43 protein-coding genes and 1 pseudogene (2 of these 44 cut by a window edge) are annotated in these 57671 nt (G+C 69.1%); 24 read left to right on the top strand and 20 right to left on the bottom strand.

Annotated features, from left to right (window positions below):
• The 5 genes from QHF85_RS09510 to QHF85_RS09490 form a co-directional block, all read left to right on the top strand.
• Positions 1–1012: the 3' portion of a M18 family aminopeptidase gene (locus QHF85_RS09510; protein ID WP_281326782.1), read on the top strand. It extends 317 nt beyond the left edge of the window; 1012 of the gene's 1329 nt are visible here — the last part of the coding sequence; the start codon falls outside the window, past its left edge; the stop codon is at positions 1010–1012.
• 81 nt (positions 1013–1093) lie between these two features.
• On the top strand, positions 1094–1324 hold the full coding sequence (locus QHF85_RS09505) for an addiction module protein (RefSeq protein WP_281326781.1): 231 nt from the start codon (positions 1094–1096) through the stop codon (positions 1322–1324).
• Entirely contained in the window at positions 1321–1611 is a 291-nt protein-coding gene (locus tag QHF85_RS09500) for a type II toxin-antitoxin system RelE/ParE family toxin (RefSeq protein ID WP_281326780.1), read from the top strand. Before QHF85_RS09505 ends, QHF85_RS09500 begins: the two co-directional genes overlap by 4 nt.
• Positions 1612–1768: 157 nt before the next feature.
• Positions 1769–2704 carry a fatty acid desaturase gene (locus QHF85_RS09495; RefSeq protein WP_281326779.1) on the top strand — a complete coding sequence of 312 codons (936 nt, stop codon included), beginning with the start codon at positions 1769–1771 and terminating at the stop codon, positions 2702–2704.
• 31 nt (positions 2705–2735) lie between these two features.
• Positions 2736–5201 carry a M1 family aminopeptidase gene (locus QHF85_RS09490; protein ID WP_281326778.1) on the top strand — a complete coding sequence of 822 codons (2466 nt, stop codon included), beginning with the start codon at positions 2736–2738 and terminating at the stop codon, positions 5199–5201.
• Here the strand turns inward: QHF85_RS09490 and QHF85_RS09485 are convergent, their stop codons facing one another.
• The 5 genes and pseudogenes from QHF85_RS09485 to serC all read right to left on the bottom strand — a co-directional run bounded on the left by QHF85_RS09485 (position 5202) and on the right by serC (position 11808).
• A complete protein-coding gene (locus QHF85_RS09485; protein WP_281326777.1) occupies positions 5202–5945 on the bottom strand; it encodes an MBL fold metallo-hydrolase in 744 nt (247 codons plus the stop codon).
• A 162-nt stretch (positions 5946–6107) separates the two neighbouring features.
• Positions 6108–6428, bottom strand: a pseudogene (locus QHF85_RS49760) (general stress protein); the annotation flags it as partial.
• Between the two features lie 1577 nt (positions 6429–8005).
• Positions 8006–9058, bottom strand: a complete 1053-nt coding sequence (locus tag QHF85_RS09475; protein WP_281326775.1) for a hypothetical protein — start codon at positions 9056–9058, stop codon at positions 8006–8008.
• 52 nt (positions 9059–9110) lie between these two features.
• Complete coding sequence (locus QHF85_RS09470; RefSeq protein ID WP_281326774.1) at positions 9111–10547, bottom strand: serine/threonine-protein kinase; 1437 nt, start codon at positions 10545–10547, stop codon at positions 9111–9113.
• Between the two features lie 172 nt (positions 10548–10719).
• Positions 10720–11808, bottom strand: a complete 1089-nt coding sequence (gene serC, locus QHF85_RS09465) for a 3-phosphoserine/phosphohydroxythreonine transaminase (protein ID WP_281326773.1) — start codon at positions 11806–11808, stop codon at positions 10720–10722.
• A gap of 117 nt (positions 11809–11925) precedes the next feature.
• On the opposite strand from serC, the gene QHF85_RS09460 reads away from it, so the two are divergent.
• Positions 11926–13041, top strand: a complete 1116-nt coding sequence (locus QHF85_RS09460; protein ID WP_281326772.1) for a pyridoxal-phosphate dependent enzyme — start codon at positions 11926–11928, stop codon at positions 13039–13041.
• On the opposite strand, the gene QHF85_RS09455 is transcribed toward QHF85_RS09460, so the two are convergent.
• The 4 genes from QHF85_RS09455 to QHF85_RS09440 form a co-directional block, all read right to left on the bottom strand.
• On the bottom strand, positions 13038–14597 hold the full coding sequence (locus QHF85_RS09455; RefSeq protein ID WP_281326771.1) for a hypothetical protein: 1560 nt from the start codon (positions 14595–14597) through the stop codon (positions 13038–13040). The two genes, QHF85_RS09460 and QHF85_RS09455, sit on opposite strands and share 4 nt — an antisense overlap.
• Positions 14598–14728: 131 nt before the next feature.
• Positions 14729–15358, bottom strand: a complete 630-nt coding sequence (locus tag QHF85_RS09450; protein WP_281326770.1) for a hypothetical protein — start codon at positions 15356–15358, stop codon at positions 14729–14731.
• A 5-nt stretch (positions 15359–15363) separates the two neighbouring features.
• The gene (locus QHF85_RS09445; RefSeq protein WP_281326769.1) at positions 15364–16515 is read right to left on the bottom strand and encodes an acyl-CoA dehydrogenase family protein; all 1152 of its coding nucleotides are present in this window, start codon (positions 16513–16515) and stop codon (positions 15364–15366) included.
• A 131-nt stretch (positions 16516–16646) separates the two neighbouring features.
• Positions 16647–16847, bottom strand: a complete 201-nt coding sequence (locus QHF85_RS09440; RefSeq protein WP_281326768.1) for a hypothetical protein — start codon at positions 16845–16847, stop codon at positions 16647–16649.
• Positions 16848–16938: 91 nt separating this feature from the next.
• Here QHF85_RS09440 and QHF85_RS09435 point away from each other — a divergent pair, with 91 nt between their 5' ends.
• Positions 16939–18150 carry a hypothetical protein gene (locus tag QHF85_RS09435; protein ID WP_281326767.1) on the top strand — a complete coding sequence of 404 codons (1212 nt, stop codon included), beginning with the start codon at positions 16939–16941 and terminating at the stop codon, positions 18148–18150.
• Positions 18151–18156: 6 nt separating this feature from the next.
• On the opposite strand, the gene QHF85_RS09430 is transcribed toward QHF85_RS09435, so the two are convergent.
• Positions 18157–19218: a rhomboid family intramembrane serine protease gene (locus QHF85_RS09430; protein WP_281326766.1), complete on the bottom strand. Its 1062-nt coding sequence runs from the start codon at positions 19216–19218 to the stop codon at positions 18157–18159.
• 108 nt (positions 19219–19326) lie between these two features.
• On the opposite strand from QHF85_RS09430, the gene apaG reads away from it, so the two are divergent.
• Positions 19327–19713, top strand: a complete 387-nt coding sequence (gene apaG, locus QHF85_RS09425; RefSeq protein WP_281326765.1) for a Co2+/Mg2+ efflux protein ApaG — start codon at positions 19327–19329, stop codon at positions 19711–19713.
• 64 nt (positions 19714–19777) lie between these two features.
• On the opposite strand, the gene clpA is transcribed toward apaG, so the two are convergent.
• From clpA to QHF85_RS09410, 3 genes are all read right to left on the bottom strand, one after another.
• Positions 19778–22102, bottom strand: coding sequence for an ATP-dependent Clp protease ATP-binding subunit ClpA (clpA, locus tag QHF85_RS09420; protein ID WP_281326764.1), 2325 nt, complete (start codon positions 22100–22102; stop codon positions 19778–19780).
• A 5-nt stretch (positions 22103–22107) separates the two neighbouring features.
• On the bottom strand, positions 22108–22431 hold the full coding sequence (gene clpS / locus QHF85_RS09415) for an ATP-dependent Clp protease adapter ClpS (protein ID WP_136934609.1): 324 nt from the start codon (positions 22429–22431) through the stop codon (positions 22108–22110).
• Positions 22432–22544: 113 nt separating this feature from the next.
• Positions 22545–25103 carry a glycogen/starch/alpha-glucan phosphorylase gene (locus tag QHF85_RS09410; RefSeq protein WP_281326763.1) on the bottom strand — a complete coding sequence of 853 codons (2559 nt, stop codon included), beginning with the start codon at positions 25101–25103 and terminating at the stop codon, positions 22545–22547.
• Between the two features lie 116 nt (positions 25104–25219).
• Here QHF85_RS09410 and QHF85_RS09405 point away from each other — a divergent pair, with 116 nt between their 5' ends.
• From QHF85_RS09405 to QHF85_RS09395, 3 genes are all read left to right on the top strand, one after another.
• Positions 25220–25954 (top strand): hypothetical protein, encoded by a 735-nt coding sequence (locus tag QHF85_RS09405; RefSeq protein ID WP_281326762.1) that lies wholly within the window; start codon positions 25220–25222, stop codon positions 25952–25954.
• A 120-nt stretch (positions 25955–26074) separates the two neighbouring features.
• On the top strand, positions 26075–27130 hold the full coding sequence (locus QHF85_RS09400; protein WP_281326761.1) for a hypothetical protein: 1056 nt from the start codon (positions 26075–26077) through the stop codon (positions 27128–27130).
• On the top strand, positions 27130–28353 hold the full coding sequence (locus tag QHF85_RS09395) for a hypothetical protein (RefSeq protein WP_281326760.1): 1224 nt from the start codon (positions 27130–27132) through the stop codon (positions 28351–28353). The genes QHF85_RS09400 and QHF85_RS09395 overlap by 1 nt, the downstream gene beginning before the upstream one ends.
• Positions 28354–28445: 92 nt before the next feature.
• On the opposite strand, the gene QHF85_RS09390 is transcribed toward QHF85_RS09395, so the two are convergent.
• Positions 28446–29117, bottom strand: a complete 672-nt coding sequence (locus QHF85_RS09390) for an OmpH family outer membrane protein (RefSeq protein WP_281326759.1) — start codon at positions 29115–29117, stop codon at positions 28446–28448.
• Between the two features lie 126 nt (positions 29118–29243).
• Positions 29244–33152 (bottom strand): protein kinase, encoded by a 3909-nt coding sequence (locus QHF85_RS09385; protein ID WP_281326758.1) that lies wholly within the window; start codon positions 33150–33152, stop codon positions 29244–29246.
• Positions 33153–33302: 150 nt separating this feature from the next.
• Between QHF85_RS09385 and QHF85_RS09380 the strand changes: the two genes are divergently transcribed.
• The 9 genes from QHF85_RS09380 to QHF85_RS09340 all read left to right on the top strand — a co-directional run bounded on the left by QHF85_RS09380 (position 33303) and on the right by QHF85_RS09340 (position 46416).
• Positions 33303–34499: a DNA alkylation repair protein gene (locus QHF85_RS09380; protein WP_281326757.1), complete on the top strand. Its 1197-nt coding sequence runs from the start codon at positions 33303–33305 to the stop codon at positions 34497–34499.
• Positions 34500–34596: 97 nt separating this feature from the next.
• Positions 34597–35409, top strand: coding sequence for a hypothetical protein (locus tag QHF85_RS09375; RefSeq protein WP_281326756.1), 813 nt, complete (start codon positions 34597–34599; stop codon positions 35407–35409).
• A 229-nt stretch (positions 35410–35638) separates the two neighbouring features.
• Positions 35639–36157 carry a hypothetical protein gene (locus QHF85_RS09370; protein WP_281326755.1) on the top strand — a complete coding sequence of 173 codons (519 nt, stop codon included), beginning with the start codon at positions 35639–35641 and terminating at the stop codon, positions 36155–36157.
• A gap of 100 nt (positions 36158–36257) precedes the next feature.
• The gene (locus QHF85_RS09365) at positions 36258–37424 is read left to right on the top strand and encodes a hypothetical protein (protein ID WP_281326754.1); all 1167 of its coding nucleotides are present in this window, start codon (positions 36258–36260) and stop codon (positions 37422–37424) included.
• A gap of 14 nt (positions 37425–37438) precedes the next feature.
• Positions 37439–40501, top strand: a complete 3063-nt coding sequence (locus QHF85_RS09360) for a tetratricopeptide repeat protein (RefSeq protein ID WP_281326753.1) — start codon at positions 37439–37441, stop codon at positions 40499–40501.
• Positions 40502–41134: a hypothetical protein gene (locus QHF85_RS09355; RefSeq protein WP_281326752.1), complete on the top strand. Its 633-nt coding sequence runs from the start codon at positions 40502–40504 to the stop codon at positions 41132–41134.
• Positions 41135–41213: 79 nt separating this feature from the next.
• Complete coding sequence (locus QHF85_RS09350) at positions 41214–42068, top strand: hypothetical protein (RefSeq protein WP_281326751.1); 855 nt, start codon at positions 41214–41216, stop codon at positions 42066–42068.
• An 86-nt stretch (positions 42069–42154) separates the two neighbouring features.
• Positions 42155–43318 carry an efflux RND transporter periplasmic adaptor subunit gene (locus QHF85_RS09345; RefSeq protein WP_281326750.1) on the top strand — a complete coding sequence of 388 codons (1164 nt, stop codon included), beginning with the start codon at positions 42155–42157 and terminating at the stop codon, positions 43316–43318.
• Positions 43315–46416 carry an efflux RND transporter permease subunit gene (locus tag QHF85_RS09340; protein ID WP_281326749.1) on the top strand — a complete coding sequence of 1034 codons (3102 nt, stop codon included), beginning with the start codon at positions 43315–43317 and terminating at the stop codon, positions 46414–46416. Before QHF85_RS09345 ends, QHF85_RS09340 begins: the two co-directional genes overlap by 4 nt.
• Before the next feature lie 336 nt (positions 46417–46752).
• Here the strand turns inward: QHF85_RS09340 and QHF85_RS09335 are convergent, their stop codons facing one another.
• The 3 genes from QHF85_RS09335 to QHF85_RS09325 all read right to left on the bottom strand — a co-directional run bounded on the left by QHF85_RS09335 (position 46753) and on the right by QHF85_RS09325 (position 49866).
• Positions 46753–48231, bottom strand: coding sequence for a C39 family peptidase (locus QHF85_RS09335; RefSeq protein WP_281326748.1), 1479 nt, complete (start codon positions 48229–48231; stop codon positions 46753–46755).
• A 64-nt stretch (positions 48232–48295) separates the two neighbouring features.
• A complete protein-coding gene (locus QHF85_RS09330; RefSeq protein WP_281326747.1) occupies positions 48296–48715 on the bottom strand; it encodes a hypothetical protein in 420 nt (139 codons plus the stop codon).
• Positions 48716–49167: 452 nt separating this feature from the next.
• A complete protein-coding gene (locus tag QHF85_RS09325) occupies positions 49168–49866 on the bottom strand; it encodes a hypothetical protein (protein ID WP_281326746.1) in 699 nt (232 codons plus the stop codon).
• A gap of 797 nt (positions 49867–50663) precedes the next feature.
• Between QHF85_RS09325 and QHF85_RS09320 the strand changes: the two genes are divergently transcribed.
• From QHF85_RS09320 to QHF85_RS09305, 4 genes are all read left to right on the top strand, one after another.
• Positions 50664–52364 carry a glycosyltransferase family 39 protein gene (locus QHF85_RS09320; protein ID WP_281326745.1) on the top strand — a complete coding sequence of 567 codons (1701 nt, stop codon included), beginning with the start codon at positions 50664–50666 and terminating at the stop codon, positions 52362–52364.
• A gap of 189 nt (positions 52365–52553) precedes the next feature.
• Positions 52554–53432: a cation diffusion facilitator family transporter gene (locus QHF85_RS09315; RefSeq protein WP_348652723.1), complete on the top strand. Its 879-nt coding sequence runs from the start codon at positions 52554–52556 to the stop codon at positions 53430–53432.
• Between the two features lie 240 nt (positions 53433–53672).
• A complete protein-coding gene (locus QHF85_RS09310; protein ID WP_281326743.1) occupies positions 53673–54164 on the top strand; it encodes a hypothetical protein in 492 nt (163 codons plus the stop codon).
• 273 nt (positions 54165–54437) lie between these two features.
• A complete protein-coding gene (locus QHF85_RS09305) occupies positions 54438–55931 on the top strand; it encodes a TIGR00366 family protein (RefSeq protein WP_281326742.1) in 1494 nt (497 codons plus the stop codon).
• Positions 55932–56410: 479 nt separating this feature from the next.
• Here QHF85_RS09305 and QHF85_RS09300 read toward each other — a convergent pair whose 3' ends face one another.
• Both QHF85_RS09300 and QHF85_RS09295 read right to left on the bottom strand, forming a co-directional pair.
• The gene (locus QHF85_RS09300) at positions 56411–57529 is read right to left on the bottom strand and encodes a metallophosphoesterase (RefSeq protein ID WP_281326741.1); all 1119 of its coding nucleotides are present in this window, start codon (positions 57527–57529) and stop codon (positions 56411–56413) included.
• Positions 57526–57671: the 3' portion of a hypothetical protein gene (locus tag QHF85_RS09295; RefSeq protein ID WP_281326740.1), read on the bottom strand. 1033 nt of this gene lie beyond the right edge of the window; 146 of the gene's 1179 nt are visible here — the last part of the coding sequence; its start codon lies beyond the right edge, outside the window — the gene reads right to left on this strand; the stop codon is at positions 57526–57528. The genes QHF85_RS09300 and QHF85_RS09295 overlap by 4 nt, the downstream gene beginning before the upstream one ends.

Here is a 57671-nt window from a genome sequence, read left to right as displayed (position 1 = left end):
GCCGAACGCCGACCTCGCGCGCTCCGGCTACCAGGAGCTCGGCGTCGAGGTCTACGGCGGCGTGCTGCTCTCGACCTGGCTCGACCGCGACCTCTCCATCGCCGGCCGCGTCTTCTGCCAGCGCAAGGGCGAGCGCCCCGCGGCGCGCTTCGTCGACCTCGGTCGCGCCGTCGCCCGCGTGCCGAACCTCGCGATTCACCTCAATCGCACGGTCAACAAGGAAGGGCTCGTCTTGAACGAGCAGAAGCATCTCGTCCCGGTCGTCGGGCTCGGCGCCGCGCCCGACGTGCGCGCCCTCGTGGCCCGCGAGCTCGACGAGCGGCCCGACGCCATTCTCGGCTACGACCTCAGCCTCTACGACACGGCCAAGGCAGCGATTGCCGGCCTCTCGCAGGAGTTCGTCCTCTCGGCGCGCCTCGACAACCTGGCGAGCTGCCACGCGGCCACGTCCGCGCTCGCCGCCGAGGCGGGCCGCTTCGCCTCGACCCGGATGATCGTGCTCTACGACCACGAAGAGTGCGGCAGCCGCAGCGCCGCGGGCGCCGCCGGCACGGTCCTCAAGGACACGATCGCGCGGATCCTCGAGGCCTATCCGCGCAGCGAGCCGCAGGGCTTGCAGCGGGCGCTCGCGCGCTCGTTCCTGGTCAGCGCGGACATGTCGCACGCGCTCCACCCCAATTACGCCGACCAGCACGAGCCGCAGCACCAGCCCATGTTGAACAAGGGCCTCGTCATCAAATCGAACGTCAATCAGTCCTACGCGACGGACGGCGGCACGGCGGCGGTGTTCGAGGAGATCTGCCGCGACGTCGGTTATCCGGCGCAGAGATTCGTGGTCCGCACGGATCTGCCCTGCGGCAGCACCATCGGCCCCATCACGGCGGCTGCGCTCGGGATCCCCACGGTCGATGTCGGCGCCCCGATGCTCAGCATGCATTCGTGCCGCGAGATGTGCGGAACGCTCGACGTGCACTGGGCCGTCGAGACGTACAGGCGCTTTTTGCGGGGGTAGGGGAGCGTTCCCCCTCCCCGGACGAACCCCTCTCGCCTCGCCCGAGCGTTCCTGCTAGAGTTCCTCCCAAGGAGCACCCGCATGCCGCCCGAACTGCAACGGCTCGCCGACGAGATCCTCTCCTTGCCGGTCCCTTCCCGGACCGAGCTTGTTCGTTGCATCCTGGAGAGCCTGAGCCAATCCGAGAGTGAAGCGATCAAGCAGACGTGGGCGAAGGTAGCGGAGGAGCGCTGCCGACAGATCGACGCAGGTGAAGTGGAGCTGCTCGACGGAGCCGACGTGCTCCGCGAGCTCCGCGCGCGCCCCCGTTGAAGCGTTTTTTCTTCCACCCCGCGGCCCGCAAGGAGTTGCGGGGGGCGATGGCGTTCTACGAGGGGCGCGTCGAGGGCCTGGGCGAGGAGTTCCTCGACGAGGTCGAGGCGGCCCTCGGGCGCATCTGCGACATGCCCGCGGTCTGGCCCAAGCTCTCCGAGCGCGTGCGGCGCTGTCAGACGCGACGTTTCCCCTACGGAATCCTTTACCGCGAGGCCCGGGACCGGATCGAGATCATCGCGGTGATGCACCTGCACCGTCACCCGGACACCTGGAAGAGCCGCTGAGAGCGGGCCCCGACCGCTGCACAGCCCAAACGTCCCGGCGCCTCGTAGCCCGCTGACGTCCAGCCCGCATTTTCGACGCCCTGGACGGTCGAAAATGCGCTAGAGAGTGTCGAACTTTCGACACACGTAGGCTGGGCTTCCCGGCGGGTGACTTTCCATGCTTCGTTACCGAGCCGACATCCGGACGTTGTGCTTCGTGGCGATCTACTTCGCGCTCGTCGCCGTGCAGTGGGTCTATGCGCCGAGCGCGCTTTGGGTCGCGATCCCGCTCCTCGCGGTGACGTGCGTGTTCTCGTTCCTCGGCGCCGTGGCCACGCACAACACCGTGCATTGCCCCGTGTTCAAGCAGCGCTGGGCGAACCGGGCCTTCCAGGTCGTGCTCACGTTGACCTACGGCCATCCCGTCAGCGCCTTCGTGCCCGGCCACAACCTGAGCCACCACAAGCACACGCAGACGCGACGTGACGTGATGCGCACGACGAAGGTGCGCTTTCGCTGGAACCTCTTGAACGGCTTGCTCTTCATGCCGACCGTGGGCAAGGACGTGTTCCTCGCCGACATGCGGTACTTCAAGGCGATGTACCGCCAGAACCCGCCCTGGTTCCGGCAGATGATCCTCGAGGCGACGGTCTTCCTCGGCACGATGGGCGTCCTCCTCGCGCTCGATTGGAAGAAATTCCTGTTCTACGTGATCCTGCCCCACCAGTATGCGGCCTGGGGCATCATCTCCATCAATTACCTCCAGCACGACGGCTGCGATCAAAACAGCGAATACAACCATTCGCGGAATTTCCTCGGCAAGTTCGTCAATTTCCTGGCCTACAACAACGGCTACCACACGATCCACCACATGGAGCCGGGCCTGCACTGGAGCCTCTTGCCTGCCGAGCACGTGAAGCGAGTCGCGCCGTTCATCCACCCGGAGCTCGATCAGCCCTCGATGCTCGCGTATCTCTTCCGCACGTTCGTATGGCCTTCCAAGCGCCGCACGTACGATGGAAAGCCCGTCGAGATACCGGCCGAGGGCCCCGACGAGGAGTGGATTCCGCCGCCCCGCGAGGTCCGGCACGACCTCGGCGCGATCGCCATGTAGCCTTCCGAGGCCGCCCGGGTAGCATGGTGACATGCGCCCCCTTCGCCTCGCTTTCTTTTCGGCCCTCGCCCTCCCATTCCTGACCACCGGCTGCGGTAGCTCCCCGCTCGAGGACGCGACGCGCGGCTACGACGTCGACCGATACGAGCTCACAGGCGCGTTCGATTGGAACACGCGCAAGCTCGACGCGACGGTCTCCGTGGCGCTCAGGCTCACCGAGGATACGCCCGCGATCGCCCTCGATAGCCACGTCGCCGTGAAAGCCGTTCATATCGGCGCCACGGATCCCGCATACGAGATCGACGCCCAGAACGGCGTGCTCGCCATCTCGCTGGAAGACGTGTCCAACGTCACGACGGGAGAAACCATCACGATTCGTATCGATTACGAGGTCGGGACGAGCGACAACCTGTATGCCATCCCCGCGCGCCTCGGCGATCCCGTCCTCGCCCGCGCGCTCTTCACGGACTCCGAGCCGCTCGGCGCGTCGTGGTGGATGCCTTGCAACGACGAGCCGAGCGATCGCGCGAAGTTCTCCGTCTCCCTCGCGATCCCGGCCCAGGAGCAGCTCATCGCCAACGGCAGGCTCGTGCTCGACGCGGAGGAGGGGCCGAACGCGCACCGCGTGAAATACGAGACGAGCTGGACGCTGCCGACCTATCAAATGGCGTTCGCCGTGAGCCAGTTCGAGGTGGCCAAATCGCAGACGAAGACCGGCCTGCCCGTCGAGGTCTGGCACCGCCGCGAGCTTCCGGGCAGCCACGCCGAGATGGCGAAGGCGCTCGCGGGCATGATCGATCACCTCACGCCGCTCGTCGGACCTTATCCATTCGAACGATACGCCCTCGTGCTCCTGCCGTCGTTCCCCGTGGGCGGCATGGAGAACGCGGGCATCTCGTTCCAGCGCGAGACGAGCAGCACCGAGCCTGCGCTCTCCGGCGATTTTTACCTCGCCGCGCACGAGCTCGCCCATCAATGGTTCGGCGACCTCGTCACCGTCGAGACCTGGGACGACGTCTGGATCAAGGAGGGAATGGCGAACCAGCTCGAATACGAGGCCGGGCGCGCGTTCACGGACGCGAGCGGGCAGGGGTCGCTGCACGGGGATCAATTCTTCGCCGAGGACGCGGTGCCCGTGCGCGACCGATCCCTCGCGCCGGACGACAAATACACGTCGGGCCCGTACGACCGCGCCGCCTGGCTGCTCACGCAGATCCGGAGCCTCACGGGGGACGCCGTGTATTTCGAGATTCTCCGAAAGGTCCTCTCCGCGCACGGGTTCGGCGCGATCGGGACCGACGCGTTCCTCGATGCATTCGAACATGCCCTCGGGCCGGAGGCGACGGCGCGGGCGCGGCGCGCGATCGACGCGAAGAAGCTGCCGCGGATCGCGCTTCAAGCGGAGCCGAACGCCGCGTTCGCGCTCGTGCTCGACGATCCCGACGGGGCGCTCGTCGCGCCGCTCGTCGTGCGCTGGTACGGCGCGGATGGATCGGCCGAGGAGGTGTCGCTCCTCGGCGGCGCGCGGGCCGTGATTCCGGCCGCGGCGACGGACGTCTTGCTCGTCATGGATCCGGACGACGTGCACCCCAATTTCGAGCTCACTGGAGACGGCGCACTCGCGGAGGCATGGACCTCGGCGCGCGTGCCGCTCTCGACGAACGGAAACACCGTGCTCGCGGGGCTCGGCGGGGCGGCGCAGATGAATGCGCTCCGGGTGGCGAGTTTGTCGGGCGCTGCGATGATGACGCCGGCCGAGCTCCCGGGGCTCCTCGGCGAGCTCGACGCGGACGGGGCGAAGGCGATGGCCCTGCAGCTCGCTTGCGTGCTCGCGTCGCTCACGCTGGACGCGGCGGAGAAGGAGGCCTGGGCGGCGGCCCTCGCGCCGCTGCTCGAAGGGGGCCCGCCGTCGTTCGGGCTCGGGTGGATCGGCACGGGAGGGCTCGCCGCGTGCAGCGACGTCGTCCCGCTGGACGAGCTCTTCAGCGTGGAATGGCCGAAGCTCGAAGCGGGCCTCTCGGCCGCGGATGTGCCCTTCGTGCGGCTTCAGTACCTCGCGTCGTTTCAGCTCCCCGAGGAGCGCGAGCTCGCCACGTTCGGCGTGGTGGCCTCGAAGGCGCCCTCGCTCCGGGCGCGTCGCATCGCGCTCGATCACCTGGCGCGGCGCGCGCGTGACGTCACCTCGGAGGCGTGGGTGACGTTTTTCCTGGACCTGCTCCACGCGACGCGGACCGCGGAGACGTTGCCGTCGGCGATGATTGGAGCCTCGTGGGCGGTCTTCAATACGGGTGCGGGGCTCGGTGCGTTCGTCGACGAGCTCGTCGACATCCTGCACGACGAAGCGACGCGGCCGGTGCACACGCGGGCGATCTGCATCGGTGTGCGTCTGCTCGCCGAAGATCCGGCCGCGAAGGCCGCGTTTCTCGGCGATCTCGCGGATGCGCCGCTCACGGAGGCGGCGCGGGCGCTGACGAAAAAGCCGAACGACTGCTTGTGATCAGAGCTCGAAGCGCTCGCCCTCGTGCGTGCAAGCGATGGGCGAGCGCTCCGGATCGTGAAAATCCGGATAATGAATGAGCCGCATGCGGCGCTTGACGTCCTCCGGCAGCCCCACGAGCGAGGCGAGCGGCGTGTGGACGCCGAGGTTCGTCTCGTGGAAAAAAAGATCGGCCTCGGCGAGCCAGTCGATCAGCGTGGGATCGAACGCCGTGTCGGCGCTGTACCCGAAGCGAGACCCGCCCGCGGAGAACCGCAGCGCGGACGTGGGAATGTGGTGAATCGTCGGCCGCCATTCGAGGTCGAGATCGCCGATGGCGTTTTTCCCCGCATCGAGCGGCGACACGTCCGCGTAATCGTCGAGCGTGAGCGACGTGCGGGTGCCATCGGGCGACATGAGGGTATCCATCCCGCCCCGGAGGCGTGTCTCCCACAGCCCCGCGAGCACCTCGGGGGCCGCGTGGAGCCGGACGCGCTTGCCCGTCACGAACCGCCGATAAAAAAGGAGCTGCTCGAGCCCCCCCACGTGATCGCCGTGCAGGTGCGTGATGACGACGTGATCGACGTCGGCGAGCCCCACGATCGGGCCGCCGCGCGCGCCGAGATCCCCGAGCGCCCGCCCGAGCGCGGGCGGCGCGTCGACGAGGATCCGCGTCCCGCCGGACTCGACGAGGAAGCAGGCATTGAAATACCGCGTGGTGAATGCGTCCCCCACGCCGACGACACGCACGACGAGCGAGCTCACGAAGGCCTCCCGCCGTGCGGCGTCGTTCGCTGATCTTCAGGCGGAGACATGGCCATGGCGCGCCCCGATGGTGCCCCATCGGGGCGAGCCGAGCCAGCGTCCTCTACCTGCCTCGCGCGAGGGGAGCGACGGGCGCCGCTCCCCCAGCGAGCGGGATGGTGGTCAATGCGTGCCGCGTGCCTCACCACCCTTGCGCCCAATCTGGGCCATGTGGGCCCGATCGCTCGACACGGCCTCGCCGCCCTTGCGGCCGATCTGCGCCATGTGCTCGCGGTCCTGGCTCACGCGCTCGCCGCCCTTGCGGCCGATCTCGGCCATGTGCTTGCGGTTCTGGCTGACGACCTCGCCGCCCTTCTTGCCCGCCTGGCGCGCCTCGTCGGGCGTGAATTCGTGCGCCGTGCCCTTCTCGTGCGCAGCTTTGCCGCCCTTGCTCGCGATGGCGCGCTGTTTGTCGCGTTCCATGGCCGCGAAGCCTCGCTGCGAGGCGGGCTTGCGGTCGGTCGCCGGACCGAGGTCGCTCGAGGAGACCGGCCCCTCGTGCTCGTGCTCCTCCGCCTGCTCGTCCGATTGCGCGGCACGAACCTGCGACGCCTCCGCCTGCTTCATGTCCTCGACCTCGCCGCTGTTCCTCGCGGTCTCGTGCTGGTCCTTCTCGATCATTTGCCCCTCCTTGGTGACGCCCCGCTCGATGCTCCAGCCGGGCGCCGTGTTGCTTCGCGGATTGCTGTTGGGCCGAGCGAAATGACGTCAAGCTGCGCTCGGTAGCGCGCGTTCCCGCTGCAATGAGAAATGATCGCGGAGCGAGCGCTCTCGTGCACGCCCGCTCGAAGAGAACGCACGCTCGTGTTTTGCCCCGACGAACGGCGGAGCTCGAGCATGAAAGAATCGGGCCGGACAGACGACTTCATCGGGTTTGGCAGAGCCTCATTCTCGATGCTGCGAAGCGCGTGACCGCTCGCTCGCTTTCGGCGAGCGGACGATCGCGGCGCCGGATGGAAAGGTCTGTCCCGGCCTTGCCCGAGCGAGCGCACGATGGCGTGCGGGCAAGGAGGTGCACACCCCCTCCGGCGCATACGCTCGCCAATCAAAGAAGAGACCACGCGGCTTCGCCACGATGGACGCTCCTGGAATCGAGCGGGCGCGACGGCCATCTTCGATGCACGAGCCCGCCCATCGGCTTGCGAGAGCACAGGTGAAGCGGCCGCCCTCGACCGTGAGGTTTTTCACGGCGGATCAAGCGCGATACGCCAAACCCCGTCGCATTGCGCCAAACGGGCCGGGTTTTTCGGCGATCCCACGTAAGGCGAGGGCCTTACTCATGAACGGGCCACGGCGAAGCTTTGTGGGCCAAAACGAGCGGTTGTCTGTTCCTCGCGGATGGCATCCCTCCGTCGGCGGCGCGAAGAGACACCCGAGACCGCACCTGGACACTCGTCGGATGTGGACCCGGCTGCGTCGATGTCGGTCCCAGGAGCAGGCGCCGGCCGCGCGGCGCCCCCCGAGCTCGCGGCGCTCCCAGGCGGGCGGCGTGGGCCTTGGGGGCCCGTGACGACGCAGAAACGGCGCAGGATGCGGTCGACCGTGGAGCGGCTGAGCCCGGTGGCCCTGGCGAGGGTGCGTCGGGACCAGCGGCGAGCGCCCTCGGGCGTAGGATCGAGCGTTCGGCGGAGGAGCTCGTCGATGCGTGCGTCCGAGATGCGCCGAGGGGCCCCTCGCCGGGGGCGGTCGTCCAGCCCCGCGAGCCGGTCGCGGACGAACCTATCGCGCCAGCGCGTGACGACCCGACGCCCGACGCCGATGTGCGTCGCGACGTACGCGACGTCATGGCCCTCGGCACAAGCGAGCACGATCTTCGCACGCTGCGCACGCCTGTGCTCGTGCGTGTCCTTCCCGGTCGGGGCCCGGGCGCGCGCTTCGAGCACCGAGCGTTCGTCGGGGGTCATCTCCATCGGCGGGGTCGCTCGTCCCATCGAGGGTGAACATGTGCCCAGCCCCCGCCGATTCTTACAATTTGTTCAGGCGACCGAGCCGGGCCTCGCAGAGGCCGGCGGGCGAGCTTTTCAGAAGGTGCCGCGCAGGCCGGCGCTGCCGATGCCGATCCAGGGCTCGACGCTCGCCTTGGTGGGCGTGGCGGGCTTGGCCTTGGGCGCCGTCAAGAGGAGGACGAGCCCCGCCGTGAGGCCGACGCCGCCCACGACGAACATGGCGGTCGAGAGCGTCGCCCTCGTGTCGATGCTCTCGCGGTAGTTCTTGTACCGGAGAGGGGAGACGGGGGTGTCGTCCTTCTCGCTGACGTTCGTGCAGGGTTCGTCGCCGTCCACCGCGCGCTGGCAGTAGGTCTCCATGTCGCTGCGCGTGGAGTAGGCGCTGGCGAGGAGGCCGACGCCGGCGATCGTGGCCGCGCCGCCGACGCCGAGGCTGACGTAGCTGATGATCCGCTGCGTGGAGCCGGGCGGCTTCTTGGTCGTGCCGGTGTCGCCGCCGGGGGGCGCGACGACGTCACCGCCGCCGGGCTCCGTGCTGCTCTTCGGCTTGAGCTCCAGCACGGCGCGGGCGGCCTGCTTCTCGTCGACCTTGAGATCGATGGCGGCCGCGGAGGCCGGCGTATCGGCCTCGACGCGGTGCACGCCGGGGTTCAGCGGCGTCTTCACGCCGATGAGCGCGCGCGGAAAAACCTTGCCGTCGAGCATGACGGTCGCGATCTCCGCGCCGGCGCCCTGCACGGTGAGCTCGATCGTGGGGATGCGCGGCGTGAGCGCGGCGAGCTCCTTGGCGGCCGTCCCCTGCGCGTCGCGGAAGGCGTCGGGGGCCTTGTCGTCGATCTGCAGGATCGTGATCGAGCGGTACTTCTCCGCGGCCTCGACGAGGCGCCCGAGCTTCTCCAGCGTCCGCGCCGAGAGGAGCTTCACGGTCGGCGCGTTCACGAGCGCGTCGGCGCGTTCGAACTTGACGAGCGCGTCGGCGTACTTGCCCTCCCCATAGAGTGCGAAGCCCTCGTCCGCGAGCGCGCGGGCGGCGATACGCACCTGATCGTCGATCGGCTGTGCCCACGCGGGCGAGGCGCAGAGAGCTGCGCTCACGAGCAGCGAGCCGATCCCCTTCGACAACCGCATCGTTCTCCTCACGCTCCTTCGAGCCGTACGCGAACGGAAGTGCCCGCGTACGTCAGATCCCCCAGTCGGGCGTCTTCTTGTTCGTCGTACCCGTTTTCTTGTTCGTCGTCCCGCCCTTGTTGACCGGGGGCCGCGTGGTCGACGATGGCGCTGCGCTGGCCGTCGGAGCGGCGTTCGTGGTCCCCGCGGCAGGCTCGTTCGTGGGGGGCGTGGAAGGCGAGGGGGCCGCCGACGCCGTCGTCGGCGCGGCGACCGTCTCCTTCGGCGGAGGCGCGGCAGGGGACGCGGAGGGCGGCGACGCCGAAGGGTTTGTCGCGTCCGTCGTCCCGGCCGGTCCGCTCGTGGAGGCGAGGAGTACGATCACCGTCACGGCGCTGATCACCGCGGCCGCGACGGCGCCCGCGATCACGGCGGGGCGCATCTTCTTCGGCGCGGGCTGGGCCGGCGCGACGGCCGAGACGAGGCCGCGGTGGGTCATCGTCGTCGGATCGGGCGTGCTCGTCTTGGCGAACGCCGACGGCTCGGGGCCGGGGGCCGACACGCGGGCCTGCGGCATGACGATGTTCGGCAGCGAGGGGTGCGTTTGGCTGAGCTTCCAGACGCCCGATTGATCCGGGCAGAGGATCCAGCGCAGCGACTCGGCGAGCTCCTTCGCGGTCTGGAAACGCTCGTTCGGCTCGCGCGCGCAGGCCTTGGCGAACCACGCGTCGAAGCCGTCGGGCACGCGCCCGAAGGCGGAGGGCACGGGCAAGGGGCGCGCGCAGATCTGCACGATGAGATCGCCGAGCGCCTCGCTGTCGAAGGGGCGCACGCCGACCACGCATTCGTACGCGATGACGCCGAGGGCCCAGAGGTCGGCGCGCTGATCGATCGTCTTGTTTCCGAGCGCCTGCTCGGGGCTCATGTAGCAAGGCGTGCCGACGACCGATCCGGTGCGCGTCGCGACGCCGCCCTGGCTGCCGAGCACGCCGCCGCCGATGGCCTTCGCGATGCCGAAGTCGAGGACCTTCGCGATCTCGTCCTCGTCGTTGCGGACGAGGAAGACGTTGCTCGGCTTGAGATCGCGGTGGACGATGCCGGCCTCGTGCGCCTTGCCCACGGCGCGCGCGATGTGCGTGATGATCGTGGTGGTCATCAGCGGCGGCAGCACCCGCACGCGTTCGATGCGCTGCTCGAGCGTCTCGCCCTCGAGCATCTCCATCGCGATGTACGGCAGCGGCCCGTCGTAGCCGTGGTCCTGGATCTGCACGACGTGCGGCGTGCGCAGCGCGGCCGCGGCCTTCGCCTCGCGGAAGAAGCGCTGCACGATCTCGCTGTTCTCGTTGGCGCCGCTCGATCCGAGGAGATCGACGTCGATGAGCTTGATGGCGACGGGCGCACCGAGCGTCACGTGCTCCGCGCGCCACACTTCGCCCATCGCTCCTTTTCCGAGGAGGCCGATCAGGCGATATTTCCCGGCAATCACGGCTCCGGGGCCCAAGCTACTCATGCTCGAACCAGCTTACTCCAAGATGTGCCGAGCTTGGAAGGATCGTGCGGGCGGGAAAGTACGATGGTCTCGCGCGCGCGACCGTCATCGGAGCGTCATGAGCACTCGCGTTCAAGCGCGTGACTTGAATCGATGACCTCGGGATGGGAAAGGTCTGCGATCTAGTTCACCGTCAGCCCGTTTGCTTCGCGAAATCCTTCATGAAGCGAACGAGCTCCTCGACGGACGCGAGCTCCACGGCGTTGTAGAGCGAGGCGCGAATGCCGCCCGTGACGCGATGGCCGGCCAGACCGACCATGCCTTGCTTCGCGGCTTCCGCGACGAACCGCTTCTCGAGCTCCTCGGTGGGGAGGCGGAAGACGACGTTCATCACGCTGCGGCTCTCGCGCTCGACCGGCGCGCGGTAAAACCCCGAGAGCTCGTCGAGCGCGCCGTAGAGCAGCGCCGCCTTCGCCCGGTTTTTCCGCTCGATCTCGGGCAAACCGCCCTGCTCCTTGGCGATCGCGAGGACGTTGCGCACGAGGTAAATCGCGAACGTCGGCGGCGTGTTGTAGAGCGAGTTGTTCTCGGCGTGCGTCCGGTACTGGAAGATCTTGGGGATGTCCTTGCGGCCCTGCTCGACGATGTCCTTGCGCGCGATGACGACCGTGACGCCCGAGGGCCCGATGTTCTTCTGCGCGCCGGCGTAAATGAGCGCGTACCGACGGACGTCGATCGGGCGCCAGAGGAAATCGCTCGACATGTCCCCGACGAGCGGGACGCTCCCCGTGTCCGGGACGTCGTGCCACTGCGTGCCGAAGAGCGTGTTGTTCGTGGTGATGTGCGCGTACGCCGCGCTCGGATCGAGCGAGAGCTCGTTCTGCCGCGGGATCCGCGTGAACCGCTTGCCCTCGGCCGTCGTCGCGGCCACGCGCACCGTGCCGATTCGCCCCGCCTCCTCGTACGCCTTCTCGGACCAACCGCCCGTGAGGACGTAGTCGGCGCTCTTGCCCGCGGGCAGGAGGTTCAGCGGCACCATGGCGAACTGGTGGCTCGCGCCGCCCTGGAGGAAGAGCACGTGGTAGTCGTCGGGGATCGAGAGCAGCTCGCGGAGCAGCGAGAGCGCCTCGTCGTGCACGCCCTCGAACGCCTTGCCGCGGTGGCTGTGCTCGATGATCGACATGCCCGTGCCCTCGAAATCGAGCAGCTCACGCTGGGCGCGCTCGAGCGCGGCGAGGGGGAGCGCGGCAGGTCCGGCGTTGAAGTTGTGCACGCGAGCCATCGGTCGGGTCTCCTCTGCTCGAGCCACGCGCCAGGCGGCGCGCCTCGTGGCGCGACCGTATAGCACGAGGGCGCCTCCTGGCGGAGCCGCGCGCACGGTGCTCTACTCGGACCGGCCATGAAAGACGACGCGGCAGCCAGGACGGCCCCGGGCGCGCGCGCGGAAGGCCCCCGCGAGCCGCGCCTCTTCGCCGAGTTTCCCGCCCTCGCCCGAAGTGTCCCGTGGCTGCCGCTCGCGGCCGGTCCGACGCCGGTCGAGCGCTGCACGGCGATCGCGCGCTACCTCGAGCGCGACGACGTCTGGATGAAGCGCGACGACCTCGCGTCGCCGCTCTTCGGCGGCAACAAAGTCCGGCGCTTCGAGCACATCCTGGCCGACGCGAAGGCGCGCGGCGCGCGCGAGATCCTCACCGTGGGCGGCCTCGCCTCGACGCAGGTGACCGCGACGATCCTGTTCGGCCGCGCGCTCGGCTTCGACGTGACGAGCGTGCTCTTCGACCAGCCCATCACCTCGTTCGCGCGCCGATCGCTCTTGCTGCAAGCCTCCGCCGGCGGGCGCTTGATCCACGGCGGAGGCTACGCGCGCACGGCGATCCTCACGGCGCGGGAGCTCGCGACGTCGCGCAAGGCGTACTTCGTACCGCCCGGCGCGTCGGGGCCGATGGCGAACCTCGGCTACGTCGGGGCCGCGTTCGAGCTCGCCGATCAGGTCGCGCGGGGCGAGATGCCGCGGCCGGATCTGATCGTCCTGCCCGCGGGGAGCGGCGGCACGGCGGCGGCGCTCTCGCTCGGCATGATGCTGCTCGGCTGGCCGACGACGGTCGTCGCCGCGCGGATCACCGAGCGCTTCGCCTGCAACCGCGTGACGCTGCGGCTCCTCGTCGAGGCCACGGCGCAGAAGCTCGCGCGTCACGCGGGATCACGCGTGCTCCGGCGGAACCTGCCGCCGCCGCGGTTCGAGGTCGATCACGGCGTCGCGGGGCGCGGATACGGGCACCCGACACCCGAGGCGATCGAGGCTGCGCCCGAGGTGACGCGCCTCCTCGGCGTGCCGGGCGAGATCACGTACAGCGGCAAGGCGCTCGTGGGCCTGCGCCGCGCGTGCGTGGCCCATCCGGGCAAGACGATCTTGCTCTGGAACACGCTCTCGGCGACGTGGCCCGAGCCTTCGATCGGGCCGGAGGCGTTGCCTCCGGCCTTTCATCGGTTTTTCGAAGGAGACGTCCCGATCTAGGGCTCGAGCGAGGGCGGGTAGGGGGGGCCGAAGCTCTGCTCGGCGATCTCGTCGTAGGTGAAGAGCGGCGTCTTCGCGGCCTCGTCCGAGTAGAGCGGTTTGACCACGCAGCCGCGCGCGCCGCACTGGTTCGACTCGCGGAACGCCACGTCCGCGACGAGCCAGAAGCGGTTGCCTCCGCCGAGATCCTGGCCGTCGCTCGGGGTGAACGTGATGGGCGTTTCGGGGTCGTAGTAGCCCTTCTGCCCGAGCTCGGCGCTCAGCGCGCCGTCGCAGAAGATCTTGATCTTCGGGTGCACGTCGTAGGGCTTGCTATCGCTGCTGAAGTAGTGGACGCCGATGCGGAACCACTGGTTCTTCGGCGGGAAGTCGACGTTCGTGTTCTCCGGCGCGCAGAAATCGCTGTCGTCCGGGTTCAAGACCGTCGGATCGCAGCTGATGTTGTCGAGGTCGAGCCGCGGGTTGTGGCAACCCTGGCCGTTGATCTGCCAGTCCTGGCCCACGCCGCGCGGCGCGAAGTAGCAGGTGTTCTTCTCGAACACCGGGTCGAGATACCAGGACACGGGCTCCGGCGGCATCGCGTTCGCCGGGAACCAGGACGGCGAGTTGAACGAGGGCGGCGAGAAGTCGTCGAAGACGCAGTTCGACCACGCGCAGTCCTGTGGCGCGCCCGAGACGGCCCAGGGCAGCGTGTTGTTCGGCTGGTGCAGGTGCAGATCGAGGTCGACGCCGTCGTCGCCGAGGTCGTGCTCCCACTCGAGCTCGACGCGCAGGCCCGGCGCGCCGACGAAGAGCGGATACGTGCACGACGCGGTCCCGCCGCCGGCCACGCCCTTCGTGTACGTCACGGTGTACTCGCCCGACTGGAGCGGCTTGAAGTCGTCGGAGGGGCCCGCGCCGCTCACGCCAGGGCAGGGGCTCACGCCCTCGGGGCACGTGACGCTCCACGTCTCGGTGCCCGGCAGCGCGTCGGCGCTGTAGTTGCCCGTGCCCTCCTTGAGGTTCACGTTGACGAACGGCGCCGACGTCATCGCGTGGCAGGCGTTCGTGTCGTTCAGGAAGCACAGGTCGGTGGCGTGGACGCCGCCGATGCACGACGACCAGTTGCCGTTCTCGCTGCACTTCATGGTGCCGTCGAAGCAGCCCGGCGTGCCGCGGTAGGACGGATCGCCCTTGAAGCAGGGATGCGCCTGGCCCGCGGAGCAGGGGCAGCCCTCGTCCGCCTCGCCGTCGCAGTCGTCGTCCGTGCCGAGGTGGTCGGGGTCGCAGAGCTCGGTGGGGCCGCATTGCGTGCCGCACGGGTTCATCGGGACGTCGATCGGGGCGTCCGTGCCGCCGTCGTTGTCGGGGATGAAGAACCCTCCATCGCCGCCCATCCCGCTCGACGTCGACGGCGCGCCGCCGCCGCCGCTCGCGCCCTCCCCGGAGCCCCCTTCGCCGGGTTCGAATTTGTTGCCGGACGACGTGGCCGCGCAGCCGGCGGCGACAGCCGCACCGGTGGCGAGGCCCACGAGCACATAAAAAAGCGGTTTCAAGGAGCGGCGACGGCGACGCATGTGATTCCTCCCGCCCCGACTGGGGCGTGATGGCTGAACCAAGGAAACGGACGTGCGAGGGAAGGGCGCCGCGGCCGGGATTCCGGGGCGCGACATCATGCAGTGTAACGCGCTGGCGGCGACGTCGAGGGCTATTTGGCGCGCAGGCTTTCGACGAACTTGTCGAACGCGGGCTTCGCCGCGGTGACGGTCTTCTCGGGGCCCGTGAGCTTGAAGAAGGTCAGCGCTCCATCGGTCTCCACGATCGCGCCGAGCAGCGCCCATTTCGGCTTCGGCCCGGCCGGCGCGGCGCCCGGCATGGCCATGCCGCCGGAGAACGTGCCGTGGATCTCGACGACCGTCACCGAGAGGTCGCCGACCTTGCGATCCTGCCGCGATGTCGTGTCGTCCTTGCCGCGCTCGAACTGACCCGACCAGCGCTGCACGTTCTGATCGACCGTGCCGCCGGCCTGCGAGACGCTCATCTCGGCGTCCTCGGAATCGCCCTCGGCGCGCGGGATCTTGAAGGTCGCCTTGCGCATCGGGCTCGGGTTCTCGGCCTTCTGCCAGCCCTCGGGGACGTCGTAGGCGACGTCGGTCGGGCCCTTGCGTTGCGGCGCGGCCGCGCCCGGGCTCGCGCTCCCCGCGGGGGCCGCGGGGGCGGGGTGCGCCTTGTCCGGCGCGCCGCTCGGAGGAGGCTCGGGCGTCTTCTCGCAGGCCGTGAGGGCGAAGATCGCGGCGGGCGCGAGCAGAGCAGCGAGGAGTCGATTTCGCGTTCCCATGGTGGCTAGTAGCCCTCCGTCTTGCAGATGATCTCGTTCATGATCTCGCGCGTGCCGCCGCCGATCGGGTAGAGCCGCGCGTCGCGGTAGAGACGCTCGACGAGCGTCTCGCGCATGTAGCCGTGGCCGCCGAAGATCTGCACGGCCTCGTCGCAGACGAACGAGCAAGCGTCCGTCGCGGTGTTCTTCGCCATCGCGGCGAGGCCCGTGACCATGTCGCCGCGCAGGTAGCGCGCGACGACGTCGTTCATGAGCGCGCGCGCCGCCGCGATCCGCGTCGCCATGTCCGCGAGCTTGTGGCGCAGCACCTGGAAGCCCATGATGGGCTTGCCGAAGGCGCGGCGCTCGCGCGCGTAGCGCACGGCCTCGTCGTAGGCGAGCGAGGCGATCGCCACGCAGTTGCCGGCGAGCAGAAGGCGCTCGACGGCGAAGTTCGTCATGATCGGGATGAACCCGGCGTTCTCCTCGCCGATGAGGTTTTCCCGCGGGACGCGGCAGCCGTCGAAGACGAGCTCGGCCGTGTCGGAGGCCCACCAGCCCATCTTCGCGAGCTTCTTGCCCACGGAGAAACCCGGCGTCCCGCGCTCGATCACGAGCAGCGAGATCCCGCCGTGCCCTTCGCCGCCCGTGCGCACGGCGGTCGTCACGAAGTCCGCGCGACACCCCGAGGTGATGAACGTCTTTTCGCCCGTGACGACGTAGTGATCGCCGTCCTTGATCGCGCGCGTCGCGAGCGAGGCGACGTCGCTGCCACCGCCGGGCTCGGTGATCGCGAGCGCCGCGATCTTCTCGCCCGCGAGCACGGGCGGAAGAAACCGCTTCTTTTGCTCCTCGGTGCCGAAGTTCAAAATCGGCGGCAGCGCGATCGCGTGGCTGCCCAGGCCGACGGCCGTGCCCACGGACGTGCCGGCGGTGATCAGCTCCTCGGTCGCGGCGATCATGTGCGAGAGATCCCCGCCGGATCCGCCGTACGCCTCGGGGTACCCGACGCCGAGCATGCCGGCGCGGGCGGCCTTCTCGTAGAGCTCGCGCGGGAACTCGTTCGCCTCCTCCCAGGTGTGGGCGAAAGGCGCGATGTCGCGGCGCGCGAAGCGACGAATCTCGTCACGCAGCCGGGCGTGCTCGGGGGTCTCGTGGAGCGAGGGCAGGGATGTCACGGGATACCGTCCGTTCCGGGCGAGCCGCTCGAGACGAGCGAGCTCATGCCTTGGGCGTGCGGAATGTCGCGGGGCGGAGGGGGTTCGAGGCAGGGTTTTTCAGGCTCCGGACCGGAGCCTCGTCAACCGCCTCAACCACCTCCACCAGGCGCGGCGGCAGGCGCGGCGCCGGGCTGCCCGGCAGGAGCCGCGGGAGCAGGCGGGGGCGCGGGAGCCGCCGCAGGCTCAGCCTTGATGGTGATCTCGTCGGGACGCGTCAGGGACGAACACGCCGTCGCCGAGAGCGAAAGGATCACGACCCCGAGGGCCGTGATGAAGCGTCGGGTGAGCACGGGGGGACGTTACCACCCGACGGGGGCCGGGATCCATCCTCCTTCGGTCCCCTGCCGCGACGCACCCCGCTCGTGCTACCAAGGAGAGCGCATGGAGCCCGCATTTCGCCGCGCCTACAACGCCGCCTTCGGACCCGACACCTACGCGGACTACCTCACGCGCCTCGAGCGCCGGGTAGGCTCGAAAATCCCGTTCCGCGTGGCCGAGACGCCGCTCTTCTTGCCCGAGGGGCTTCGCACCTACCTCGCGAAATCCGCCACCGAGATCGTGCAGCAGATCTCGCGGCCGAGCGTGATCGAGACGATGAAGCGCGCGATCCCCGCGCGCCTCGACGCGCCGGGGATGGACCCCTTGCCGAACTGCGTGCAGGTCGACTTCGCGATCGTGCGCGGGCCGAGCGGAGAGCTCGAAGGCCGCGTGGTCGAGCTGCAAGCGTTCCCCTCGCTCTACGCGCTCATGGTGCTGCAGAGCGACGTCATGGCCGAGATGCTGCGCGCGATGCCTGGGCTCGATCGGAAATGGTCGATCTTCTTCGGCGGCCTCGATCGCGAAGGGTTCGTCGCGCGGCTGCGCAAGGCCGTGCTCGGCGGCGAGGATCCGGCGAACGTCGTGCTGCTCGACATCGATCCGCCGAACCAGAAGACGTACCCGGACTTCCTCGCGACGAAGGAGCTCGTCGGCGTCGACGCGGTCTGCCCGACGACGCTCGTGCGCGAGGGGCGAAAGCTCTTCCGCAAGGTGAACGGCAAGCTCGTGCAGGTGCGGCGCATCTACAACCGCGTGGTCTTCGACGAGCTCGAGGCGCGCAAGATGGAGCTGCCGTTCCGCTACACCGACGACCTCGACATCACGTGGTGCTCGCACCCGAACTGGTACTGGACGTGGTCGAAGTACACGCTGCCGTACATCGATCACCCGGCCGTGCCGCGCGCCCGCTACCTCTCGGAGCTCCAGGAGATCCCGCAGGATCTCGAGCGCTACGTGCTGAAGCCGCTCTTCTCGTTCGCGGGCGCGGGCGTGAAGGTGGATCCGACGAAGGAAGACATCGCGGCGATCCCGGAGTCGGATCGGCACGGCTGGCTCTTGCAGGAAAAGATTTCCTACGAGCCCGCGCTCCCGATGCCCGACGGATCGGGCGTGAAGGGCGAGGTGCGCATGATGTTCCTGCGCGCCCCCGACGAGCCCGCGCCCGAGCTCGTGCTGAACCTCGTGCGGCTCTCGCGCGGCAAGATGCTCGGCGTGGATCAGAACAAGGATCTCACGTGGGTCGGCGGCACGGTCGGGCTCTGGCCCGTCGACTGATCCAACTCAGAACGGCCAGACGAGCCGATACGGCAGCGCCAGCCGCCACGCGCCGAGGATGAGCGCCGTCGTGGCTCCGAGCAGCCCCACCTGGAGCCACGGCCGCGGCGAAGGCCGCGTCTTGCGCAGGACGAGCGCCGCGCCGAGGCCCACGACCACGCCCGCGACGAACCCGAAGAAATGCGCGCCGAGATCGGACTCGGGGCTCGCGCCGAGCGCTCCGAGCAGCGCGAGCCCGCCGACGATCGGCGCGGCGATCTCCTGCATCGTCCGCTTTCGCCCCGCCGCGTGATGCCGATCGAGCCCGAGCTGCGTGGCCGCGAGCAACCCGATCGCCCCGAAGACCGCCGTCGACGCGCCGATCGAGCGATGCACGTCATGGCCCATCGTGTGATACGCGACCGCGTTCGCCACGTTGCCCAGCGTGCCCGCCGCGAGGATCGCGAGCGCAGCGCCGCCCGGGCCGAGCCTGCGTTGCACCGCCGACGCGAAGATCGAGCCCGAAATGACGTTGCCAATCACGTGCGACGAGTCCGCGTGCAGCGTGAGCGCCGTCAGCGCGCGCCAAGGCTCGGCGCTGAGGATGAGGTTGCTCTCGGCGCGGCCGCGCTGGAACCAGAACGAGTTGTGCGCGACGGGCCCCGTGACCAGGAAAAACAAGGCGAGCGCGGCGAAGAGGAGCGGCGCGACGATCGAGGGCGCGTGCCGCGGCCGCTCGCGGACCTTCTGCGGCGGCCAGTCCCGATTCTCGGTCTCGTACCGATCGATCGAGCTCGACGCTTGTTCGTAGTCCTCGTCCCGCACGACGAGGACCCAGCCCCGGTACGTCCAGCGCATCATGTGCCAGACCGACATCGACTGCAGGACGAGCGACCAATCCCGCGCCTTGCGCTCGTGCACCGGGCCGATGACCGTGAGGCCCGGGAGCGGGTCGACCGGCACGAGCCCGCCCGGCGCCTCCGAGGACGCGGCCCCCGTGACCCCCACGAACGGCGAGGACAGGGAAGGGAGGGACGTGATCTGCGCTGGAGCAGCTCGCTCGCCTGAATGGTCGTCGTTGTCGTTCACGGTTCGGGGAACGTGCGGACGAGCATGAGAGCTGTCAACACGGCCCGGCTTTCCGTCACCTCCGAAAGTCCCCTTGTGGACGGCGCGGGCGCGTGGCACGGCAGGAACGTGTCCACCGCCATCACGAACGGAATCCGCGTCCACGTGACAACCGTGTACGTGCCGGCGCAATCCATGCCGAGCGCGAGGCGTTACGTGTTCGCTTACACGATACGCATCTCGAACGAGGGCAGCGAGACCGCGCAGCTACGCACCCGGCACTGGGTCATCACCGACGGCAACGGGAAGATCGAAGAAGTGCGAGGCCCTGGCGTCGTCGGCAAGCAGCCGACCCTCCGGCCCGGCGAGCACTTCGAGTACACGAGCGGCTGCGTGCTCGAAACGCCGCGCGGCACGATGCACGGCACCTACCAGATGTACCCCGAGCGCGGCGGGCCCGCGTTCGACGCCGAGATCGCGCCTTTCACGCTTGCGATGCCCTACTCGCTGAACTGAAACGAAAACGGGGGCTCCTCCCGTGGGAAGAGCCCCCGCTCGTTCGCCTGCGCGCGCCGTCGCGTCAGGCCTGGGCCGGCGCCTCGGTCTCCTTCGGCGTTTCGGCCTTCTTCTCCTCGGCCGGCGGCTCGTTCGGGAGGAACGAGAACGAGAGCTCACCGTCCTTCAGGTCGACCACGGCCTTTCCGCCGTGCTCGAGCTCGCCGAAGAGGATCTCGTCGCCGAGGCGAGGCTTGAGCTCGCGCTCGATGACGCGACCGAGCGGGCGCGCGCCGAAGGCCGGATCGTAGCCCTTCTTCGCGAGGTAATCGCGCGCCGCGTCCGTCACCTGGATGCTCACGCCCTTGTCGCCCACGAGCGCCTCGATCTCGCGGATGAACTTGTCGACGATGCTGCCCATGACGCTCGGATCGAGCGGCTTGAACATGATGCGCGCGTCGAGCCGGTTCCTGAACTCCGGGCTGAACACGTTCTTGAAGGCGCGATCGTCGTCGCCCACGTTGCCGCGTTCGCCGAAGCCGAGGCGCGTCTGCGTGAGCTCCCGGGCGCCGACGTTGCTCGTCATGATGAGCACGACGTGCCGGAAGGAGCTCTTCTTGCCGTTGTTGTCCGTGAGCGTGCCGTGGTCCATGACCTGCAGGAGCACCTGGAAGATGTCCGGGTGCGCCTTCTCGATCTCGTCGAGCAGGAGCACGGCGTGCGGCGTCTTCGCGATCGCCTCGGTGAGCAGGCCGCCGCGATCGAAGCCGACGTAGCCGGGCGGCGCGCCGATGAGGCGCGAGACCGTGTGCCGCTCCTGGTACTCGCTCATGTCGAAGCGGAGGAACTCGATCCCCATGACCTTCGCGAGCTGCTTGGCGAGCTCGGTCTTGCCGACGCCCGTCGGGCCCGTGAAGAGGAACGAGCCGATCGGCTTCTCCGGCGAGCGCAGGCCCGCGCGGGAGAGCTTGATGGCGCTCGCGAGCTGCGAGACGGCCTCGGCCTGGCCGAAGACCACGCCTTCGAGCTCCTTCTGCAGATCCTTGAGCTGCGCGCGATCCGAGGTCGAGACCTGGCGCGGCGGGATCTGGGCCATCTTCGCGACGACGATCTCGATGTCGGACACGTCGACCGTGTAGTCGTCGCCGTGGGCGAGGCGCGCGGCGGCGCCGGCCTCGTCGAGCAGATCGATCGCCTTGTCGGGCAGACGCCGATCGCGGAGGTAGCGGTCGCTGAGCTTCGCGGCCGCCTCGAGCGCGGCGTCCGTGAACTTGACCTTGTGGAACTCCTCGTAGTGCTTGCGCAGGCCTTCGAGGATCTGGCGCGTCTCGTCGACCGAGGGCTCGTTGATCTCGATGCGCTGGAAGCGGCGCGCGAGGGCGCTGTCGCGCTCGAGGTGGCCGCGGTACTCCTGGAAGGTCGTCGCGCCGATGCAACGCAGGCGACCGGATGCGAGCGCGGGCTTCAAGAGGTTCGAGGCGTCCATCGTGCCGCCGCTCGCGGCGCCGGCGCCGATGATCGTGTGGATCTCGTCGATGAAGAGGATCGCGCCCGGCTGCTTTTCGAGCGCCTTGAGCACGCCCTTCAGCCGGTTCTCGAAGTCGCCGCGGTAGCGCGTGCCAGCGATGAGCGCGCCCATGTCGAGCGCGTAGATCGTCGCGCCCTTGATCGCATGCGGGACGTCGCCCTTGACGATCTTCATGGCCAGGCCCTCGGCAATCGCGGTCTTGCCGACGCCGGCGTCGCCGATGAGCAAGGGGTTGTTCTTGCGGCGGCGCGCGAGGACCTGGATCGTGCGTTCGAGCTCGATCGTCCGGCCGACCAGCGGATCGATGCGCCCGCTCTCCGCTTCCTTGTTCAGGTTCACGGTGAACGAGGCGAGCGGATCGCGGCGGCTCTCGCGGCCTTCGCCCTCGGCCTCGGCGGCGTCCGCGCCTTCGGTCGCGTCCTCGGGGCCGATCTCGTCATCCTGGCCGTCCTTCGCGATGCCGTGCGACAGGTAGTTCACCACGTCGAGCCGCTGCACGTCGGCGTCGCGGAGCATCTGCACGGCGGGCGAGTCGCGCTCGGAGAAGACCGCGACGAGGACGTTCGCGCCCTTCAGCTCTTTCTGGTTCGTATTCTGGACGTGCACGGCCGCGCGGCCGACGACGTTCTGGAAGCCGAGCGAGACGACGGGCTCGGAGTCGACGTGATCGGGCAAGGCCTCGATCTCTTCTTCGAGGAAGCGCTCCAGGCGCTTCTTCAGCTTCGATGGATCTCCGCCCGCCTTGCGGATCACGTTCGCCGTCTCCTCGTCGAACGTGAGCGCGTAGAGAAGATGCTCGACGGTCACGTACTCGTGCCGTCGGCGGATGGCCTCGTGCGTGGCCAGCTTGAAGGCGATCTCGACCTCGGGGCTGATCTTCATGGTTCTCACTCGGGTTCGGCCGAAAGCCGGAGGGGCATGCCGTGTTGCCTCGCGAAGCTTTGCACCTGGGTGACCTTCGTCTCGGCGACGTCCTTGGTGTAGACGCCCGCGACGCCGCTGCCCTTGTGGTGCACGCTGAGCATGATGTGCGTCGCTTCCGTGTCGGTCCTGTGAAAGAACTTCACGAGCACGAGAACGACGAATTCCATCGTCGTGTAGTTGTCGTTGTGGAGGAGGACCTTGTAGCGGCGGACCTTCTCGACCTTGCGCTTCTTCTGGGTCGCGAGATCGCCTTCGTGGTCCTCTCGTTCACGCGGATCGTTCGCCATACGTCTGGGGGGGCCGAACAGAATAGCAAGCCAGGGCCCGGCGCGCCGGTGGTCGCGCGCGGAGAATCGTTATGCTCGGGGCGGGGGGCGGGCAGGGAGCGGGCGGAGAGGCCCTACTCGGCGGCGGGCTCGTCGGGGACGAGCCGGATGGGGCAGGGCTCGATCCCCCAGATTTCATTCGCGTATTCGCGCACCGTGCGGTCCGACGAGAAGCCGCCGACCCGAGCGATGTTGAGGGCGGCTTTGCGCGACCAGCCCTCCTCGTCGAGGAACGCCCGCTCGACGTCCTTCTGGGCGTCGGCATACGCGCGGAAATCGCTCATCACGAGGTAACGGTCGCGGCCGAGCAGCTCGTCGACGAGCGGGTGGAAGGCGTCGGGCTCGTCCGGAGAAAAGAAGCCGGAGCGGATGAAGTCGATCGCCTCGCGGAGCTCGGGATCGGCCTCGTAGGCGGCGCGGCCGGGCACGCCGGACGCGAGGCGCGCCTCGACCTCCTCGGCCGTGAGCCCGAAGAGGAAGAAGTTCTCGGCGCCGACAGCCTCGCGGATCTCGATGTTGGCGCCGTCGTAGGTGCCGATCGTGAGCGCGCCGTTCATCGCGAGCTTCATGTTGCCGGTGCCGGAGGCCTCCATGCCGGCGGTCGAGATCTGCTCGGAGAGGTCGGCCGCAGGGATGATCTTTTCGGCGAGCGAGACGCGGTAGTTCGGCAGGAAGGCGACCTTGAGCTCGGGGACGCGGCCGTCGCCGTTCACGACGGAGGCGATGGCGTGGATGAGCTTGATGATGAGCTTGGCCTGTCGATACCCGGGCGCGGCCTTGGCGCCGAAGATGAAGAGGCGCGGGTGCACGCGCTCGCCACGCTTGGCGCGCAGGTAGAGCGTGACGATGTGGAGCGCGTTCAGGAGCTGGCGCTTGTACTCGTGCAGGCGCTTGATCTGGACGTCGAAGATCGCGCGGACGTCGACGTCGAAGCCGAGCTCGCGCTTGACGATGCGGGCGAGCGTCTCCTTGTTCGCGCGCTTGATCGCCCGGAGCTCCGCGAGGAACGACGGATCGTCCACGGAAGGCTCGAGCTCGGCGAGGCGCTCGAGCTCGGTGACGAAGCGCGGGCCGATGCGGGAGGTGATGAGGCGGGAGAGCCCGGGGTTGCAGGCGAAGAGCCAGCGGCGCGGCGTGACGCCGTTCGTCTTGTTGCTGAAGCGCTCGGGCCAGAGGTCGTGGAAGTCGCGGAAGAGCGAGCTGCGCACGAGCTCGCTGTGGAGCTTGGCGACGCCGTTGATCGAGTGCGATCCGACGACCGCGAGGTGCGCCATGCGGACCATGCGCTCGGGGCCCTCCTCGAAGATGCTCATGCGCCGGGCGCGGCCTTGATCGTAGGGGAAGGCGACGGTCACCGCGCGGAGCAGGCGGCGGTTGATCTCCTGGATGATCTCCAGGTGCCGCGGCAAGATGCGCTCGAAGAGCGCGACGGGCCAGCGCTCGAGCGCCTCGGGCAGGAGCGTGTGGTTCGTGTAGCCGAACGCCCGGACGGTCTGCGTCCAGGCCTCGTCCCAGGAGAGGCCGTGCTCGTCGACGAGCACGCGCATGAGCTCGGCGATGGCGATCGCCGGGTGCGTGTCGTTGAGCTGGATCGCGACCTTGTCGCCGAACTTCGCGAAGGTGTCGTGCGTCTTCGTGTACCGCCAGACGATGTCGTGGATCGAGCAGGCGACGAAGAAGTACTCCTGCCGGAGCCGGAGCTCCTTGCCCTTGTCGAAGTTGTCGTTCGGGTAGAGGACCTTGGAGATGACCTCGGAGGCGTTCTTCTGCTCCACGGCCTTCACGTAGTCGCCCTCGTTGAAGAGGCCGAAATCGAAGTCCTCGTGGGCGCGGGCCGCCCAGAGGCGCAGCGTGTTCACCGTGCCCGAGCCGTGTCCCGCGATGGGCGTGTCGTAGGGGACGCCGAGCACGTGATCGGCCGGGTGCCAGAGGACGCGGTAGCCGCCACGGGCATCCTGGACCATCTCGGTGCGGCCGCCGAAGCCGACGGTGACCGCGTACTCGGGCCGCTCGATTTCCCAGGGATTGCCGAATTTCAGCCACTCGTCGGCGCGCTCGACCTGCGCGCCGTCGCGGATCACCTGCTCGAAGATGCCGAACTCGTACCGGATGCCGTAGCCCTGGCCGGGTAGCTCCAGCGTGGCCATCGACTCGAGGATGCACGCGGCGAGACGCCCGAGGCCGCCGTTGCCGAGGCCCGCGTCGTGCTCGAGCTCCATCATCTCGTCGAGGTCGATCCCGAGCTCGCGCAGGACCGCGCGGTACGTGTCTTCGACGCCGAGGGCCTGGAGGTTCGACTGGAGCGCGCGACCGAGGAGGAACTCGGCGGAGAGATAGTAGGCGCGCTTCGCGTCCGTCTCGTAGTAGGTGCGCTGCGTCTGCGACCAGCGCTCCACGAGGCGGTCGCGGACGGCGAGCGAGAGCGCGACGAAGCGGTCGAAGCTCGTCGCGGTCTCGAAGTCACGGGCGCGCGAGAACTGCACGTGGTCGGTGAACGCGCGGCGGAGGGCAGCGGGGTGCATGCCCGTCCGGTCGTCCTCCACGCGGACGCGCGAGGGCACGGGATCTTGGGCGGAGGCGGCGGCGGAGGCGCCGTCCGGCGGCGAGGCAGGGCCCTGGAAGAAGGAGGTCATCGGGTGCGCATCATAAGCGAACCTGCCGTGGCGCGCCGCAGGAGGTTGTCCCTCGGCGCCCGGGCTGTGGTAGACGGACACACGGCCCGCGCTCTCGCGCGGCGAGAGAGGGAACCATGAGCAAAACCCGTGGGGCGAAGGTGGGTGGGGCGCTGCGAGGCGGGGCGATGATCGCGTTGCTCCTCGGTCTCGGGGCAGCTGGCTGCGGTTTTTTGAAGCAGGAAGAACCCGAGAAGAAGGCGTTCGGGGCGGCCTGCGCGAAAGACACGGATTGCGCGTCGCTTCAGTGCGCGGCCACGGGCAGCATCTGCACGAAGAGCTGCACGTATGACAAGGACTGCGGCGACGGGCTCGTTTGTCGCGCCAAGGACACGGGCTCGGGGCTCGAGTGCAGCAAGGCCGCAGGCTCGAAGGTCGGCGCGAGCTGTACGAACGCGAGCGAGTGCGATCACGGCTTCTGCCTGAAGAAGGCCGACGCCCCGAGTGATCCCGGCTTCTGCTCGGCGACGTGCCAGGGCCCCGGCGAGTGCCCCGAGGGCTACAAGCTCTGCGACACGCTCACGGCCAGCGACACGACGAAGATGTGCATCCTCGGCGACGACCGGATCCCGATCGGCGAGCGGCCCAAGTTCACGGCGCCCACGACGACGACCGTGAAGGCGACGACGACGGCCACCGCGACGGCGACGTCGACGGCGACCACGGCCCCGACGACCACGGCGACGGCGAGCGCGACCGCGACGTCGACGGCGAGCGCGGCCCCGACGTCGACGGCGAGCACGGCCCCGTCGGCGACGACGTCCACGGGGCGTCCGCGGATCAAGCTCGACCTCGGCAAGACGAAGAAGTGACGTTTGCCCGGAGGTGCTCCTGCGCCCTCGCAGCGCGGGAGTTCCGGCGCGCGCGGGGGTCGGGTAGAATCGCAGCGCTCGCAGCCTCGAAGGGGTCGCGGGCGTGGGGAGCAGAGGGCGATGAACATGTCTTCTCAGCGAAGGGCGCGTCGCGCGGCGCGCGTGGCGATGATGGCCGGTGCCGCGGCGATCGCGCTCTTCTCGCAGGGTGACGCCTCCGCACAGTCGAAGGAGGAGCTCGACAAGGCGCGCTTGCTCTTTCGCGAGGGCCTCGCGCTCAGCGCGGCGAACAACTGCGCCGGCGCCCTCGTGAAGTTCAAGGCCGTCGCGGCCGTGAAGATGACCCCGCAGGTCGCCTTCAACATCGCCGAGTGCGAGGAGAAGCTCGGCAAGCTGCTCTCGGCGCTCGGCAACTACAGGCTCGCCGCGAGCGCGGCCGCGGGCGACAAGAAGGCCGCGGACGTCGCGGCGGCGGCCACGCCGAAGATCGCCGCCATCGAGGAGCGCGTCCCGAAGCTCACGATCGCGCGCGGCAAAGGCGCGGAGGCGGCCGTCATCGAGCTCGACGGCACCGAGCTCGGCGCGACGCAGGTCGGCGTGGAGATGCCCGTCGATCCGGGCCCGCATTACATCGTGGCGAAGCTCGGCAACCGCGAGGTCTGGAAGGACTCGATCAACGTCCCCGAGCGCGACAAGAAGACCGTCGAGGTCGTGGTCAAGGACGAACCGGTGAAGTCCGACGCCGGCCCGAAGGACGAGCCGCCGCCTCCGCCGCCCCCGCCCCCGCCGCCTCCGCCGAGCGGGCCGAGCATCCCGGGGATCGTGCTCACGGGCATCGGCGTCGCGGGGATCGGCGCCGGGCTCGCGCTCTTCTTTGGGCCGCGACAATCGACGATCGACGAGCTCGAGGGGCTCTGCGGCGGCGACACGTCGTGCCCGCCGTCGGCGAAGGAGACCGCGGATCGAGGGCGGCTGTTCACGGGGATCGCCGAGGGGGCCGTGGGCGTCGGGGCCGCGAGCTTGATCACGGGTGTCATTCTGCTCGCGACGAGTGGTTCGAAAAAGTCGTCCGCGTCGGCGCAATCGGCTTCCGCGGAGTCCGAGCGAGGCGCGCGGTTCATCGGCGCCGCGCCCGGCGCGACGCTCGGTGGCGTGAGCCTCGTGGGGAGGTTCTGATGGAACGTCGAGCACGTTCGTCCTTGCGCGTGGCATCGTGGCTCGTGGTCGCGGGGCTCGGCGTCGTCGCGATGCCGGCCGCGTGCCTCTATCCGGCCTACACGTTCGACGAGCCCGAGCCTTCGGGCGGGCCGGGCGGCGCCGGCGGGCAAGGCGGTCCGGGCGGGCAGGGCGGCCAGGGCGGCGTCGGAGGCCAGGGCGGCCAGGGCGGCGGGGGAGCCCAAGGCGGGCAGGGCGGATCGGCCGGCTCCGAAGATTGCCTCAATGGCATGGACGACGACGGCGATTCGCTCGTCGACTGTGCGGACGACGAGTGCACGCAGGGGCACGTATGCGTCCCGTCCGTGCCTTTCGGCTGGAGCGGCTTCGCAGCTCTCTTCGAGGGTTTGCCCGCGCAGACGCCCGCGTGCCCGAGCACGTTCCCCACGGTCACGCCCTACGAGGGCGAAAACACGCTCACGACGCCGATCCATACCTGCGCTGCTTGCACGTGCGGCGCGCCGACGGGCCAGGCGTGTGATCTGGCGGATGAGATCACCATCCAGAACAAGGCTTGTGGCGTGACGCCGACGGCCACGGGCAAGCTCACGGTCCCCGCTGCGTGGACCGGCGCGTGCCATGGGCCCGACGGCTATGAGGGGGGGAAAACCTGCGACAATGGCCCGTGCAACGTCTCCGTCACGACCCCGAAGCCCACGGTGACGGGGGGGAGCTGCATGCCGAGCGGCGGGGCTCCCGCGCTCACGCCGGTCACATGGGCCATTCACGGGAAAGCCTGCGGCGACGCGCCTCCCGGCGGAGGGTGCGGCATGGGCATGGTATGCCAGCCCAAGACGCTCCCGCCCTTCCTGCCGGGCCTGTGTGTCTACAAGGGCGGCGACAACAGTTGCCCCGCGGGTGAATTCACCGAGAAGCACCTCTTCTTCGAGGAAGCGGCGGATACGCGCGCGTGCAGCCCGTGCACGTGCGGCGCGCCGAGCGGAGCTTCGTGTGATGCGACGATCACGATCTACAGTGATCAGACGCTCAACACGTGCACCACGCAGATCGCGAGCTTCGCCGCGGGGGGCTGCGCCAACGTGGCGGGCAACCCTGCGCTCATCGGTCGCATGGCCACGACCACGCCGCCCACCGGCGGCGCCTGCGCCGTCTCGGGCGGTGGCCAGCCGACGGGCGCGCTCACGCCGACGAACGCCACCACGTTCTGCTGCGTCGCCCCCTGATCGTCGGTTCGAATGCACGAAGCCGGATCCCGCGCTCCTCGCGCTTCGGATCCGGCTTTCGTGTCTCCGGGGTTCGCCTGTCGGCGAGCCGCTTACTTCTTCTTCGGCGCGGGCGCGGGAGCCGCAGCCGGGGGGGCCGCGGGGGCCGCGGGCTTGCCCGGCTGCGTCGTGGGGGCAGGCTTGCCCGGCGCTGCGCCGGCGCCGCCGCTATGCGCGCTGTTGTACATCTGGATCGCGCGATCCGTGATCTCCAGGTCGGCGCGCATGTAGGGGACCGCGGTCTTCTCCAGGATGATCTCGAAGCCGTCCTGGGCCGCGATCCGGCGGACGATGCCGATGATGTCCTGGTAGATCGGCGTCGTCATCTCCGTCTCTTTGCGCTGCATCTCGCGCTGGTATTCCATCGCGATCGCCTGGAGCTCGCCCGCCTGCTTTTGCAGGGTCTCGAAGCGCCGCTGGAGCTGCTCCTGAGGCACCTTCTTGTTTTGCGCGTCCTTCTCCAGCGCTTCCTTCTCGGCCTGGAGCTTCTGCTGCTTGGCGTCGAGCTCGACCTGCCGGCTGTCGAAGAGCTTCTTCAGCGTCGCCTGGACCCGCAAGCCCTGCTCGGTCTCGAGCATCGCGCGACGCACGTCGATGACCGCGATCTTCGACTGCGCTGCGGCCGTCTCCTCCGCCGCGAAGAACCCGCCCACGCCCGCGACGAGCGCGGCCGCGAGCACCGGAGCCCGCAACCCCGCGAGCCAAGACGAACGCCGAGCACTCACGAAACCAGTACGATCTGCACGCATCACCCCGGGGGACTAATCCCGAAGCCGGGGTGATGCAACGTTTTCTTGCGTGCTACCGAACGAACCTTCCGCGTTCGAGCGGAGAAGCGCGTCGCCCGCGGATCAGGTGCCTGCGTGAAAATACCGGCCCAGCCGGTGGTAGGCATACTGCACGATCCGATAAACCTCTTCGTTGCGACGCACGAACGCCTCGCGATGGTGCGGCATCCGGATCGTACGGACGCGCTCCGTGAGGGCGTTGAACGCAGCATCGAGGACGGCGTTCGCCTCGTCGTCTTCGCCCACCGAGAGGAGGGCCTCGACGAGCGTCACGCGGATGCCCTCTTCCCACTCCTCGACGGGCGCCGAGGCGAGGCGCGCGTTCGCGTCCCGAGCGGTCTCGACCGCGGCGTCGACGGCGCGCCGGGCGAGCTGGACGCGGGAGAGCGCGAAGAGCGCGAGGACCTGGAGCGCCGGCTGCGCACGCGTCTCCTCGATCGCCCAGCGGGCCAGGCTCAGCGCGGTGGCGAGGTCGCCCGGGGCGCCGCGCCAGACGAGGAAGATCGTCTCGTAGATGCGCGTGTTCACCCGCAGGCGCGCGGCGTTCGTCTCGTCGGCGATGCGCGCGGCCTGGCGCTGATGATCGATGCCGAGATCGAGGTTGCCGAGGCGCGCGTAGCTCATGCCGAGGTTGTGCAGCGCGAAGGCCTCGAGGATCCGCATGCGGCGGGCGCGGGCGTCGAAGAGCGCGCGCTCGAGCATCGACTGCGCCTCCTCGAACATGCCGAGGTGGTTCAGCGCGGAGCCCACGTTCAGGCGGCCGCGCGTGGCGAAGGCGATGTCGCTGATGCTCTCGGCGACCTCGATCAGCGACGCGCCCGTGGTGACGACCTCGGAGGGGTCGTTCATGTGGGCGATCGCGAAGAGCCGCGCGTCGAGGGCGCGCACGAGCGCGTCGCTCGCCCCGGAGGCGCGGGCCGCTTCGACCGCGTCGTTTGCCACGCGCATCGCCTCGCCGGGCTGCAGGCGATCGACGAGGCCGCGGACGCGCACCGCGAGCAGGCTCGCGCGGATCGGCGGCGAGAGCGTGTTCGCGTAGGGCGGCAAAAGGGCCTTGGCCGCGCGATCGTCTCCCTCGGCGGCGCGGCCCGACTCGATCAACGCGGCCGCGGCGAGCCGCTGCGCCTCGCCCCACATGTCCGAGCCGCCGCGGGCGATCTGCGCGGCTTCCTCGGCCGCGGCGATGCCGTCGAGCAGCCGGCCCATGAAGATCGAGAACTGCGCCCGCGCGACGAGGAGCTGGACGCGCACGTCCCCGGCCGCGCCGCAAGCGAGGCCGCGGTTCGCGAGCTCCAGCGCCGTCTCGAGCTGCGCGCCGTTCGTGTAGGCCTGTTTCGTGGCCCGCGCGTAGAGCCTCGCCGCCCGCTCGTGCGCGCCGCCCGCGTCCGCGTGCCGCGCGATGAGGCCTGCGTCGACGTCGCCCACGGATTCGAGCCAGTTGCCCACGGCGAGGTGCAGCGCGGCGCGATCCTCGTCGAGGATCGCCTCGTACGCGGCGTCGCGTACGAGCGCCTGACGGAAGATCCACTCGTCCTCCCCGGCGATCCGCGACTCCGGCTGCCGGGCCACGATCTCCGCCGCGAAGAGCTCCGACAGCTCGAGGCCCCCGCTCCTGCCGAGGAGCGCGGTCACGCCGCCGGTCCAGAACGACTGGCCGAAGACGGAGGCCGCGCGCAGGACCTCGCGAACCTTGGGGGACATACGATCGAGGCGGAGCTGCACCACGGCCTGCACCGTGAGCGGCAGCTCGTTGCGGCCCTCGGCGGCGCAGCGGACGAGCTCCTCCAGGAACAGGGCGTTGCCGTCGGCGCGCTTGACGAGGTGCGCGCGCGTCGCCGCATCCATGCCCGGCAGGGCCGCGGAGACCAGACGATCGGCGGCGAGCGGGGAGAGCGGCGCGAGCCAAACGCGCGTGATGTTGCGGCGCTCCCAGAGCGTGCGGAGGCGCGTGGCGAGCTCCGTGCGGCCGAACGCGAACACGGCGAAGCGCAGGTCCGCGCAGCCGAGCAGCCAATCGACCATTTCGAGCGTCGTATCGTCGGCCCAGTGCACGTCCTCCAGCACGAGCACCTGCGGCGCGCGATCCGCCTCGGCGCGGACGTACGCTTCGAGCGACATGCGCAGCCGCGCCTGCATGAGCTCGGCGCTCGCGCGCGCGGCCCGCAGCGGCTCGTCGTCCTGATCCGGGAACGTCACGCCGACGAGTTCCCCGAGGAACCCCGCGACGAAGCGTTGTCCCGGCGGCAGGCGTGCGCCGACGTGCCTGCGCACCTTCAGCACCTGATCGGCCGGCGCCTCGCCGTCCTGCAGGCCCATCACGGAGCGGAGCGCGCGGCCGAGCGCGGACAGGCTCGACGCCTGGCTGATCGAGTCGCCGCGGCAGATGAGCAGCTCGGGCCGCACCGGCGCGACTTCGAGGCGCTGCAAGAGCTCGCTCCGCACGCGGCTCTTGCCGATGCCCACGGCGCCGAGGACGAGCGCGCCGCGCGGCGTCGCGTCCTCGAGGAGCTCGCCGTAAATGCCTTGCAGGAGCGCGATCTCCTTCTCGCGACCAACCGTCGGCGTCGGGCGACCGAGCAGCTGGCGCGCGACGAACCCGCTCGTGTCCTCGCGCAGGAGCACACCCCCGCGCGCGTCGGCTTGCAGGAGGAACCGACCTTCGAGCGCGCTCGTGGCGTGCGTGTCGACGCGGACCGTCCCCGGGCTCGCGAGCTCGATCTGGCCCACGGCGCGCTCGAGCGCCTGACCGGCGAGGTTCTGGCGCCCGCGGATCGCGAGTCCGATCGCCACGGCGGCGCGCGCGGTCGGCAGGGCCTGCGTCACCACGAGCGCGGCGCGGGCGGCACGCATCACCTCGTCCCCGCGCGAGTGCTCGACGCCGAGCACGGCCACCATCTGCTGATCGAGCAGCGGCTCGAGGCGCGTGTCGTCGCCGAGCACGGCGCGCAGCTTCTGATCGACGTCCGCGCCGAGGCGCGCGCCGGCGAGGTCGAAGAGCACGGACGCGACCACGCGGCGCTCGGCCGATCCGGGGCGCGAGGCGGGCACGGGCGGCGCGCCGGAGTCCGTGATGGTGATCGGCTTCTGGCCGGGGAGCGCGCGGACCGCCGAGGCGCTGCTGCGATCGGCCGCGGGCGGATCGTTGCTCAGCTGGCCGACGCGCGCGAGGGCGCGGGCGAGCTCGCCGCTGTTCTCGAAGCGATCTTCGCGGCTTCTCGCGACCGAGCGCAGGATCACCTCGGCGAGCGCCTCGGGCACGTCGAAGCGGATGCTCTGCGGGTTCGGCGGATCTTCCAGCACGAGCCGACCGAGCAGCGCGATCACGTGCTCCGTCTCGAACACGTTCCGCCCCGTGACGAGGCGGAACAGCACGGCGCCGAGCGAGTACACGTCGGCGCGCTCGTCGATCGGCTCGCCGCGGGCCTGCTCGGGGGCCATGAAATGCGGCGTCCCGATGATCGTCCCGCGCTCGGTCTGGTACTCGTCGGGCACGGGCGGCTTCACCACGCCGAAATCGATCAGCTTGATGGCCGTGCCCTTGCCGCGGACGAGGAAGATGTTCGAGAGCTTCAGATCGCGATGAACCACGTTCCGCGCGTGGATCGCGGCCATCGCGGCGGCCGACCGCCGGACGACCTCCACCGCGTCGCGCATGCCGAGCGGCGCGCGTCGCTGCCGCTGACCGAGGTCCTCGCCGTCGAGCCATTCCATCGCGAAGAACAGCCGCCCGTCGTTCCAGGTCCCGTGCGTCACGTACTGGACGATGTTCGGGTGGCGCAGGTCCGCGAGAATGGCGATCTCGCGCATGAACCGCACGCGCTCCTGCGGCGTCGCGCTGTCGCGCAGGATCTTGAGCGCGACCTCCTGTCCCGTGAGCTGGTCGGTCGCCTTGTAAATGTCCCCCATGCCGCCGCTGCCTGCGCGACCTTCGATGAGGAACCGGTCCGACGCCTGACTGAACTCCGGGACCACTGCGCGTACAGGCTACGCGAGGTCCCGCGCGCCTGGGTAGATTTCCGCACCCAAAACGGGCGCGCGGCGCCTCGTCGGCCGAGATTTTTTCGTCCAGGGCCGCCCTTGGGCCTTTCCGCCAGGGCCTCCACGTGTCATCGCGGCGCGTCCATGGCCGAGCCCCTCAAAAATTTCTTCGACGAACGCCTCGTGCGCCGGATCGCAGCGTCGATGCAGGCCGCCTGGCCCGATTTTCCCGCGCGCTCGTTCATCGCCGAAGCCAGGGCCGGGCTCGACGACAAGGAGCTCAAGGAGCGCGGGCGTCACATCGCCGCCGCGCTCGGGCGCGCTTTGCCGGCGGACTTCGAACGGGCCGTGGACGTCCTCCTCCGTTCCCTCGACACGCCCGCGTCCCGCGACGAGGGCGCGATGTCGAGCTTCTTCTACCTCCCGCACCTGACCTTCGTGGCCGAGCGCGGCCTCGATCACTTCGAGGCCTCGATGCGGGCCCAGCACGCGCTCACCCAGGTGTTCACGGCCGAGTTCTCGATCCGGCCGTTCCTGCTTCGGGATCCCGCGCGCACGCTCGCGCGGCTCGGGGCCTGGGCGACCGACCCGAGCGCCCACGTCCGCCGCCTCGTCTCCGAGGGCACGCGCCCGCGTTTGCCCTGGGCCGAGCGCTTGCCTGCGTTCATCGAGGACCCCACGCCCGTCCTCGACCTGCTCGAGCGCTTGAAGGACGATCCCGAGGCGTACGTTCGCAACAGCGTGGCGAACAACCTCAACGACATCGCCAAGGATCACCCGGATCGTGTCGTCGCCTTGTGCCGCCGCTGGATGGAGGGCGCGGGGCCGGGCCGCGCGTGGATCGTCCGGCACGCGCTCCGCTGGCTCGTCAAGCGCGGGCATGCGGGGGCGCTCGCGCTCCTCGGCGCCTCGGCTGCGCCTGAGATCGCGATCGAGCGGACGAGCGTCACGCCGCAAAAGGTCCCGCTCGGCGAGGAGGCCCGATTTTCGTGCGAGATCGTCTCGCGCGCGGATGCGCCCCAAACGCTCGTCGTCGACGCGGTCGTTCATTATCCCGGCGCGAATGGAAAACACCGCCCCAAGGTCTTCAAGCTGCGCAAGATCGAGCTTGTGCCGTCGGGGCGGGAGCGGATCGAGGGCCGGGTAAAGCTGGTCGATTTGACGACGCGCCGCCATTACCCTGGCGAGCATCGGATCGAGCTCCGGATCAACGGCGAGGATCATTCCGTCGGCCTGTTCTTGGCTACTGCATCGCGCGGTGGAGGAACGTCGCCATCTGAGCGCGCGAAACCGGAGGGTCGGGGCAATCAAGCTGCTTCGCCGCGTCGCACCCGGACGTGACACCGGCGGCCACGATCGCATTGATGAAGCTTTCGGAGGAGCCTCGGCTTTTTTTTTTTTCGTTCATTCCGTGAGGCATTCATGGCAGGATGCGTCCATGGCCTGGACACGCGTGTCGTCGCTCGTGCGCTCGTTATCGCCGCTCTTCCTCGGGACCGTCGTTTTCGGCTGCTCCGCGGACGCGAACCCCGGGAGCTCGGGCGACGGCGGCGCGGGAGGCTCGGGCGGCGGGAGCAGCAGCAGCGCCGGCGGGGCCGGAGGCGGCAGCGCGAGCAGCAGCAGCAGCGGTGCGGGCGGCGGGAGCAGCAGCAGCAGCGGTTCGGGCGGGGGAGGGGGCTCGGAGCCCGTGACGGTTCCTTATTGCACCGCGGCGTGCCAGAGCAACGCGGATTGCTCGATGGGCGCGGCGGGATCGGCGTTCGACGCCGACAACTATGCGTGTACCGCCGGCACCTGTGAATATGTGGGGTGCCATTCGGACGCCGAGTGCGAGGCCAGTTTCTTGAGTCCGGACTACGTCTGCAAGTCCATCGGGGCAGGCTTCGCGTCCTGCATGATGAAGTGCCAGGGCTCCGCGGATTGCTCGATGGGCGTGGCAGGATCGGCGTTCGACGCCGACAATTACGCATGCACGAACGGAGGCTGCCAGTACGCGGGTTGCCATACGGACGCCGAGTGCGTGGTCACGTTCGGCCAGGGGTACGTCTGCAAGGTGTTCGCGGCCGGGAGCGTCGCCACCTGCGCGCAATCGTGTCAGAGCGCGGCCGATTGCATGGGCGGCGCGGCAGGCGGGGCGTTCGACGCCGACAACTACACCTGCACGAGCGGGGGGTGTGAATACGCCGGCTGCAACTCCGACGCGGAGTGCGCGGTCACGTTCCCGAACGAAACGTACGTTTGTCCAAAATGAAACGGCTCCGGACCCTGGTGCGTCGGGGACGACACAAAACTCGGCCCCCCGCAGCGCGAGGGCAGGTACGTCCGCCGCTGACCGAGCGGAGGGATCTTCTGCGGCTCTGACAAGTGGCGGCCGAGCGCGAAGCACGGTCGCGTCCATGTCCGTGATCCGCGTTTCGGCACGTGCCCGTCGAGGATGTCCCTGTGGCAGTCTCGCAGCGGGGGTGGTATCTTCCACCTCGATGTCGTTCATCCTCAAGTCCACACCACCGCCGGCGCCGCCGAGCAGCGGACGCGCCTCGGTGGCTCCTCCTCCGGGAGGCCTGCCGGCACCGCGCGACACGGGCCGCCTCGCCTCGCTTTCTGGAGGCCAGGGCGTGCTCGAGGGGGGGGTGCTCGACCTGTCGCGCTGGCCGCTCGTCGTCCTGGTGAATCACCCGCGCGCGAACGAGGCGCAAACCGAGCAGTTCGTGAAGAACCTCGCCCACGTCCTGAAGAGTCGGGCGGGGAAGTTCGCGCTCTTGCACGATTATCGCGGGACGAAGGAGCTCTCGCCCAAGCAACGCAAGACGCTGGCGGAGCATCTGGCCCAGCACCTCGACGTCTATCGGCGCTGCGCCGCCTGCGCCTTCGTGGTCGACGCGGCGTTCCCCAAAGGCGCGCTCACCGCGATTTTCTGGATGTCGACGCCGCCCTATCCCTACCGCATGTTCCCCGACGTCGAGTCGGCCGAGCGCTGGGCGCTCGGCAGCCTCGCCTGACGAACCCCGGCGCCTGTTTTCACCGTCAAACGAAGCGGCCCGCGCGTAGATGGCTGCTTTCCCGTTGTCCTCGCGCCGAGGTCGTGCGAGCGTCGCGGCCATGGGCCTACCCTCGCACTGGTGGAAGGAGCGAAAACCTTTCCTCGACGCGCTCTTCGCGCAGACCGCAGGGGACTCCGGGCAGCCTGGCAAAACAGGCTGGGTGTGGCTGAACGAGCACGAGAGCGGCGAGGCGGCCGCGCGCATTCAAAGCGCGGAGGACGAGGACGCGCCGCTCGCGGCGTGGATCCCCCAGGAAGCGCACGAGGATTGCTACGGGATGCTCGAGGGGATCGTCCCGCTCGCGACGCGCGGGGGTGTGCGCGGCGATCGCTGGATGCGGAAGATCCACAATCCGACGTTGTTCGCGGATCCCGCGCGGCCGGATCAGCTCTGGATCGCGCTCCACGAGACCACGCCGCCGCCGCTCTGGATCCCCGCGGGGACGACGGCGGACTCGCTCGCCGCGGCGTTCGCGCCGTACGCCTGGCCCGAGACGGAGGAGGCATTGCCACAGGTGGTCGGTTTGCCCCGGAGCGTCCGGATCTACATGGGCACCGAGACCGGCATGGGCGCCGATTTCGACACCATCGTGCGGTTCTTCCAGAACATGCCCGGCACCGACAGCCTGCCCTGGGGGACGCGGTTTGCCGAGGATCCCTGGCCGGATCATCCGACGGGGATCGCGCTCGTCAGCACCGGCTATCGAATGGGCGAGAACATGGCGCAAGTCGACGGCGCCGTGCCGAGCATCACGATGCGAACGCGCCGCCTCGGCGCCGCGATCACGGTCTCCTCGATGGAGAAATTCTGCGTGGTCGAGGTCCGGTATGCCCCCGTCGCGCACGAGAGCATCCTGCCCCTGCTCACGCAGCTTTTGCCGGACTTGCCCAAGGGATTGCCCTCGGACATGCCCGTCGATGCGCTCGCGGTCCTTTCGCGCTTGCGCGGCTATCAGGCGGACGCGCTCCTTGCATTCGTCCGGGATCCCGAAGAGGCGCCGTCGCTTGGTTATCACGCGATGGCGTGCCTCGCGGTGATGGGCGATGACGGCGCCGCCGTGCGGACCCTGCTCGCCGAGCTCGGCGGCCGCGAGGATCCCGAGCAGCGGCGCCTCGGCTACCACTTCGCCTCCCTTGCGCGGCACAAGCGATTCCTCCACGAAGCGCTGCTTCGCGAGACGGACGAAAGCAACGTGCAGGTCTTGAAGAACGCCCTCCGCCCCTGAGCTCCGAGGAAACCATGAGCGAACACGTCGTGTATTTTCTCCGCGAGGACGTCACGCTGCGCTCGATCTTCGAGGGCGTGGCCCGCGAGGGGTTTCGGGTCGTGCGACGCGCGCCGCGCCGGACCGACGCGCCGCCCTTCTGGAGCGTCGACATGGGCGAAGGGCGGCACATGTTGCTCATCGATTCTCCTCTGTTCGGCGTCCGCTTCATCGAATGGAAGAGCGGCAAACCGATGCCCGCGTGGCTCGAGGCGTCGGTCGTGCGTCGCACGATGGATGAGCTCGCGGCCCGGGCGGAGGAGGCGAAGGCGCCCGAGGAGAAAATCGCGACGCTTTGCGAGGCCGTCGCGGCGCTCTCGCCGACGCTGCCCGACAGGATCCGCGGCGTGCTCGCCGCGAGGCTGCGGGACGAGGCGGAGGCCGTCCGCTGGATGGCGCACAAGGCCGTCGTGGCGCTCTCGGACGCGTCGCTGGAGCAGACGCTCGGCGAGATGCTCGCGGGCGGGCCGGTGCCCGAGGACATGGAGCCGTGGGCGCGTGAGCTCCACGAGCTCGCCGCCAGGGCCGTGCGCGGCGATTACGTCGACGATCTCGATACGAAGAACGAGGATTACCTGCGCGACGCGCTCCGGCGGGATCTGACGGAGAAGAAATGGCGCCGCGTGGAGGTCGCCGCGGCGCGGCTCCTGTGGAAGGAGCTGCCGCTCTACGAGCTCGAAGCGGCGGCCGCGTGGGCGCAGGCGATGGCGGCGACGGGGCGCGCCTGGAAGGCGTATTTCGCGGCGGTGCTCGTCGCGGAGATCGAGCGCTCGCAAGGGCAGGAGGGCCTCGCGGCCGTGGTGCGGGCCGAGATCGAGCCGACGCTGGCCACGCGCGAGGATCTGCCGACCCGGGAGGACCTGCACCCGATCCTCTGGATCGTGCGGGATCGATTGAACGAAAAATACACGGAGGCGTGTGATCGCGCGATCGACGCGATGGACGCGCACGTGAAAAATCTCGCGGCCGAGCGTCTCCTCTTTCGGACGATATCGCTGCGCAATGGCCCCGAGGGGCGGCCGCTCGCGAAAAAGCTCCGGGAGCTCTTGCCGGGCGCGATCACGCCGCTCGCGCTCCTCGCGTATCTGCATGACTCGGACGACACGGGGGACGAGGCGCTCGCGGACGCCGAGGCGCTCGCCGCGGCCATGGCCCAGCGCGAGCTCGCGGCGGAAGGAAAGGCCGATTCGCCTGCGCCCGAGATCGCCTCGTTCGACGCGTGGGCCGAGGGGATCCTCGCGTACCAGGCGCGGCGGCCGAAGGATCTCATTCGCGAGCACATCCGAATCTTGCAGAAGCGCGGGGATAACGAAGGCGCCCTGCGCGCCGCCGAGCGCGCGATCTCGGCAAAGGATTCGGCCCTCGCCTGGATGGACAAGGGTTTCATCCTCACGACGATGAAGCGCCACGCGGATGCGATCGCGGCGTACACCGAGGCGATCGCGCGTGTCGACAAGGACGGCCAGGTGCTGCTCGGCGGCAGCTACGACGTCCTCTGGTTCAACCGGGCCTGTGAGCGCGCGATCTCGGGGGATCGCGAGGCCGCGCTGCGTGATCTCGCCATCGCCGTCGAGAAGGACAAGAAATGGATCGACAAGGCGCGGGCCGACGATTATTTCGATTCGATCCGCGACGATCCGCGCTTCGAGGGGATCCTCGCGGGGACGTACGAGTTCCCGCCGGAGAGCGCGCCGTTTGATTGGAAGACGCTCGCCGACCGCACGAAGGGGCTCTCGTTCCTCGGGCGGTACGACGATGCGATCGTGGCCGGGCGCGAGGCCCTGCGCAAGGCGGAGAAGGCGCTCCCGCCCGAGGATTCGGGCATCGCGACGTGCCTCGAAAACCTCGGGTTCGCCGCGACCTGGGGCGGCGATCCGAAAGAGGGCGTCACGGCGCTCCGCCGCGCCGTCGCCATTCGTGAGCGAATCGACGCCGCGTCGCGCGAGGCTGGGGAAGCGTATCACCACCTCGGCAGCGCCCTCGGGATGACCGGGGACGCCGAGGGGGCCGAGCTTCATTATGGCAAGGCGCTCGCGCTCCGCGAGAAGCACGACGGCGTCGAGAGCGCGATGGCCGCGAAGAGCTGGGGCGACATGGCCGGGGTCTCGCTCGGGACGGGCCGGAGGGACGAGGGCATCGAGCGGATGCGCCGGGCGCGATCCATCCTCGAAAAGGTGATCGCGGGCTTCCTGGCCGAAGGGCGCGCGGCGGACGACGACTCGCTCGTCGAAGCGCGCGCGGATCTGCTCACGGTATGCGGGAACCTGCTCCTCACGCACGCGAGGGGCGGCGAGCACGAACCTGCGCTCGAGGCGGCGCGGGCCGCCGTCGCCGAGGCCGCTCATTTCGGCACGCGTATCAATCCGAATCTGCGCAGCTCCCTCGCGCAGACCTTGCAAGCGCTCGCGGAGCAGGGCGTACATGGGGCGCTCGACATCCTCGCGGACCTGGCCGCCGCGGTCCTGCCGAAGGAGCCGCCGGAGGTGCTCGCGTCGCGCGTCCGCTGGTCGCGCATTCGTGCCGGCCTGCAAGCGCTGCGCGAGGCCGGATTCGGCGACGACGTGATCCTCGCGCGCCTCAAGGACGCGCTGCGGGGCGACCCGCCTCCGCCGGCGGTGTCACGCGTCGCGGGCGCGACCGAGGCGCTCTCCGGGTTCGTCCAGGAAATCTCCACGACGCAGGGCACCAGCATCGTGGTCACGCTCATGGCGCTGCAAACGGCCGAGGCCGGCGGCCGCACGCTCGACGAGACGCTCAACGATCTCCAGGAGCTCGCCGTCGCCGCCGTGGGCGCATCCATCGAAAGCAAAGAGCCGGCGAACGAGCAAAGCAAGGTTTCGCAGGCGAAGAGCGACGAGCCTCCGCCCTGGGAGCGCGACCCGTTCGGCAATCCGTACCTCGACAGCGAGATGAACCGGCGTCTCGGTTACGGCGACGAGGACGACGATTCCGAGGACGACGACGATTCCGAGGACGAGGACGACGACGAGAGCGATGCGGACGGGTACGACGACGAGGGCGACGACGAGGACGATTGAATGAGCGAGGGCCCGGGGAGCGACATCCGCGCGACGCGCCGGCCGTACCTGGCCACGGCCTTCGTGCTGATCATGGGCAGCCGCATCGTCGGGGCGGCCCTGTCGCCGGTGCTCTTCGCGCACGCGCCCCTCGCGCTCGTCGCGCTCTCGCCGGTCCCCGCCCACCTCGTCCTCGTCGCGGGGGTGTCCTCGCCCGTCGCTTACTGGGCCGTCGCATGGCCCCTCTGCGCCGGACAATGCCTGCTCGCATATTTGTTCGGCCGCTCCGAGGGGCCCCGCGCCCTGCGCTGGCTCGTCGCGCGCGGCGTCGCCTCCGAGGCGCGCGTCGAGCGCCTCGTGAAGCCTGTGCGGACGAGCGCGCCCCTGCTCGTGATCGCGATCCCCGGACCCATCGTCAGCACCCTCGCCGGCGCGTTCGCCGCCCCGGCGCGCCTGCTCGTGCCCGCGATCGTCCTCTCGCAGACCCTGTGGATCGGCCTCTGCCGTTTCTTCGGCGAGGCGCTCCTCGTCTGGATCGCGGCGCTGCGAGCGGAGGTCATGCACCGCGCCTTGCCCTTGACCCTCGTCACCGCGGCGATCGCAGCGGGGCTCCATTTCCGCAAGAAATGGACGAAACGCGCGGAGGGGCCGTGAGTTTGGCTTGACGGCGCCGCCCTCTTCGCCCGACGCTACCATCCGCCGCGCCATCTCGCGCGTCTCGAGCGAACCATCGATGGGACGAACCATTCGCGGACAAAAGGGTTTTTCTTACACGTACGCCGAGGGCGAGCAGCCCGTGAACCTGCTCTCCCTCGCGGCCGTCTCCGGGGCGGGGACGTCGCTGGTCGTGCCCGAGATGGTGGGGCGCGTCTCCGGCAGCGACGTGCCCATCTCGTGGAGCTGCCTCGCGCTCGGGCGCGCGCTCGTCGAGCGTGGGAAGGCGAGCCGGCAAGGCGAGCTCGGGGCGCTTTTGCGCAAGCTCGACGGCGACTGGATCCGCGTCGACGATCCGCGCCACGTGCCGCTCGAATTCGTCCAGGATGCCATGGCGGAGAACGTGGTCGCTATCGCCTTGCGCATCGACGCGGAGGCCAAGGGGCCGCTCCTCTCACTCGCGCTCGCGGGCACGTGCGGCTACCACCTGCCGCGGGCCGACTGGCACAGGATGCTCGGGTTCGTCAATGAGTCGCTGCCGCACGCAAAGCGGCTCGACATGGGCATGCTCCGGGAGACGGCGGGAAAGGGCCCGGAGGCGCTCGCGGCGCAAGGCTCGTCGCTCCACGGCGAGATCGAGGGTCTCCCGTTCGTCGGCCTCTCGATCCTTTGCCACGCGGTGGGGCACGATCTCGAGGGTCTGCTCGTGCATGAGGACGAACCCGAGGTTCATGCCGAAGGTTTTTGGGATCTCGCGCTCGCCTGGCACGACTGGCTCGGGGAGCCGGCGGGAAGTGCGGAGCCCAGCGTCCTCTTCGCCCGCGCGCTCGTCGCCCATTTCGCGGGCCGCAAAATCGAGGCACGCCGCCTTTTCCTGGCCTGCGCGGATGCAGGAGAGAGGCGCGCGACGAGGTATCTCGCGCTTCTTCGGTGAACCGGCGCGCTCGGTCGACGAAATCGTCTCGCTCGCCCGGCCGCGCATCCTGAACGTCCCGCGCGGCATCGGACTCCGTGCGAGCCGTGATCTCCCTCCATCCGATTGACGCTGCGCGAAGGAGAGCGCTCCTGCTCGTCCTCGCGCTCGCCCTCCTCGCGCCTGCCTGCTCGCGCGAGCGGAAGGGTCCTGCCGAGCCGCCACGCGCGCCGGTGCGCGTCGCGTTTTCGGAGGTGGCGACCGTGCCGATCGAGCTCTCCGCCATTGGCACGGTCGAGCCGTCCGCGCGGGTCTCGCTGCGGCCGCGGGTGACCGGGCTCGTCACGGCCGTGAAGTTTCAGGAGGGCGCGGACGTGGCCGAGGGGGACGTATTGTTCGTCCTCGACAAACGACCGTTCGAGGTCGCCTTGCGCGAGGCGGAGTCGAACCTGGAGCGGAGCCGGACGCAGGCGGCGAATGCGGAGGCGGAGGCCACGCGATACGAGGAGCTCGCCAAAGCGGGCGTGGCGAGCCGGCAGGACGCCGAGCTCCGGCGCGCCGAGGCGCGGGCCGCGGCGGCGGCGGTCGACGCGTTCCGCGCGGCCACGGTCGCGCGGCGGCTCGATCTCGAATACACGACCATTCGCGCGCCGATGACCGGGCGGACGGGGAGCATCCTCGTGCGCGAGGGCAACCTCGTGCGGGCGAACGAATCGGTGCTCGTCGAGATCGTCCGGCTCGCGCCGGCGTTCGTCTCGTTCGCCATTCCCGAGGCGAGCGTGCCGGCCTTGCAGCAGGCCATGGCGAATTCGTCCGGGCCGCTGCCCGTCTCCGCGGCGGCGGCGCCGTCGGGCGACGCGGGGGCCACAGGCAATGGCGAGCACGGGACGCTCTCGTTCATCGACAGCACCATCGATCGCGCGACCGGGACCTTGCGCCTGCGGGCGACCTTCGACAACACGTCGCGATCGCTCTGGCCGGGGCAATTCGTGCAGGCCACGGTGCGCCTCGGCGTGCAGGAGGGCGCGGTGGTGATCCCGGCGGAGGCCTTGCAAACGGGGCCGTCGGGCACATTCGTCTTCGTGATCGGCGGGGACGACGCCGCGCAGATGAGGCCCGTGCAGCCGGGTGAGCGCGTGACCGGCGGGCGGATCATCGTGCAATCGGGGCTCGCGGCGGGCGAGCGCGTGGTGACGGACGGGCAATTGCGGGTGCAGCCGGGCGCGAAGGTGACCATCGTGAGCGAGGGCCCGGGGCAGGAGGCGCGATGAACGTCTCCCGGCCCTTCGTCCTGCGGCCCGTGATGACCACGCTCTCGATGCTGGCCATCGTGATCTTCGGCATTGCGGGGTTTCGCGCGCTCCCGGTGAGCGATCTGCCGACGATCGATTTTCCGACCATCCAGGTGAGCGCGTCGCTGCCGGGCGCGAGCCCGGAGACGATGGCCGCGGCCGTGGCGACGCCGCTCGAACGGCAGTTCTCGACCATCGCGGGCATCGACTCGATGACCTCGACGTCGGGCCTCGGCAGCACGCAGATCGTGCTCCAGTTCGACCTCTCGCGCGACATCGACGCGGCGGCGCTCGACGTGCAATCGATGATCGCCCGCGCGGCGCGGGATCTGCCGCCGAACATGCCCGCGCCGCCGAGCTTTCAAAAGGTGAACCCGGCGGAGCAGCCCATCATGTACCTCGCGCTGCACGCCGAGACGCGCAGCACGTCGGAGGTCTCCGAGTATGCCGAGACCACGATCGCGCAGCGCATCTCGATGATCCGCGGCGTCGCGCAGGTCCTCGTCTTCGGCTCGCAAAAATACGCCGTGCGCATCCGTCTCGATCCGCAGGCGCTCGCCTCCCGCGAGATTGGCATCGACGAGGTCGCCGCCGCCGTCGCCCGGGAGAACGTCAATTTGCCGACCGGCGTGCTCGAAGGGCCCGCGCGCACGTACGTCGTGCAGGCGAGCGGCGAGCTCTACCGGGCGAGCGCGTTCCGGCCGATCATCGTCGCTTATCGCGACGGCGCGCCCGTCCGGCTGGAGGAGCTCGGCACGGTCACGGACAGCGTGGAGAACGATCGGATCGAGGCCCATTACAACGGCAAGCGGGCGATCGTCCTCGCGATCCAGCGGCAGCCGGGGACGAACACGGTCGCCGTGGTCGACGCCGTGCGCGCGCTCTTGCCCGCGCTGCGCGCCGAGATCCCCGCCTCGATCGAGATCGAGATGCTCTACGACCGGTCGATCTCGATCCGCGAATCGGTGACCGACGTGGAGCACACGCTGCTCATCACGATCGGGCTCGTCGTGCTGGTGATCAACTTCTTCTTGCGGGATCTGCGCTCCACGATCGTCGCGAGCGTGGCCTTGCCCGTCTCGCTCATCGGCACGTTCGCGGGGATGTGGGCGCTCGACTACAGCCTCGACAACCTCTCGCTGCTCGCGCTCACGCTCTGCGTGGGGTTCGTCGTGGACGACGCGATCGTCGTGCTGGAGAACATCTTCCGGCACCTCGAAATGGGAAAACCTCCGCTGAAAGCCGCGCTCGACGGATCGGGGGAGATCGGCTTCACGGTCGTATCGATGACGACGTCGCTCGTCGCGGTGTTCGTCCCTGTGCTCTTTCTCGGAGGGATCGTGGGGCGGCTGCTCCGCGAGTTCGCCGTGACCATGAGCATCGCGATCCTCGTCTCGGGCGTGGTCTCGCTCTTCCTCACGCCCATGCTGGCGAGCCGATTCTTGCGGCTGAAGAACGTGCACGAAAAGGAAACGAAGCACGAGCCGCACGGCGAGCCGGCGGGGCGCATGGATCGCGTTTATGCGAGGAGCCTCGGTTTCGTGCTGCGGCACCGGTTCGCCACGCTGATGGCCTTGTTCGTGCTGCTCGGGGGGACGATCGTGCTCGCGGTGGTCGTGCCGAAGGGCCTCTTTCCGAGCGAGGACACGGGGCAGATCTTCGCGCTGACGCGCGCGGCGCAGGGGACGTCGTTCGAGGCAATGCGCGGGTATACGGCGGCGGCGGCGGACATCGTGCGCGCGCACCCGGCCGTGGCGTCGGTGATGTCGAGCCACGGCGCCGGAGTGACGAGCGGATCGGGCAACACGGGTCGCCTCTTCATTCGATTGAAGGATCGGGACGAGCGCGGCGGCAAGAAGCCCGAGCAGATCATCGCCGAGCTGCGGCCCAAGCTCGCGAGGATCCCGGGGCTCGAGGTGTACCTGCAGAACCCGCCCTCCATTCGTCTCGGCGGCCAGGTCACGCGGGCGTTCTATCAATTCACGTTGACAGGCGCGAACGTGGACGAGCTCTACGACGCGGCGACGGAGCTCGAACAGGCGATGCGCGCTCTCCCGGGGCTCATCGACGTGACGAGTGATCTCGAACGAAGGACGCCCGAGGCCACGCTCGTCATCGATCGCGACCGCGCGGCGACGCTCGGCGTGTCGGCGCAGAGCATCGAGGAGGCGCTGTTCTCCGCGTACGCAGGCAGGCAAATCTCGACGATTTACGCGCCGACGAACCAGTACCGGGTGATCCTGGAGCTCGATCGGCGCTTCACGCAGGATCCGAGCGCGCTCGGGCTCCTGTACGTGCGGTCGGCGAGCGGCGAGCTCGTGCCGCTCTCGGCAGTCTCGCGGACGGAGGAGGGCGCAGGTCCGCTCAGCATCACGCACCTCGGGCAATTGCCCTCCGTGACCATTTCCTTCAACCTGGCCCCAGGCGCGCCGCTCGGGGAGGCAGTGGCGCGCGTGTCGGCGCTCGCCAAGGAGCGATTGCCAGACACCATCGGGACGCAGTTCCTCGGCAGCGCCCAGGTGTTCCGGGAGTCGGTCGGAAACCTCGGCGTGCTGCTCGTGCTCGCCATTCTGGTCATCTACGTGGTACTCGGGATCCTCTACGAGAGCTTCGTCCACCCGATCACGATCCTCTCGGGTTTGCCCTCCGCGGGGTTCGGCGCGCTGCTCGCGCTGCTCGTCCTCGGGCAGGAGCTCAACGTGTATTCGTTCGTCGGAATCCTCCTGCTCGTGGGGATCGTCAAGAAAAACGCCATCATGATGATCGATTTCGCGCTGGAGGCGGAGCGGCGGGAAGGAAAGCCCGCGACGGAGGCGATCGTGCTCGGGGCGCGCATTCGTTTCCGGCCAATCATGATGACCACGATGGCAGCGCTCGCAGGCAGCCTGCCCATCGCACTCGGGTTCGGCGCAGGCGGCGAATCGCGGCGGCCACTCGGCATCGCAGTCGTCGGCGGGCTCCTGGTATCGCAACTCCTCACGCTCTTCATCACGCCGGTGATTTACACGTACCTCGACGCGGCCGAGAAACGGGCGCGCGATGCGCTCGCGGCGCGGCGGGCGCGGCGGCTCGCGTGAAGGCGCTGCGCTGGGGCTTTGCCCCAGGCCCCACCGGGGCTATCCGCCCCGGGACCCGGACCAGCGCCCGCGCTGGACTGGGGGTCGATGAACTGCGCGAAGCGCAGTTCATCGAACAGCCGGGGGCAAGACCAAGGACGATCTTGCCAAGCAACACAGCAGCGCTGACGTCTCGATGGGCGCGGCGGTCCTACCGGCCTGTGGGAAGAACTGCGCATCGCGCAGTTCTTCCCCCTGAGGTCCAGGGCTGGCCCTGGTTCGGGTCGAGGGGCGAACAGCCCCCGCGGGGTCCGGGGCAGCGCCCCGGCGCGGCGCTTCCTCGATGAGACCCATCCATTACGGGAACGAGAGACCGAGCACGTAGGTCTCCCAGCGCTTTTTGAAGGCCGTCATGTCGTCCTCGCCGAGCACGCGGCGGAGGGTGTCGTAGCCCGTCGGGTCCTTCTCGCGGTTTGCGTGGAACTCGTGGTAATAGCGGACGAGCAGGCGCTTCTCCTGGAGGTAATAGAGCAGGTAGCGCGAGGCGGCGTAATGGACGCCGTAATCGCCCTCGTAGAACGTGCCGTCGTTCATCGCGGTGAGCGCGCGGAACGAGGGGACGCGGTTCTCGGCGATGGCCGATTGCAGGCCGCGCAGGCGCCAGTTCGTGTAGCCGTGGATCCGGCCGTCCTCGTCGCCGCTCTGCTCGTAGAGCGAGCCGAGACCCTCGTTGAACCAGGGCGGGCAATCGGGGAAGTTTGCCTCGACGAACGGGTGCACGATCTCGTGCACGAGCGTGCCGCCGCCCGTCGCGATGTTCATGACGAGCGCGCCGTGCTTCGAGGTGTAATACCCGTATGGCGTGGTCGGCTTCTCGCCGAAGAGCGTGATCGCGTTCCGCTCGTAGCTCGGGGCGTCCTTGAAGAGCCAGACGACGAGGATGCGTGACGGGTCCTTCGAGAAATAGTCTTTCTTGAGTTTTTCGGTCGCCCAGCGGACCGTGCCCTCGGCGCCCCTGCGCACGCGCGCCTCGGGGCCGTCGCCGACGACGACGAACGGCGGCTCGACGAGGATCGTGAAGTTGCCGCGCAGGCGCGAGGTCTTCTCCTTGACCTCCATCACCTTTTGCGCGTAATCGGCCGGGGAAAAACCCTGGTGCGGCGTCCCCTTGGCGAGATCGAGATCCCGCGGGGCGAGGCGCAGCCGGATCGCGGTCCACGCGTCCTTGTTGTACTTGAGCGGCCAGAGTGTGAGGAAGCGCGATCGCGACATGCGGCGATAAGCCCCCGCGTCCTCGGCCGGCTCGTGATAGATGATCTCGTCCCGCGCGGCGTCGTACCCGACGACGAGGCGGAAATGCTCCGTGGTCGTGGGGCTCTCGCTGTAATGCATGCAGACGATCGAGGGGATGCCCTTTTGCAGATCGGCGTGGAGCGCGGCGAGCTCGGCCCCGAGCGCCTCGTCGGCCCTCGTCGCGTCGATGCGGAACCAGACGGGCCCGGGATCGAAGCCGACAGCCTCCACGGCCCGCTTGAGCTCGGCGGTATACGCGCCACGCCCGAGCGCCGGATCGAGGCCGGTTTTCATGAAGATTTCGTCCTGATCGAGCGATCGACCGAGCCGCGCGAGGGCCATGGAGACGCAAGCCTCGCCGCAGAAATCGGGCTTTTGTCGTACGTGCGGGACGCCTTCGATGAGGACGCTCGCGAGGTTCTGGCGCGCGAGCCCGAGCGGAGCCGGGGCGGCGACTTGTTCGGGCGGCGGGGGCGAGGAGCCGCGGTTGCAGGCGAGGAGGACGAGGGGGGCGAGGACGGCGAGCAGGCGTGCGGGCGGCATCAGGGTCTCCGAACGCAGTTGGACGCGCGAGGTTCCCGAGTTTTGGATCCCGGCCGCGCGCGCGTCACGTCTTCCGGATGCGGAAGGCGCGGGCGACGAGCACGACGTAGGCAGTCTGGACGAGGAGGGGCACGCCGAGCGTGACGCCGCCGCCCCAGCGCTCGCTGTCGGGATGGGCGAGGTAGGCCGCGTCGGCGGCGGCCTGGCACGCGAAGAGCGTGAAAAACGCGAGAGGGAAGTTCGCGACGATCGCGAGCGGGAAGCGGCGCCCCTCCCCGATGACATGGAACACGCGGAGCGCGGCCATCGAGAGGAGCCCGACGACGCCGATGGGCACGGCGAAAAAGCCAAGGGCGAAGAGCGTCATGAAGACGCACACCTTGTTCGCGAACATGTGCGGGCAGCTCGGATCGGCCAGGGCCACGGAGGGCGCGAGCGTCGCGAGCGAGGCGGCGGCGAGGGAAACGGAGCGGGGACGGAACATGCGGGCGTATCCTGGATCAGGGGACGTTCGGTCGACAGCAGTTTTCACGAGATGGGTGCTGCGTGCGCTTCGCTGGGGCTTTGCCCCAGACCCCAGCAGGGGTTGTCCACCCCTGCACCCGGACCAGCGCAAGCGCTGGACTCGTGGTCGATGAACTGCGCGATGCGCAGTTCATCGAACGGGCCAGGGTCAAGACCACGAGCGATCCTGCCAAGCGAAACGGCAGCGCGGACGGTTCAGCTGGCGAGGCGATCCTGCCAAGCGAAACGGCAGCGCTGCCGTTTCAACCGGCGCGGCGGTCCCACCGGCCTGTGGGAAGAACTGCGCATCGCGCAGTTCTTCCCCCTGAGGTCCAGGGCTTGCCCTGGTTCGGGTCGAGGGGCGAACAGCCCCCGCGGGGCCCGGGGCAGAGCCCCGGCGCGGCGCCTCCTCGATGAGACCTATGCTCAGGTTCAGGGGGTCGAGGTTGCGCCTGCGGGGGTGGCCGTGCCTGCGTCCGGGGGGAGGTCGCCTTCTTCGGGGAGACCGGCGCGGCGGCGGGCGGTGGGTTTTACGCGATCGGCGAGGGCCGGGCGATCGGCGAGGATGAAGAGCAGGGACGTGAGATCCGCGATGGCGGGATAGCGACGGCCCCAGGTTTCGATCTCGGTATTTTTCTTGTCGAGTGTGGCTTGCGCCTCGCGTTTTTCGCGCTCGACGTCACCGAGCGCGGTTTGCATGGCGTCGGCTGCGGCTTTCAGATCGTCGGCGGTGAGCAGGGGGTCGATTTGGAGGCCCTTCATTTTGGGCTTCTCGACGAGTGGACGGTTGCGGAGGAGCTTTTCGACGCTGCCGGCGGTGTGAAGGAGGCTTTGGTTATCGTCGGGCAGGGCTGCGGCGAGGCCGTAGGCGGTGGCGACCGAGGGGTCGTAGTTGTTGGTGAAGGCGGTGCGGAGTGCGACGAGCTGGCTGCGGAGGTCGGCGATGGATTGCTCGCGCTTCTTGCGATATCCGTCGTCGTCGGCGAGCTCGTTGGTGTGGGTTTGATCGGCTTCGACGAGGCCTTCGGTGATGCGACCGAGCAGATGGCGGAGGGCCTTGACGACGTCGCCCACGTTCATGCCGGCGGGCACGCCTTTCGGGAACAGGAGCGCGTCGAGGACGGGCGCCACGTCCGGTCCGTGCACCTGAATGGCCGCGACGACCGTGTTCGTGATTGCGACGCGATCCGCGACCATGCGGGAGACCTTGGCTGTCATGTGAGATCCTCCGGGGTGGACGGATATGTGATCTTTGTGTCGGGAGGAATCCAAAAGAGGAGGGGGTGAAGATCACGGAAGGAGGCGGGGACGGGGGAGGTTGGTGGTGAAAAAGGTTGGGCGGTACACGGACTGGCGTGAGTTTCAGGGGGGAAGGCGGGTGGGTGGGGGCGCGGGGAGGAGGAGGTTTAGGCGGGGAAAGGCGCGGGGAGGCGGTTCAGGGGGACGTTCGCGGGCGCGGTGGCGGCGAGGTGGCGCCGGGGCGAGGGGGCGGGCGGTGAAGGGAGGATCCGGGCGCGGCGAGCGACTTGCGGGCGCGGCGACGAGGGGCTGGCGGTGCCGGGAGAGGTGGAGGTGGCGCGTGAAGGGCGGGGCGGGAGGAGGGGAAGCGTGATGGGGGATACGGGAGGGGGAGACGCGCGGGGGATGGGCGGCCAGGACGCATGGGCTCGGCTGTCAACTCAAATATGAACAATGGCGGCGCGGGGTCGTGCTGCCTCGTTGGGCAAGCCTGCGTCTCACAACACGAATCCGACGTACATTGGTTTTGCTCATTCCGTCCGGGTCGTGTAGTTCGCCTTCCCGCGCACATGCTTGAAGCACATCGTGAAACGCCGGAAGGCCAGGCCCGCCCAGGGGTGAAACAACGGCTTCAGCGATGGGGGCAACGCGTCTTCTCGCGGCGCCGAACGTGGCTCCCCCTGCTCGCCGTGCTGGCCTTCGTGGTCGTGCTCGGCGCGGCCGGAGGGCCGCCCTTGATGCACCCGGATTCGCTCGCGCAGCAAGCGCTCGAGACCTACAAGAATCACGGCAAGCCGACGGCCTACCACTACCCCGCCCTGACGGTGTACGCCAACCTGGGGATGTACTGGGCCGCTTACATGCTCGCGAAAGCCCAGGGCTCGGTCGCGAGCTTCGCCGCTTTCATGTCCCAGCAATGGTTGAGGACCCTGTCCATTGGCTCGATGCGGCTGCCCTTCACGCTGCCCGGGCATATCCTGACCCTGTGCTTCAGCGTGGTGGGGTTGTTTTCGACCTACGTAAGTGGCTTCCGGATCAGCGATCGCCGGGACGTGGGCTGCCTCGCCGCGCTCCTCACGGGGACGTCGCTGTTATGGGTGCAGCAATCCCACATGGATACCGTGGACATCCCCCTCGCGGCCATGTGTATGCTTGCCCTCGCGTTGACGTTGGTCTGGGTCGATCGAGAGGACAAACCGCTCTGGGTATCTCTGCTCATCGGGGTGGCGACGGGTCTCGCGGCGTCCGCGAAGTACAACGGCGCGATCGTGGGCGTGGCATTCGCAGGGGCCGCGCTGCTCGCGTTCAAGACCCAGATCTGGAAGACGCTGCTGCACGGCCTCGTGGCCTCCGTGGGCGCCGCGGCGACCTTCCTGGGGACCAACCCGTACATCGTGCGGGATTACGCGATCTTCAAAAGAGATTTCCTCTACGAAAAGGAGCACGCCTATAAGCTCGGCCATTTGGGCCACGATACGTTGAACCCCTGGCTCGACAAGAGCCAGGCGCTCGCGACGGGGTGCGGGGTGGTGCTGCTTTGCCTCGCTGCGGTGGGCCTCGCGGCCTTTTTGCGGGATCGGCAGGTCGCGGCGCCGAAGAAGGCAGGGCTCATCCTTTTCGTGGCCGCCTTCGTGGCGGTGGTCTTCCGCTCCATCTTGTCGTTTGATCGGTACGTGTTGCCCCTGGTGCCGGTGGTCGGCATTCTGGCCGCCGTGGGCGCGCGGTTCCTCCTTCGACGAGCCCTCCGCGATGCTCCGTGGAACGACGCCCCGACCCGGTCGCGCGTCCTCGCCGGCGGCGTGGGCCTCCTGGTCGCGGCGGCCTTGCTGCCCAATCTATGGCACTCGATCCGGCATGATCTGCTCCTCTCCCGGATGGATACCCGGGAGCAGCTCATGGCAATCATGCGAGAGGCGAGGACCCGATCGTGGATCGCGTCGAGCACCTACACGAATGCATGGGTCAACCAGCCGGCGGCCCGGTCCAGCAACACCTTCCTCGACCTCGGCGGCCCGTCGACCCTCAACAAGTTCGACCTCGTGGTGCTCGACAGCTTCACCAACGACCGGTACGTCTGGGCGCTCAAGCGCCCGCAGATGAACGCTGCGTTCCGGCGGAAAGTCAAGGAGCTGGCCGGATGGCACGCGCTCGTCATCAGCCCCTACGATCGGCCCAAGAATCAGGTGCCTTACGCCAATCACTCGCTGTATACACCGGCCCTGCCCGATCTGCCGTACCGGCGTTTGCCGGGCCCCTACATCGAGATCTACGCGCGCGACCGCGCCCGGCTGGATGAGCTTCAGGAGGCGTGTGGGAAGAAAGGTATCACGTGCGCGACGATGACGGCGTCAGATGCCTTTTACTATTCGAATGCGACGGCCGCACGGTAACATGAATAAATCCATCGGATTGGCCTTGGGACGACAGCTCCCTGCAATCGAGCCCCAGGGCGGGGAAGCGTGATGGAGGATACGGAAAGGGTGGGAGGTGCGTAGGGGATGGGTCCTGCGTTGACACAGGGGGGCAGCTGTTGCAGCGTTTCTGCAGCGGGAGCCAAGCGTTCGAGCAGCCGCCCGGGTATGGACCTTTCCTTGAAGATCGCCGCCGGCAGCCTGGCGGTCAGCCTCTCGGTGCTGGCGATCAAATGCGTCGCCTGGCGGGTGACGGGCAGCGTCGCCCTCTTCTCCGACGCGATGGAGAGCATCGTCAACGTGGTGACGGCGGGCGCCACGATCGTGGCGATCCGGGGCGCGGCCCGTCCGCCGGACGCCGAGCATCCCTACGGCCATCAGAAGGCGGAATACCTGTCGGCGCTCGCCGTCGGCGCGCTGATCGTCGTGGCCGGACTCTCCATCCTGTGGGAGGCCTACAATGCGTTCCGCGCGCCGCATGCGATCGAGGCGCCCTGGACCGGCATGGCGGTGAACGCGGGCGCCACCCTGCTGAACATCGCCTGGAGCAGCGTGCTGATCCGGCAGGGCCGCAAGCGCCGCTCCGCCGCGCTGGTCGCCGACGGCAAGCACCTGCTCACCGACGTGGTGACATCGCTGGGCGTGCTGGTTGGCGTCGCCCTGGTGGTGCTCACCGGGATCGAGATCCTGGATCCCGCCATCGCCGTGATGGTCGCGCTGTTCGCGCTGTGGAGCGGCCGCGGCGTGATTGCGAGCAGCATGAGCAGCCTGCTCGACGAGGCCGCGCCTGCCGAGGAGCTCGGGCGCATCCGCGAGGTGATCGCGCGGAGCAGGGGCGACGCCATCGAGACGCACGATCTGCGCACGCGGCATGCCGGCCGCACGACATTCATCGAGTTCCACCTCGTCGTGCCCGGCGACATGACCGTGGAAGAGAGCCACGCGATCTGCGACCGGCTCGAGGCTGCGCTGACCGACGCGCTGCCGGGCGCCGTCGTCGCCATCCATGTCGAGCCGGAGCACAAGGCCAAGCACGGCGAGCCCTGAGCGGCCGCCGCGCCGGGGCGCTGCCCCGGACCCCGCGGGGGCTATCCGCCCCTCGACCCGGACCAGGGCCAGCCCTGGACCTTTGCGCCGCGGGTCAAAAGGAGTCAGAACTCCGGCCAACCACGGGGTGCGGGAGAAACTGCCTCGTTTCCTCGGTGCACCCATCGGAGCACGCAGAACATGCATTCGGGTGGTGTCGTTGGGTGGGTTGCCTGTGTCTTCGTTGCGGGCTGCCTCGTCATGGCTCTCATCGACAAGATCAAGCGCTCGAAGAAGGCGCCCTGCGACGCAACCTCGACCATCACGGGGGGAGTGGGGGGAGGGCCGACGAAGGCGCTGTCGATCGCGATCCGCGACGTCGGCACACCGGCTCAACGGGTCGTCGATCTTCGAACGGTGCCGTGGGAGGTCATCGTCACCTATCGCTTCATCGAAGCGCTCACCACCCAGCTGCGTCCACTTCCCCCGGCCACGACCGTGACCTGGGTCTTTGACGCGAAGGCTGGCAAGCTCATCGACGCGCAGACGCCGGCCGCGCATGCGGTCCTTTGGCCTCGTTTCGTCCGTCTTGCGCCAAGCGCCGTTCACGTCGTCTACGTCGACGGCGTCGTGCTCGAGAGCGCGGCGTCGGGCGCGTTGGAGGCATGTGGCGTCTCCGTCGCCATCCGCCCACCCATCGTTTTGACCTTCGAAGACGGCGCGGTTCGAAGTCGGACGTCACCGAAGTCGTGAAGTCCTGACAGGCTGGCCTGGCCTGGATCCTGACGGAAGAACCGTCGGCTGTCTTGGCTGGCAGGGTCGTTCGTGGTCTTGATTCGGCCCGTTCGATGAACTGCGCATCGCGCAGTTCATCGACCCCGAGTCCAGCGCTTGCGCTGGTCCGGGTGCAGGGGTGGACAACCCCTGCTGGGGCCTGGGGCAAAGCCCCAGCGAGACGCCACCGCTGACGAAGGGCGGGCGCGGAGACTGGCGACAACGCTGCCCGAGGCGGTTACCCTCCGCCGTATGTCCGGTGCCGAGCTGCCGAGCTCCCTCGAAAAGCCCAAAGCTCCTTTGCCCACCGACGACGATCCGCCCGCGGGCGCGCTCGAGCGGGTCGCGGCGCGGTTCACGGCGTGGGCTGAGCGGTGGATTCCCGACGCGTTCGTGTTCGCGCTCGTGGCCACGTTCCTCGTCGTGATCGCGGCTTGGGTGAGCCTGTCGCAGAAGCGAGGCGCGGTGAGCGCGGCGGCCGAGGTCGCGGCGATCTGGGGCGGCGGGTTCTGGGAGCTCATCCCGTTCACGCTGCAAATGGCGCTCGTCATCATCACGGGGTACGTCGTCGCGACGACGCGGCCCGTGTACCGGTTGATCCGCGCGCTCGCCTCCGTGCCACGCTCGCCGCGGGTGGCGATCGCGTGGGTCGCGCTGTTCGCCATGCTGTCGTCGTGGTTCAACTGGGGGTTTTCGCTGATCTTCAGCGCGATGCTCGCGAAGGAGACGGCGCGGCGTGTGCGGGGCGTCGATTATCGCGCCGTCGCGGCGAGCGCGTTCCTCGGGCTCGGGAGCATCTGGGCGCAGGGGCTCAGCGGGAGCGCGGCCCTGCAGATGGCGACGCCGAGCGCGATGCAGCCGGCGACGCGCGCGATCGTGGAGGCGGGCGGGAAGGTGCCGGGCGGCGTCATTCCGCTGTCGAGCACCATTTTCCTGTGGCAGAGCCTCGTGTCCGTCGCGGTCGAGATCGTCGTCGTGACGGCGCTCGTGTATCTCTATGCGCCTTCGGCCGCGCGGGCGCGGAGCGCGGCGGACCTCGGGATCGATCTCGGGCGCTCGCCGCTCGAAGCCGACGAGCCGCCACGCAAAGCGACGCCGGGGGAATGGCTCGAACACTCGCCCCTCCCGAGCGTTCTTTTTGTGCTGCTGGCTGGGGGGTATCTCGTGGGGTACTTCGCTTCGAGCGGGCAGGGGCTCAATGCGCTGAACCTCAACACAGTGAACCTGATCTTCCTGACGCTCGGGGTGCTGCTGCACGGGACGCCGGCGCGGCTGATGCGCGCGGTGAAGGAGGCGACGCCGGGCGTGTGGGGCGTGATCTTGCAGTTCCCGTTTTACGCGGGGATCGCGGCGCTGATCGTCAAGACGCACCTCAACGAGGCGATCGCGGGCTTTTTCGTGGGGCTGTCGACGCCTCGGACGTACCCGGCCATCGTGGCGGTGTACTCGGCCGTGCTTGGGGTCTTCGTGCCGAGCGGGGGGTCGAAATGGGTGATCGAGGCGCCGTACGTGATGCAGGCGGCGCATGATCTAAAAGTGCACCTCGGCTGGATGGTGGCCGTCTACGATCTCGGCGAGGCGCTGGCGAACCTGGTGCAGCCGTTCTGGATGCTGCCGATCCTCGGTCTGTTCGGGCTGCGGGCGCGCGACGTGATGGGCTACACGTTCATCGTATTCCTCGTGCTCCTGCCCCTCGTGCTGCTGCTCGTGACCGCGCTCGGCGCGACGCTGCCGTATCCGCTCTGAACGGCCGAATGCGGCGAGGTGCAGGGCGATGATACACGTTGAAATCCTGCGCTATGTGACAATGGGCACGTTTTGCGAATGCAGAATTGATCGCCGCGCATTTCAGAGTTGCGATCCGGGGGGCGCCGCGGGTGCGTAAGTATCGGAAAGGGGGCAGCGATCCCATTGGCCCGGAGGTTGCTCCTAGGGAGGGTCGAGCGCCTGCTCCGGTCCCCCCCCACCGTCGAGTAGGCGCTCTTTTTTTATCCATCGCTCGTCAATGTAATCGGCATCGCCGATGTTTGGCGGGCGAAGGCCGCCTCGCACGGATGCAACGCGTCCTTGCAAGATTGCGATGTCGGGAGGTCGATCCGGTGCGGATCTTCGCGGATCAGGAGGAGCCCGAGGTTGGTATGCGGGTTGCTCGTATCCTCCGCGAGCGCCTGCTCCGGTTCCCCCCCCCCGCCGTCGAGTAGGCGCTCTTTTTTTTGTTCGCGTGATCAATCGACGCGAACGATGGCCACCTGCTCGATCGCGCCCGGCGGGAGCACGTCGACCGTCAGGAAATGCCGGCCGATTCCATCCATCCGCTCGGGGATCGCGCCGCCGCCGCCCGTGATGTGGGCCGGGATGCCCGCGTTCTCGAACGCGTAATACGAGTGGATGTGCCCGTAAAACGTGAGGTCGACCCCGCCACGGGCGAGCATCGAGAGGAACTTGTCGGCCTCGGCCCGGCTCGCGAACGAGCCGTTGCGTGAGCCGACCGGATCGATCGGCACGATGTGCATCGTGACGACGTGCAAGCCCTCGCGTCCGCCGTCGAGCCAGCCGTCGAGCCACGTGTAGACCAGCGGATCGAGCGTGGCGCTCGCCGAGTCGAGCAGCGTGAAGCGCACGCCGCGGAAATCGAAGGCGTAGTTTCCGCGGCCGAAATACTCGTGGTAGAGGTCGTCCCGCGTGCCGAGCTCGTGGTTGCCGAGCGTCGAGTAGCAGGGAAACGCGAGCGTCTTCATCTCGCGCTGGAACTGCTCGAGCTGCTCGGGCGTGCCCTGCGAGGTGAGGTCGCCGCTGATGAGCGCGAAGCGGATCCCCGGCGTCGCGTTCATCTTCGTGTAGATGTCCTGAACGTCGTCGATGGCCTCCTGGACGTCCGCGAAGACGGCGAAACGCCACGGATCGAGCAAGGCCCGGTCGGGCGCGGCGAGCGAGAGCGTGATCTCGTCGTTCGCGGGGAGGTCGAGGCGGAAGGTGCGCTCCGTGGGGAAGGGCGCGTCGACGATTTCGACGGGCAGAGGCGCGCCGGCTTTCGTGGCTGCGACGAGCTCGGCGTCGGGCAGGAGGTTCTCGATGCGAACGTTCCAGACGCCCCCGTCGGCGGCGCCCGTGGTCAAACGGAGCGAGAGCGTGGGCGCCGAGGCCCAGAGGTGAAGCTCGCGGGAGGCGAGGCGGCGCACGGCGGCGAGGCCTTCGGCGACCTCGACGCGGGCGTCGCCCTGCGAGGCGTGGCCCACGTCGAGATCGCGGCGGGCGCGGCCCTCGGCGACGTCGAGGCAGGAGGCGACGATCGGCGCGGCGGACACGAGGAGCAGCGCGGCGAAGAACGATTCGATGGGTCTCACGGGTTCCCTCCGTACCGAAAGAGGAGCGAGGCGCGGCCGACGAGCGCCGATCCGCCCTGCACGTCGAAGAACGCGCCCCAGCGAGGCGTGAAGTAGAGCCGCGTCTGCGCCCCGAACGCGCCGGCGATGCCGCTGCCGAGGC

This window comes from Polyangium sp. 6x1 (assembly GCF_029946515.1).
In the GTDB taxonomy this organism is placed as follows: Bacteria; Myxococcota_A; Polyangia; order Polyangiales; family Polyangiaceae; genus Polyangium.
Note: the sequence above shows the minus strand (reverse complement) of the source record. Positions and strands in the feature narration are given on the sequence as shown.

Excerpts from the sequence above, each read along its gene's own strand:
- QHF85_RS09310 (WP_281326743.1), top strand. The coding sequence starts at position 53,673 with ATGGCTCTCATCGACAAGATCAAGCGCTCGAAGAAGGCGCCCTGCGAC.
- serC (WP_281326773.1), bottom strand. The coding sequence starts at position 11,808 with ATGGCTCGCGTGCACAACTTCAACGCCGGACCTGCCGCGCTCCCCCTC.
- QHF85_RS09315 (WP_348652723.1), top strand. The coding sequence starts at position 52,554 with ATGGACCTTTCCTTGAAGATCGCCGCCGGCAGCCTGGCGGTCAGCCTC.
- QHF85_RS09375 (WP_281326756.1), top strand. The coding sequence starts at position 34,597 with ATGGCCTGGACACGCGTGTCGTCGCTCGTGCGCTCGTTATCGCCGCTC.
- QHF85_RS09505 (WP_281326781.1), top strand. The coding sequence starts at position 1,094 with ATGCCGCCCGAACTGCAACGGCTCGCCGACGAGATCCTCTCCTTGCCG.
- QHF85_RS09410 (WP_281326763.1), bottom strand. The coding sequence starts at position 25,103 with ATGACCTCCTTCTTCCAGGGCCCTGCCTCGCCGCCGGACGGCGCCTCC.
- QHF85_RS09305 (WP_281326742.1), top strand. The coding sequence starts at position 54,438 with ATGTCCGGTGCCGAGCTGCCGAGCTCCCTCGAAAAGCCCAAAGCTCCT.
- QHF85_RS09460 (WP_281326772.1), top strand. The coding sequence starts at position 11,926 with ATGAAAGACGACGCGGCAGCCAGGACGGCCCCGGGCGCGCGCGCGGAA.
- QHF85_RS09350 (WP_281326751.1), top strand. The coding sequence starts at position 41,214 with ATGGGACGAACCATTCGCGGACAAAAGGGTTTTTCTTACACGTACGCC.
- QHF85_RS09335 (WP_281326748.1), bottom strand. The coding sequence starts at position 48,231 with ATGCCGCCCGCACGCCTGCTCGCCGTCCTCGCCCCCCTCGTCCTCCTC.
- QHF85_RS09490 (WP_281326778.1), top strand. The coding sequence starts at position 2,736 with ATGCGCCCCCTTCGCCTCGCTTTCTTTTCGGCCCTCGCCCTCCCATTC.
- QHF85_RS09455 (WP_281326771.1), bottom strand. The coding sequence starts at position 14,597 with ATGCGTCGCCGTCGCCGCTCCTTGAAACCGCTTTTTTATGTGCTCGTG.
- QHF85_RS09360 (WP_281326753.1), top strand. The coding sequence starts at position 37,439 with ATGAGCGAACACGTCGTGTATTTTCTCCGCGAGGACGTCACGCTGCGC.
- QHF85_RS09400 (WP_281326761.1), top strand. The coding sequence starts at position 26,075 with ATGAACATGTCTTCTCAGCGAAGGGCGCGTCGCGCGGCGCGCGTGGCG.
- QHF85_RS09450 (WP_281326770.1), bottom strand. The coding sequence starts at position 15,358 with ATGGGAACGCGAAATCGACTCCTCGCTGCTCTGCTCGCGCCCGCCGCG.
- QHF85_RS09365 (WP_281326754.1), top strand. The coding sequence starts at position 36,258 with ATGGGCCTACCCTCGCACTGGTGGAAGGAGCGAAAACCTTTCCTCGAC.
- QHF85_RS09355 (WP_281326752.1), top strand. The coding sequence starts at position 40,502 with ATGAGCGAGGGCCCGGGGAGCGACATCCGCGCGACGCGCCGGCCGTAC.
- QHF85_RS09495 (WP_281326779.1), top strand. The coding sequence starts at position 1,769 with ATGCTTCGTTACCGAGCCGACATCCGGACGTTGTGCTTCGTGGCGATC.
- QHF85_RS09370 (WP_281326755.1), top strand. The coding sequence starts at position 35,639 with ATGTCGTTCATCCTCAAGTCCACACCACCGCCGGCGCCGCCGAGCAGC.
- QHF85_RS09470 (WP_281326774.1), bottom strand. The coding sequence starts at position 10,547 with ATGAGTAGCTTGGGCCCCGGAGCCGTGATTGCCGGGAAATATCGCCTG.
- QHF85_RS09405 (WP_281326762.1), top strand. The coding sequence starts at position 25,220 with ATGAGCAAAACCCGTGGGGCGAAGGTGGGTGGGGCGCTGCGAGGCGGG.
- QHF85_RS09380 (WP_281326757.1), top strand. The coding sequence starts at position 33,303 with ATGGCCGAGCCCCTCAAAAATTTCTTCGACGAACGCCTCGTGCGCCGG.
- QHF85_RS09330 (WP_281326747.1), bottom strand. The coding sequence starts at position 48,715 with ATGTTCCGTCCCCGCTCCGTTTCCCTCGCCGCCGCCTCGCTCGCGACG.
- QHF85_RS09435 (WP_281326767.1), top strand. The coding sequence starts at position 16,939 with ATGGAGCCCGCATTTCGCCGCGCCTACAACGCCGCCTTCGGACCCGAC.
- QHF85_RS09475 (WP_281326775.1), bottom strand. The coding sequence starts at position 9,058 with ATGCGGTTGTCGAAGGGGATCGGCTCGCTGCTCGTGAGCGCAGCTCTC.
- clpS (WP_136934609.1), bottom strand. The coding sequence starts at position 22,431 with ATGGCGAACGATCCGCGTGAACGAGAGGACCACGAAGGCGATCTCGCG.
- clpA (WP_281326764.1), bottom strand. The coding sequence starts at position 22,102 with ATGAAGATCAGCCCCGAGGTCGAGATCGCCTTCAAGCTGGCCACGCAC.
- QHF85_RS09395 (WP_281326760.1), top strand. The coding sequence starts at position 27,130 with ATGGAACGTCGAGCACGTTCGTCCTTGCGCGTGGCATCGTGGCTCGTG.
- QHF85_RS09340 (WP_281326749.1), top strand. The coding sequence starts at position 43,315 with ATGAACGTCTCCCGGCCCTTCGTCCTGCGGCCCGTGATGACCACGCTC.